This is a genomic window from Acinetobacter sp. YH12254 (assembly GCF_013417415.1).
In the GTDB taxonomy this organism is placed as follows: Bacteria; Pseudomonadota; Gammaproteobacteria; order Pseudomonadales; family Moraxellaceae; genus Acinetobacter; species Acinetobacter pseudolwoffii.
In genome coordinates this window covers 1-56,012 of record NZ_VPEB01000015.1, presented here as the reverse complement: position 1 = coordinate 56,012, position 56,012 = coordinate 1, and the positions used below count along the sequence as shown (strand labels likewise).

General features: G+C 42.4%; 59 protein-coding genes, 7 tRNA genes and 2 pseudogenes (1 of these 68 running past the window's edge). 44 read left to right on the top strand and 24 right to left on the bottom strand.

Annotated elements, in window-relative coordinates:
• Positions 1-642, bottom strand: the 5' portion of a protein-coding gene (locus tag FTV29_RS11875) for an isovaleryl-CoA dehydrogenase (RefSeq protein WP_180075538.1). It extends 531 nt beyond the left edge of the window; only the first 642 of its 1,173 coding nucleotides appear in the window; its start codon is at positions 640-642; its stop codon lies off the left edge, out of view.
• 148 nt (positions 643-790) lie between these two features.
• On the opposite strand from FTV29_RS11875, the gene FTV29_RS11870 reads away from it, so the two are divergent.
• The 5 genes from FTV29_RS11870 to FTV29_RS11850 all read left to right on the top strand — a co-directional run bounded on the left by FTV29_RS11870 (position 791) and on the right by FTV29_RS11850 (position 5,971).
• Positions 791-1,426 (top strand): TetR/AcrR family transcriptional regulator, encoded by a 636-nt coding sequence (locus FTV29_RS11870; protein ID WP_035337915.1) that lies wholly within the window; start codon positions 791-793, stop codon positions 1,424-1,426.
• Between the two features lie 96 nt (positions 1,427-1,522).
• Positions 1,523-3,211 carry an AMP-binding protein gene (locus FTV29_RS11865; RefSeq protein ID WP_005171582.1) on the top strand — a complete coding sequence of 563 codons (1,689 nt, stop codon included), beginning with the start codon at positions 1,523-1,525 and terminating at the stop codon, positions 3,209-3,211.
• 368 nt (positions 3,212-3,579) lie between these two features.
• A complete protein-coding gene (locus FTV29_RS11860; protein WP_180075537.1) occupies positions 3,580-4,251 on the top strand; it encodes a class I SAM-dependent methyltransferase in 672 nt (223 codons plus the stop codon).
• Between the two features lie 63 nt (positions 4,252-4,314).
• Positions 4,315-5,112: a thioesterase family protein gene (locus FTV29_RS11855; RefSeq protein WP_005096553.1), complete on the top strand. Its 798-nt coding sequence runs from the start codon at positions 4,315-4,317 to the stop codon at positions 5,110-5,112.
• Between the two features lie 82 nt (positions 5,113-5,194).
• On the top strand, positions 5,195-5,971 hold the full coding sequence (locus FTV29_RS11850) for a Rossmann-like and DUF2520 domain-containing protein (protein WP_180075550.1): 777 nt from the start codon (positions 5,195-5,197) through the stop codon (positions 5,969-5,971).
• 92 nt (positions 5,972-6,063) lie between these two features.
• On the opposite strand, the gene trmB is transcribed toward FTV29_RS11850, so the two are convergent.
• Positions 6,064-6,780: a tRNA (guanosine(46)-N7)-methyltransferase TrmB gene (gene trmB / locus FTV29_RS11845; protein WP_100355085.1), complete on the bottom strand. Its 717-nt coding sequence runs from the start codon at positions 6,778-6,780 to the stop codon at positions 6,064-6,066.
• 151 nt (positions 6,781-6,931) lie between these two features.
• On the bottom strand, positions 6,932-8,377 hold the full coding sequence (locus FTV29_RS11840) for a SulP family inorganic anion transporter (protein ID WP_180075536.1): 1,446 nt from the start codon (positions 8,375-8,377) through the stop codon (positions 6,932-6,934).
• A 215-nt stretch (positions 8,378-8,592) separates the two neighbouring features.
• On the opposite strand from FTV29_RS11840, the gene FTV29_RS11835 reads away from it, so the two are divergent.
• From FTV29_RS11835 to FTV29_RS11825, 3 genes are all read left to right on the top strand, one after another.
• Positions 8,593-9,204: a glutathione binding-like protein gene (locus FTV29_RS11835; protein WP_005171574.1), complete on the top strand. Its 612-nt coding sequence runs from the start codon at positions 8,593-8,595 to the stop codon at positions 9,202-9,204.
• Positions 9,205-9,277: 73 nt separating this feature from the next.
• Positions 9,278-9,688, top strand: coding sequence for a DUF4878 domain-containing protein (locus FTV29_RS11830; RefSeq protein ID WP_100329791.1), 411 nt, complete (start codon positions 9,278-9,280; stop codon positions 9,686-9,688).
• Between the two features lie 97 nt (positions 9,689-9,785).
• The gene (locus FTV29_RS11825) at positions 9,786-10,292 is read left to right on the top strand and encodes a YiiX/YebB-like N1pC/P60 family cysteine hydrolase (protein WP_157797502.1); all 507 of its coding nucleotides are present in this window, start codon (positions 9,786-9,788) and stop codon (positions 10,290-10,292) included.
• 64 nt (positions 10,293-10,356) lie between these two features.
• Here the strand turns inward: FTV29_RS11825 and FTV29_RS11820 are convergent, their stop codons facing one another.
• The 5 genes from FTV29_RS11820 to FTV29_RS11800 form a co-directional block, all read right to left on the bottom strand.
• A complete protein-coding gene (locus FTV29_RS11820) occupies positions 10,357-11,139 on the bottom strand; it encodes a thiazole synthase (RefSeq protein ID WP_100329789.1) in 783 nt (260 codons plus the stop codon).
• 14 nt (positions 11,140-11,153) lie between these two features.
• Positions 11,154-11,351: a sulfur carrier protein ThiS gene (gene thiS / locus FTV29_RS11815; RefSeq protein ID WP_100329788.1), complete on the bottom strand. Its 198-nt coding sequence runs from the start codon at positions 11,349-11,351 to the stop codon at positions 11,154-11,156.
• 35 nt (positions 11,352-11,386) lie between these two features.
• Positions 11,387-11,752, bottom strand: a complete 366-nt coding sequence (locus FTV29_RS11810) for a DUF423 domain-containing protein (RefSeq protein WP_005096565.1) — start codon at positions 11,750-11,752, stop codon at positions 11,387-11,389.
• Positions 11,753-11,871: 119 nt separating this feature from the next.
• Positions 11,872-12,741: an RNA polymerase sigma factor RpoH gene (rpoH, locus tag FTV29_RS11805; protein ID WP_005096567.1), complete on the bottom strand. Its 870-nt coding sequence runs from the start codon at positions 12,739-12,741 to the stop codon at positions 11,872-11,874.
• A 136-nt stretch (positions 12,742-12,877) separates the two neighbouring features.
• Positions 12,878-13,111, bottom strand: a complete 234-nt coding sequence (locus FTV29_RS11800; RefSeq protein ID WP_227523968.1) for a sulfurtransferase TusA family protein — start codon at positions 13,109-13,111, stop codon at positions 12,878-12,880.
• A 385-nt stretch (positions 13,112-13,496) separates the two neighbouring features.
• Here FTV29_RS11800 and FTV29_RS11795 point away from each other — a divergent pair, with 385 nt between their 5' ends.
• Both FTV29_RS11795 and rhlB read left to right on the top strand, forming a co-directional pair.
• The gene (locus FTV29_RS11795; RefSeq protein ID WP_004280099.1) at positions 13,497-13,712 is read left to right on the top strand and encodes a cold-shock protein; all 216 of its coding nucleotides are present in this window, start codon (positions 13,497-13,499) and stop codon (positions 13,710-13,712) included.
• Between the two features lie 101 nt (positions 13,713-13,813).
• Complete coding sequence (gene rhlB / locus FTV29_RS11790; protein WP_005096570.1) at positions 13,814-14,965, top strand: ATP-dependent RNA helicase RhlB; 1,152 nt, start codon at positions 13,814-13,816, stop codon at positions 14,963-14,965.
• A 59-nt stretch (positions 14,966-15,024) separates the two neighbouring features.
• On the opposite strand, the gene FTV29_RS11785 is transcribed toward rhlB, so the two are convergent.
• Positions 15,025-15,402 carry a hypothetical protein gene (locus FTV29_RS11785; protein ID WP_005096572.1) on the bottom strand — a complete coding sequence of 126 codons (378 nt, stop codon included), beginning with the start codon at positions 15,400-15,402 and terminating at the stop codon, positions 15,025-15,027.
• A gap of 265 nt (positions 15,403-15,667) precedes the next feature.
• On the opposite strand from FTV29_RS11785, the gene FTV29_RS11780 reads away from it, so the two are divergent.
• The 13 genes from FTV29_RS11780 to FTV29_RS11720 all read left to right on the top strand — a co-directional run bounded on the left by FTV29_RS11780 (position 15,668) and on the right by FTV29_RS11720 (position 28,592).
• Positions 15,668-16,249: a nitroreductase family protein gene (locus FTV29_RS11780; RefSeq protein ID WP_179999566.1), complete on the top strand. Its 582-nt coding sequence runs from the start codon at positions 15,668-15,670 to the stop codon at positions 16,247-16,249.
• Positions 16,250-16,282: 33 nt separating this feature from the next.
• On the top strand, positions 16,283-17,356 hold the full coding sequence (locus FTV29_RS11775) for an NAD(P)H-dependent glycerol-3-phosphate dehydrogenase (RefSeq protein ID WP_074382969.1): 1,074 nt from the start codon (positions 16,283-16,285) through the stop codon (positions 17,354-17,356).
• 78 nt (positions 17,357-17,434) lie between these two features.
• Positions 17,435-17,890, top strand: a complete 456-nt coding sequence (sixA, locus tag FTV29_RS11770) for a phosphohistidine phosphatase SixA (protein WP_005096577.1) — start codon at positions 17,435-17,437, stop codon at positions 17,888-17,890.
• A 29-nt stretch (positions 17,891-17,919) separates the two neighbouring features.
• Positions 17,920-19,059, top strand: coding sequence for a type II secretion system protein GspL (gene gspL / locus FTV29_RS11765; RefSeq protein WP_100329786.1), 1,140 nt, complete (start codon positions 17,920-17,922; stop codon positions 19,057-19,059).
• Entirely contained in the window at positions 19,059-19,538 is a 480-nt protein-coding gene (gspM, locus tag FTV29_RS11760) for a type II secretion system protein GspM (protein ID WP_180075535.1), read from the top strand. Before gspL ends, gspM begins: the two co-directional genes overlap by 1 nt.
• A 90-nt stretch (positions 19,539-19,628) precedes the next feature.
• Entirely contained in the window at positions 19,629-20,630 is a 1,002-nt protein-coding gene (locus tag FTV29_RS11755) for a quinone-dependent dihydroorotate dehydrogenase (RefSeq protein ID WP_159137930.1), read from the top strand.
• Positions 20,631-20,635: 5 nt separating this feature from the next.
• Complete coding sequence (locus tag FTV29_RS11750) at positions 20,636-21,217, top strand: CvpA family protein (protein ID WP_005096581.1); 582 nt, start codon at positions 20,636-20,638, stop codon at positions 21,215-21,217.
• Between the two features lie 24 nt (positions 21,218-21,241).
• Positions 21,242-22,777 (top strand): amidophosphoribosyltransferase, encoded by a 1,536-nt coding sequence (gene purF / locus FTV29_RS11745; RefSeq protein ID WP_100534938.1) that lies wholly within the window; start codon positions 21,242-21,244, stop codon positions 22,775-22,777.
• A 90-nt stretch (positions 22,778-22,867) separates the two neighbouring features.
• Positions 22,868-24,757, top strand: a complete 1,890-nt coding sequence (locus FTV29_RS11740; RefSeq protein ID WP_180075534.1) for a M48 family metalloprotease — start codon at positions 22,868-22,870, stop codon at positions 24,755-24,757.
• 205 nt (positions 24,758-24,962) lie between these two features.
• Positions 24,963-25,604, top strand: a complete 642-nt coding sequence (locus tag FTV29_RS11735; protein ID WP_180075533.1) for a hypothetical protein — start codon at positions 24,963-24,965, stop codon at positions 25,602-25,604.
• Positions 25,605-25,625: 21 nt separating this feature from the next.
• On the top strand, positions 25,626-26,594 hold the full coding sequence (locus tag FTV29_RS11730; RefSeq protein WP_005096586.1) for a D-glycerate dehydrogenase: 969 nt from the start codon (positions 25,626-25,628) through the stop codon (positions 26,592-26,594).
• Positions 26,595-26,680: 86 nt separating this feature from the next.
• On the top strand, positions 26,681-28,123 hold the full coding sequence (locus tag FTV29_RS11725; RefSeq protein ID WP_218946072.1) for a M48 family metalloprotease: 1,443 nt from the start codon (positions 26,681-26,683) through the stop codon (positions 28,121-28,123).
• A gap of 109 nt (positions 28,124-28,232) precedes the next feature.
• Entirely contained in the window at positions 28,233-28,592 is a 360-nt protein-coding gene (locus FTV29_RS11720) for a hypothetical protein (RefSeq protein ID WP_005171551.1), read from the top strand.
• Between the two features lie 70 nt (positions 28,593-28,662).
• On the opposite strand, the gene FTV29_RS11715 is transcribed toward FTV29_RS11720, so the two are convergent.
• Together FTV29_RS11715 and rpsU are read right to left on the bottom strand one after the other, a co-directional pair.
• The gene (locus FTV29_RS11715; protein ID WP_004729943.1) at positions 28,663-29,109 is read right to left on the bottom strand and encodes a GatB/YqeY domain-containing protein; all 447 of its coding nucleotides are present in this window, start codon (positions 29,107-29,109) and stop codon (positions 28,663-28,665) included.
• 33 nt (positions 29,110-29,142) lie between these two features.
• Positions 29,143-29,358 carry a 30S ribosomal protein S21 gene (gene rpsU / locus FTV29_RS11710; RefSeq protein ID WP_001136722.1) on the bottom strand — a complete coding sequence of 72 codons (216 nt, stop codon included), beginning with the start codon at positions 29,356-29,358 and terminating at the stop codon, positions 29,143-29,145.
• A gap of 146 nt (positions 29,359-29,504) precedes the next feature.
• Here rpsU and tsaD point away from each other — a divergent pair, with 146 nt between their 5' ends.
• Both tsaD and FTV29_RS11700 read left to right on the top strand, forming a co-directional pair.
• Entirely contained in the window at positions 29,505-30,521 is a 1,017-nt protein-coding gene (gene tsaD / locus FTV29_RS11705) for a tRNA (adenosine(37)-N6)-threonylcarbamoyltransferase complex transferase subunit TsaD (protein WP_180075532.1), read from the top strand.
• Positions 30,522-30,857: 336 nt separating this feature from the next.
• Positions 30,858-31,172, top strand: a complete 315-nt coding sequence (locus tag FTV29_RS11700) for a hypothetical protein (protein WP_141667071.1) — start codon at positions 30,858-30,860, stop codon at positions 31,170-31,172.
• A gap of 39 nt (positions 31,173-31,211) precedes the next feature.
• Here the strand turns inward: FTV29_RS11700 and FTV29_RS11695 are convergent, their stop codons facing one another.
• The gene (locus tag FTV29_RS11695) at positions 31,212-31,751 is read right to left on the bottom strand and encodes a hypothetical protein (protein WP_074382963.1); all 540 of its coding nucleotides are present in this window, start codon (positions 31,749-31,751) and stop codon (positions 31,212-31,214) included.
• Positions 31,752-31,950: 199 nt separating this feature from the next.
• Between FTV29_RS11695 and FTV29_RS11690 the strand changes: the two genes are divergently transcribed.
• Both FTV29_RS11690 and FTV29_RS11685 read left to right on the top strand, forming a co-directional pair.
• Positions 31,951-32,586, top strand: a complete 636-nt coding sequence (locus FTV29_RS11690; RefSeq protein WP_074382962.1) for a hypothetical protein — start codon at positions 31,951-31,953, stop codon at positions 32,584-32,586.
• Positions 32,587-32,752: 166 nt separating this feature from the next.
• Entirely contained in the window at positions 32,753-32,890 is a 138-nt protein-coding gene (locus FTV29_RS11685) for a hypothetical protein (protein ID WP_157797501.1), read from the top strand.
• A gap of 530 nt (positions 32,891-33,420) precedes the next feature.
• Here the strand turns inward: FTV29_RS11685 and FTV29_RS11680 are convergent.
• The gene (locus tag FTV29_RS11680; RefSeq protein ID WP_100329777.1) at positions 33,421-34,299 is read right to left on the bottom strand and encodes an ATP-binding protein; all 879 of its coding nucleotides are present in this window, start codon (positions 34,297-34,299) and stop codon (positions 33,421-33,423) included.
• A 188-nt stretch (positions 34,300-34,487) separates the two neighbouring features.
• On the opposite strand from FTV29_RS11680, the gene FTV29_RS11675 reads away from it, so the two are divergent.
• The 9 genes from FTV29_RS11675 (at position 34,488) to FTV29_RS11635 (ending at position 38,438) form a co-directional block, all read left to right on the top strand.
• On the top strand, positions 34,488-35,999 hold the full coding sequence (locus FTV29_RS11675) for a DUF3336 domain-containing protein (RefSeq protein ID WP_005171529.1): 1,512 nt from the start codon (positions 34,488-34,490) through the stop codon (positions 35,997-35,999).
• Positions 35,986-36,810, top strand: coding sequence for a protein kinase (locus FTV29_RS11670; protein WP_005171527.1), 825 nt, complete (start codon positions 35,986-35,988; stop codon positions 36,808-36,810). Before FTV29_RS11675 ends, FTV29_RS11670 begins: the two co-directional genes overlap by 14 nt.
• A gap of 107 nt (positions 36,811-36,917) precedes the next feature.
• Positions 36,918-37,002: transfer RNA gene (locus tag FTV29_RS11665), tRNA-Leu, on the top strand.
• A 33-nt stretch (positions 37,003-37,035) separates the two neighbouring features.
• Positions 37,036-37,109 (top strand) — tRNA-Trp (locus FTV29_RS11660).
• Between the two features lie 37 nt (positions 37,110-37,146).
• Positions 37,147-37,231, top strand: a tRNA-Leu gene (locus tag FTV29_RS11655).
• 402 nt (positions 37,232-37,633) lie between these two features.
• Positions 37,634-37,719 (top strand) — tRNA-Leu (locus FTV29_RS11650).
• A gap of 405 nt (positions 37,720-38,124) precedes the next feature.
• A tRNA-Leu gene (locus FTV29_RS11645) sits at positions 38,125-38,209 on the top strand.
• A gap of 33 nt (positions 38,210-38,242) precedes the next feature.
• A tRNA-Trp gene (locus FTV29_RS11640) sits at positions 38,243-38,316 on the top strand.
• Positions 38,317-38,353: 37 nt separating this feature from the next.
• Positions 38,354-38,438 (top strand) — tRNA-Leu (locus FTV29_RS11635).
• Positions 38,439-38,597: 159 nt separating this feature from the next.
• Here FTV29_RS11635 and FTV29_RS11630 read toward each other — a convergent pair.
• Positions 38,598-38,801 (bottom strand): hypothetical protein, encoded by a 204-nt coding sequence (locus tag FTV29_RS11630; RefSeq protein ID WP_005096596.1) that lies wholly within the window; start codon positions 38,799-38,801, stop codon positions 38,598-38,600.
• A 437-nt stretch (positions 38,802-39,238) separates the two neighbouring features.
• On the opposite strand from FTV29_RS11630, the gene FTV29_RS11625 reads away from it, so the two are divergent.
• The gene (locus FTV29_RS11625; RefSeq protein ID WP_074383176.1) at positions 39,239-39,511 is read left to right on the top strand and encodes a hypothetical protein; all 273 of its coding nucleotides are present in this window, start codon (positions 39,239-39,241) and stop codon (positions 39,509-39,511) included.
• 15 nt (positions 39,512-39,526) lie between these two features.
• On the opposite strand, the gene gloB is transcribed toward FTV29_RS11625, so the two are convergent.
• Both gloB and FTV29_RS15170 read right to left on the bottom strand, forming a co-directional pair.
• A complete protein-coding gene (gene gloB, locus FTV29_RS11620; RefSeq protein WP_005096598.1) occupies positions 39,527-40,261 on the bottom strand; it encodes a hydroxyacylglutathione hydrolase in 735 nt (244 codons plus the stop codon).
• 115 nt (positions 40,262-40,376) lie between these two features.
• A pseudogene (locus tag FTV29_RS15170) lies at positions 40,377-40,720 on the bottom strand (flavin reductase); the annotation flags it as partial.
• A gap of 153 nt (positions 40,721-40,873) precedes the next feature.
• Between FTV29_RS15170 and FTV29_RS11615 the strand changes: the two are divergent.
• Positions 40,874-41,695, top strand: a complete 822-nt coding sequence (locus tag FTV29_RS11615; protein ID WP_005096600.1) for a PhzF family phenazine biosynthesis protein — start codon at positions 40,874-40,876, stop codon at positions 41,693-41,695.
• A gap of 142 nt (positions 41,696-41,837) precedes the next feature.
• Positions 41,838-44,609 (top strand): pitrilysin family protein, encoded by a 2,772-nt coding sequence (locus FTV29_RS11610; RefSeq protein ID WP_180075531.1) that lies wholly within the window; start codon positions 41,838-41,840, stop codon positions 44,607-44,609.
• Between the two features lie 374 nt (positions 44,610-44,983).
• On the opposite strand, the gene FTV29_RS11605 is transcribed toward FTV29_RS11610, so the two are convergent.
• Positions 44,984-46,048: an amidohydrolase gene (locus FTV29_RS11605; protein ID WP_180075530.1), complete on the bottom strand. Its 1,065-nt coding sequence runs from the start codon at positions 46,046-46,048 to the stop codon at positions 44,984-44,986.
• A gap of 118 nt (positions 46,049-46,166) precedes the next feature.
• On the bottom strand, positions 46,167-46,568 hold the full coding sequence (locus FTV29_RS11600; RefSeq protein WP_005096603.1) for a DUF3144 domain-containing protein: 402 nt from the start codon (positions 46,566-46,568) through the stop codon (positions 46,167-46,169).
• 112 nt (positions 46,569-46,680) lie between these two features.
• On the opposite strand from FTV29_RS11600, the gene FTV29_RS11595 reads away from it, so the two are divergent.
• Positions 46,681-47,313 carry a hypothetical protein gene (locus FTV29_RS11595; RefSeq protein ID WP_005096604.1) on the top strand — a complete coding sequence of 211 codons (633 nt, stop codon included), beginning with the start codon at positions 46,681-46,683 and terminating at the stop codon, positions 47,311-47,313.
• 7 nt (positions 47,314-47,320) lie between these two features.
• Here FTV29_RS11595 and FTV29_RS11590 read toward each other — a convergent pair whose 3' ends face one another.
• Together FTV29_RS11590 and FTV29_RS11585 are read right to left on the bottom strand one after the other, a co-directional pair.
• Positions 47,321-48,775 (bottom strand): CYTH and CHAD domain-containing protein, encoded by a 1,455-nt coding sequence (locus tag FTV29_RS11590; RefSeq protein ID WP_180075529.1) that lies wholly within the window; start codon positions 48,773-48,775, stop codon positions 47,321-47,323.
• A 130-nt stretch (positions 48,776-48,905) separates the two neighbouring features.
• Entirely contained in the window at positions 48,906-50,363 is a 1,458-nt protein-coding gene (locus FTV29_RS11585; RefSeq protein ID WP_180075528.1) for a CYTH domain-containing protein, read from the bottom strand.
• A 335-nt stretch (positions 50,364-50,698) separates the two neighbouring features.
• Between FTV29_RS11585 and FTV29_RS11580 the strand changes: the two genes are divergently transcribed.
• From FTV29_RS11580 to FTV29_RS11565, 4 genes are all read left to right on the top strand, one after another.
• Complete coding sequence (locus FTV29_RS11580; protein ID WP_180075527.1) at positions 50,699-51,082, top strand: DUF962 domain-containing protein; 384 nt, start codon at positions 50,699-50,701, stop codon at positions 51,080-51,082.
• Positions 51,083-51,890: 808 nt separating this feature from the next.
• Positions 51,891-52,511, top strand: a complete 621-nt coding sequence (gene thiE, locus FTV29_RS11575) for a thiamine phosphate synthase (protein WP_180075526.1) — start codon at positions 51,891-51,893, stop codon at positions 52,509-52,511.
• A 38-nt stretch (positions 52,512-52,549) separates the two neighbouring features.
• The gene (hemL, locus tag FTV29_RS11570) at positions 52,550-53,851 is read left to right on the top strand and encodes a glutamate-1-semialdehyde 2,1-aminomutase (RefSeq protein ID WP_180075525.1); all 1,302 of its coding nucleotides are present in this window, start codon (positions 52,550-52,552) and stop codon (positions 53,849-53,851) included.
• Between the two features lie 163 nt (positions 53,852-54,014).
• Positions 54,015-54,431, top strand: coding sequence for a heme-binding protein (locus tag FTV29_RS11565; RefSeq protein ID WP_180075524.1), 417 nt, complete (start codon positions 54,015-54,017; stop codon positions 54,429-54,431).
• Positions 54,432-54,483: 52 nt separating this feature from the next.
• Here the strand turns inward: FTV29_RS11565 and FTV29_RS11560 are convergent, their stop codons facing one another.
• From FTV29_RS11560 to FTV29_RS11545, 4 genes and pseudogenes are all read right to left on the bottom strand, one after another.
• Positions 54,484-54,858 carry a hypothetical protein gene (locus FTV29_RS11560; protein WP_005171505.1) on the bottom strand — a complete coding sequence of 125 codons (375 nt, stop codon included), beginning with the start codon at positions 54,856-54,858 and terminating at the stop codon, positions 54,484-54,486.
• Positions 54,858-55,400 carry a type VI secretion system amidase effector protein Tae4 gene (locus tag FTV29_RS11555; protein WP_005171502.1) on the bottom strand — a complete coding sequence of 181 codons (543 nt, stop codon included), beginning with the start codon at positions 55,398-55,400 and terminating at the stop codon, positions 54,858-54,860. Before FTV29_RS11555 ends, FTV29_RS11560 begins: the two co-directional genes overlap by 1 nt.
• Before the next feature lie 2 nt (positions 55,401-55,402).
• Positions 55,403-55,837 (bottom strand): PAAR domain-containing protein, encoded by a 435-nt coding sequence (locus tag FTV29_RS11550; protein ID WP_257224513.1) that lies wholly within the window; start codon positions 55,835-55,837, stop codon positions 55,403-55,405.
• Between the two features lie 57 nt (positions 55,838-55,894).
• Positions 55,895-56,012, bottom strand: a pseudogene (locus tag FTV29_RS11545) (IS982 family transposase); the annotation flags it as partial.

Below are 56,012 nucleotides of genomic sequence, written 5' to 3'. Positions count from 1 at the left end.
AGTGTTTGAGCCACGCATGCCGAGTTTGTCTAGGTGCGTACCGTGACTAAACCCCGGCATATTTTTATCAACCAGAAAAGCGGTCATGCCTTTGGCCCCGGCCTGTAAATCGGTTTTTGCGTAGACCACCAGTACATCGGCATCGCCGCCATTAGTGATCCACATTTTCGAACCATTCAGCAGGTAATGATCACCTTTGTCTTCAGCTTTGAGTTTCATGCTGACCACATCGGATCCGGCATTGGGTTCGGACATGGCCAATGCACCGACATAATCACCAGATACCAGTTTAGGCAGATAGCGCTGTTTCTGTTCTTCACTGCCATTACGCTTAATCTGGTTTACACATAGGTTAGAATGTGCGCCATAGGACAAACCAATCGATGCTGAAGCGCGGGAAATTTCCTGCATGGCAATGATGTGCGCCAGATAACCGAAATTTGAACCGCCATATTCCTCACTGACCGTCAGACCGAGCAGGCCCATCTCGCCAAATTTTTTCCAAAGGTGAGCAGGGAATTCATTGTCATGGTCCACTTGTTGAGCAATTGGAGCAATTTCCTTGGCGCAAAATGCAGCCACTGAATCACGAAGTGCAATAAGTGTTTCGTCCAAACCGAAATCCAAGCTTTGTAAATTCATTGTTCATCCATCCTGTGGTTCTATTTGTTGTATCCAAAAAAAGCATTTTTGTTGTGCTTGTTATTTAACATACATCGAAAATTTAAAAAAGTGAATCAATATTCACAAAATGATTTACAATTCATTTTATCTTGTTGAGATTAATTTTATGAGTTATAAAAGATCATCATTGATGCAGGAACGAATGGAGCAAAATCGCTTGGCGATCTTGCAATCTGCTCGTGAGCTGATTACTCAAGGGGGCTTTAAAGAGGCGTCGATTCAGGCGATTGCAGAACGTGCAGGCGTTTCTACAGGCTTGGTATATCGATATTTCGAAAACAAGAATCAGATTTTGATTCAGGTTTTGTCAGAAGCAATTCGGCTTGAGATTGAGATTTTAAATCACATTGCTGCCTCGGATTTATCGCCAAAACAGAAATTGCAAAAATCTGTTACAACTTTTGTGAAGCGAGCCATGAACAGCCCACAGTTGGCGTATTCGCTGATGTTCGAACCGGTCGATCCGGAAATGGAACATGAGCGTTTTCACAGTAAACAGCTAATCAAGCAAAGCATTAAGGAAATTTTGGCTGAAGGAAAAGTCAATGGCGAGTTTGAATTTGAAGATTTAAATACCGCAGCGCTGGGTGTGGTTGGTTCCATGACCTTTGTGGTAATTGAACCTTTGAATCCATCTCGGAATATCAGGTTTGATCAAAATTATAAGGATCACTTTGTCAAACAGATTGCCGATTTTTGTGTCAACGCAGTACGTCGACAGGAGGGAGTAGCAGGAGCATAAAACACAAAAAACAGGCAGGAAGACAGGGTTGTCGTGGTCAAAAACAATTAATAGAGTTGAAAATCAGAATTACAAAGAATCAAGGAGATCGATTCAATGACACAAGTACGGTTAAGCTATGCCTACGGAACAAGCAGCCAACCCTTATTGGGCATGACAATTGGCGAAAAATTTGATCAGGCATGCGAACAGTATGCACATTCTGATGCAATCGTCAGCTTGCACCAGAATGTGCGTCTGAGCTATCAGCAGTTGCAGCAGCAAGTGAATGCTTTTGCCTGTAGTTTGCAAAAACTGGGCCTGAAAAAAGGTGACCGTCTGGCCATCTGGTCGCCGAACTGTGTGGAATGGACCATTACCCAGTTTGCTGCATTTAAGGCGGGAATTATTCTGGTGAACTTGAATCCAGCTTATAAAAGTAATGAACTGGAATATGTCTTAAACAAGGTCTCCTGTAAGGGACTGGTGATTGCAGCGCAGTTTAAAACCACTGACTATCAGGAAATTCTGACTAAAATTGCTCCTGAGCTAACACAGACTGAAAGTAAATTACTCAATGCAGAGCGTCTGCCGCATTTGAAGCATGTGATTAAAATTGATGAACAGGAACATCCGGGTCTACATCGTTTTCAGGACTTATTGGTGGAACCAAGCGCAAACGCCTTAGAAAAATTGCAGCAAATTTCGAGTGAATTGCAGTTTGATGAAACCATCAATATTCAGTTCACCTCGGGTACAACGGGGAATCCGAAAGGTACTATGTTGACCCATAACAATATTTTAAATAATGGCTATTTTGTCGGTGAAGCCATTCATTTAAGTCCAGAAGATCGGGTTTGTATTTCGGTACCACTGTTCCACTGCTTTGGTATGGTGATGGGAAATCTGGCCTGTATTACCCATGGTTCAGCCATGATTTATCCATCTGCCGTTTTCAATCCTCTGGAAACCCTCAAAGCCATTCAACAAGAAAAATGTACGGCGGCTTATGGGGTGCCGACCATGTTTATTGCCATTCTTGAGCATGAACAGTTTGATGAATTTGATCTGAGCAGTTTACGTACCGGCATTATGGCCGGCAGTCCATGTCCACAGGAAATCATGCAGCGTGTGATTGAGCGGATGCATATGTCAGACATTACCATCTGTTATGGCATGACTGAAACCGCACCGGTCAGTGCGCAAAGCTCTACCGCAGACTCCATTGAACAGCGTGTTACGACAGTCGGCCGGGTACATCCGCATCTGGAAGTGAAAATTGTCGATGAAGATGGCAAGGTGGTGCCGCGCGGACAACTCGGTGAACTCTGTGTGCGTGGTTATTCGGTGATGCTCGGTTATTGGGAAGATCAGGATAAAACTGCAGAAGTAATTGATAATGCGCGCTGGATGCATACGGGTGATATTGCTGAAATGGATGATGAAGGCTTTGTCAAAATCAAGGGGCGAATCAAGGATGTCGTCATTCGTGGCGGTGAAAACCTGTTCCCCAAAGAAATTGAAGACTTCCTTTATACCCATCCTGCGGTTTCAGATGTTCAGGTGATTGGTGTGCCAGATCATAAGTATGGTGAAGAACTCTGTGCCTGCATCATTTTGCATGAAAACGATCCGTGTACTGAAGAAACTATTCGCCAGTATTGTGCCGAGCATATCTCACACAATAAAGTGCCGCGCTATGTGCGTTTCTTCCATGAGTTCCCGATGACAGCTTCCGGTAAGGCGCAGAAGTTTAAATTACGTGAATTTATGCGTGAAGAGTTGAACTTAAAGGAAATAGCTTAAGTATTGTTTAGTTTTTGAGATTGGTGAATTCTTCAACTTTTTTATCATTAAAAAAAGTTGAAGAGAAACTATTAAGAAAAAGCGAAAGATCTGCACAGCCTCACTTAGAAAGAAAGATTTTAATTTTAACGTGTAGGCCATGCTTTGACTTTCGATGGGCTAAAAGTAAACAAAAGCCCTTTATTTTGCTGAAGGGACATCCATGTCCCTTCAGCAAAATGGCGACATTCATGTCGCCTGTCATGTGATTAGATTTAGGATAATGGTCGAAAATTTAAAACCTTTAGATGGAATCTTTATCAATATTGTAATAACTGATAAACCGAATGCTCTTTAGTCTGTTGAATGGTGTGAGGTAAAGTGAAAATATGGCAAAAAACTTTCATAGTGAACTCGTCGTCGCTAATTATGATGAGCACATCCGTAAACTGATTCCCGGCTATGAACTGGTACATCAGCAAATTGATGCCATTCTAACCACTCATTTACCTGAAATTGCCCATATATTGGTGGTTGGTTGCGGGACAGGCTATGAGCTATCTTATCTGTTGCAACGCCACCCAAACTGGACATTTACTGCAATTGATCCATCGGCGACTATGCTGGAACAGGCGCAGAAAAATATTGGGTTAGGCCTGGGATCGCAGCGGATTCGTTTTATTCAGACAGATACACAAAGCTTAAATCAAGATAATCAGTTTGATGCGGCTCTAGCAATTTTGGTGGCACATTTTATTCCATCAGAAAATAAAGCTGAATTTTTTCAGGATATATCCGATAGTCTTAAGACTGATGGAATCCTGTTAACCTATGACTTGATGCAACCTGAAAATAAAACTGAATTAAAAATCTTGCAAAAAATGGCACAGCAGACAGGACTCAGTATTCAACAAAGCGAAAAAATGCTTGAACGGTTACAGCAGGACTTTCATTTAATCTCTGCCCAAGATTTAGCAGCGCTTTTAACCAAAGTCGGATTTAAACATAGCAAAATTTACTGTCAAATCATGAATTATTATGGTTTTTTTATACAGAAATAAGCATAGCTAACTGAAACAGTTAACTAGAAATTTAAATATAAGATTCAAGGAAGTGTAAAAACAATGTCAGCCTACTATCGTTTCATCAACCGCGAACAGCATGCCGATGGCAGCAGCACTGCTTATTATGAATCTAATATTCATGCGCAAGGTGCATGGAATCCGCATGAGCAGCATATGGCGCCCGCGACTGGCATTATTTGTGCAGAACTGGAACAGTTTCAGCCACGTGCAGAGATGCGCATTGGCCGGGTGAGTCTGGATATCTTTGGACTGATTGCTTTTGGTGAATTTTCCATTACTACGCGCATGATTCGTCCGGGTAAAACCATCGAACTCATTGAAGCAGAAATGTGTGCCAACGGGAAAACCTGTATTGTGGCACGTGCCTGGAAAATGATGACTTCGGATACCCGCGCGATCGCCGGTCTGGAAGATTTTCCGGTTCAGCACCCTGAAGACCTGCCGGTGTGGGAAGGGATGCGCTGCTGGCCAGGTGGTTATATTCAAAGTATTAATACCCGTGCCCATGTCGATCATCGTGCGGGCAAAGGTATTGTCTGGTTATCGAATGCCCTGGAAATGGTAGAAGGTCAGACGACCAGCGACTTTAGCCGCTTGATGGGAATGGTGGATACAGCCAACGGTGTGGTGCCGCGTCAGGATCCAAATGCGGGATGGGGTTTCCCAAATCTGGACTTGCAGATTCATTTGCATCGTTTACCTAAAGGAACATGGCTAGGACTAGAAGTGCTACAGCAATATGGTGAAGATGGCATTGGTTTAACCAGTGGAATTTTACATGATCTTCATGGGCCATTTGGCCGCAGTGAGCAAATTTTAACGCTACGTAAATTTTAAAATCTGATTTACACAAAAGGACGAATTGCTTCGTCCTTTTTTTATTGGCATGCTGTGCGCAATTATTCAGGAAGATCAGCAGATGCGGATTAGTATTATTGGGGCAGGTCGAGTTGCCTTTCATCTTGCCCAAGGCTTAAATGGACAGCATGAGCTTGTACAAATCTATAGCCGCAGTTTTGCCAAGGCAGAACAGCTGGCATCTAAATTTAAGGCTCAGGCAATCAACGCTCCTGAATTACTGCATTCCGAAATTGATCTTTTAATCATTGCCGTCAGTGACCAATCCATTCGATCTGTCATCGAGCAGGTACATGCCTATCTTCCTGATGTGTTGATCGTACATACTTCTGGCAGTACCCACTTAAACGTTTTGCAGGATGTTCACCCACGTTCAGGCGTATTTTATCCTTTACAGACTTTTAGTCTGGAGCGTGACATCGACTGGTCAAATACGCCTTTATTTATTGAAGCGGATAATGCTGAAGATCAAGAAAAACTGCATGATCTAGCAAATAGCCTAAGCAATAGAGTCTATCACTATAGCTCTGAACAACGCTTAAGTTTGCATCTGGCCGCAGTATTTGCCTGTAATTTCAGTAATTATTGTTATGATATGGCCAAACAGATTGTCGAGGCCGAGCAGGTCGATTTCAGTCTGCTGTATCCCTTAATACTAGAAACTGCCCATAAAGCTACCGAAAATGATCCAAGGCAAATGCAGACTGGCCCCGCCATGCGTGGTGATCAAAATATCCTAAATATGCATCAGCAGATGCTGGCGAATCGGCAGCGAGCAGATTTACAAAATGTCTATCAGTTGTTGAGCCAGCAGATTCTCACGCGTCATCAAAAATGAAGAAGCTAATGATTTATCTACAGAGCAGGGTTCAAAGACAAATTTTCTCTATAAAAAAGCGCTGAATAATCAGCGCTTTTGTGAGTCTTAGATTAAGAAATTTTCTTGAAGATAAAGTCATTAATCTTGTGACCGGCTTCAATGCCGCGACGCTCAAACTTGGTTTGTGGACGCCAGTCAGGACGAGGATAGCTGTTGCCTTTACCTGCGAGGTTTTCCAGACGTGGACGTTCTTCCAAAACTTCAAGCATCCATTCTGCATATGGTTCCCAATCTGTTGCAGCATGGAAGGTGCCGCCCAGCTCCAGCTTTTGCTCAACCAGTGGCATACGTTCATGTGAAACAAAACGGCGTTTAAAATGACGTTTTTTCTGCCATGGATCAGGGAAGTAAAGCTGAACCGTATTGATACTATTGTCCGGCATTTCACGCAGCACTTGAATCGCATCGGCATCCAGTACGCGTAAGTTGGTTACGCCGGCCATACCTGCTTCATAGACACACTGCGCAATGCCTGGTACATGAACTTCAATCCCGACAAAATTACGCTCGGGATTGGCCTTGGCCATCAGCACCAGAGAACGACCCATACCAAAACCGATTTCTACCGTTAAAGGACGCTCCGGATGTTCAAAGTGTTGACGTAAATCGCCCACCGGATATTCCAAAATTAAGTGACCATATTGTTCAAGCGCAGTACGTTGAGAGGTGTTCAGCGGCATTGAGCGGCGCATAAACGTCACGATTTCACGGTGCTCGCTTAAATTGTCCAGCTCCACGACTTGCTGGTCTAATTGATCGTTCGACATAACTTTGGCAAATCTAAAAATTCAGAATGCGGTATTTTAAGTCCTGAGCCGAGCAAGTCAAACTTTTCTCGGTATTTCTCCATAAAAATCGGCAAGATCTTCCAGATACAATAAAAGAGCCAAGCGAGGCTCTTTTATTAATCATCATGCCTCAGCTACTAAAACGGTCAATCAAGGTGCTGCTGGCTTCATTTAAACCAATCACGGTCACCTCTATACCTTGAGCTTTAAATTTCTGGATGACGTTATTCAGCATATTGACTGAAGTCACATCCCAGATATGTGCATGGGTCAGATCCAGCTCGACATGTGCAAGCTTTTCTTTAAAGTCAAAGAACTGATAGAATTTTTCTGAACTACTGAAAAAAATCTGTCCGGAAATAATATAGCTGCGGGAGTGAGCTGAATTTAAATGGGTAGATACATGCACGGTTCTTTCCAGTTTATTAATAAAGAACAGGGCAGAAAGTAGCACGCCAACAAATACACCCAGTGCCAGATTATGGGTGGCTAAAACCACCAGCACCACCGCAATCATAACCACATTAAATTCCAGCGGATGTTTATTGAATTGTTTGACTGAACCCCACTGGAAAGTGGTAAAGGCGACCATCACCATAATCGCCACCAAAGCCGCCATCGGAATATAAGCCAGCCAGTCTTTCAGAAACACCACCAGGCACAGCAAAAATACACCGGCAATCAGCGTCGATAAACGGGTTCGTGCACCGGAAGACACATTAATAATCGATTGACCGATCATGGCACAACCGGCCATGCCACCCATAAAACCACTGACAATATTGGCCATACCCTGACCACGACATTCCTGATGACGGTCACCTTCAGTTCCGGTGACTTCATCAATTACAGTCGTGGTCATCATGCTTTCCAACAAACCGACAGTCGCCAGCGTCAATGAATAAGGCAGTACAATTTGTAGGGTTTCCAGATTGAGCGGAATCTCCGGCAGCAGGAACACTGGTAAGGTGTCCGGAAATTGCCCCAGATCACTCACGGTTCGCATATCTGTACCCAAGAACAGCGCCAGTCCACTCAGCACGATGATGCAAATTAGCGGAGAAGGAATGGCTTTACCAATTTTAGGCAGATAAGGAAATAGATAGATAATCGCCAGACCCATGGCAATAAACAGATAGCCCATCCCATTCATTTTTTGCATCTCGGGAAGCTGTGCGACAAAAATCAGAATTGCCAATGCATTCAAAAATCCATACACCACAGCTTGCGAAACAAAGCGCATCAACTTGGCCACTTTAAAATAACCGGCAATGACCTGAATAATTCCGGTCAGAATAGTCGCTACCAGCAGATATTGCAGTCCATGGTCTTTTACCAGCGTAATCATCAGCAGTGCCATCGCACCCGTAGCCGCTGAGATCATGGCAGGGCGGCCGCCAAAAAAAGCAATCGTCACAGCAATACAAAACGAAGCATAGAGACCGACCTGCGGATCGACGCCAGCAATTGCAGAGAAGGCAATCGACTCGGGAATTAAGGCCAGTCCAACCACCAAACCTGCGAGTACATCAGTCCGGACATTGGAAAACCATTCTTCTTTTTTAAGGCTAATCACGAAATATCATCTAAATTTGGAAAACCTGGGTATCTTAAACAGATGCGGTCAAAAATCTACAGAGATGGGCTTGAAAAAGCCGTTAATTTCCTGAATATTGAATGAGTAAATGTCCTGAGGGGCAGTTACGCTTTTTTGCAATTTACAGGTTTGATCACTTGAAAGTTTGACAGAAGCGATTTAAAACATAGAGAAGTGTATAACAAGGATCAGAAATGAAGCTTTACTATTCGCCGGGTGCATGCTCACTGGCAGCTCATATTATTTTAAATGAAATTAATGTCGATTTTGATTTGGAACGTGTTGATTTAAAAACACATAAAACAGAGAAAGGTACGGATTATTACGAAATTAATCCTAAAGGCTATGTACCAGCCTTAGAAATTAATCCTGGTCTGATCCTGACAGAAAACGTAGCCATTTTACCTTTTCTGGCTCAACACGATCCAAAACAAGATCTGATTCCACCATCTGGAATGGGACGTGCCAAAGTTCTGGAATGGCTGGGTTATCTCAATTCAGAATTGCATGATGCTTATGCGGTGTTCTTTGGTGGCAAGTTATCCGATGATGAAAAGAAAAAAGCCTATGCAGAAGTCGATCGTCTATTAAGTTATATCGATAAAGCGATTGCTGAATCAGACAATGACTATCTGGTTGATGATAACTTTGGCCCAGCCGATGCTTATCTGTTTGTGTTGACCAATTGGTCGAATCATATTGAGCATGATTTAAGTCCGTATAAGAATATTATTCATATCCGCAATAAAGTCGCAGAGCGTCAGTCTGTACAGATTGCAATGCGAGATGAAGGTCTAATTCCATAAAATTTAAAAAAAAGCATAATTATTATGCTTTTTTTTTGACTTTCATTTAATAATTGCTATTGGAATAAATAAGATGAAGAGAATACTGAATTTAGTATTAAGTTTCGGTTTAACGGGAATGCTGGTTGCATGTAGTAGTGTTAAAAATCCAGAAAATGTAGCTCAAGAATATGTTACAGCAGCCTATAAAGGCGATTCAGAAAAAATGCTCTCTTATATTTATATACCTGAAAATGTTAAAGCCCAAGCAGGTTCTGAAGAAATGATTCAAGGCAAAATAAAAGCTGGCGCGGCAAAGGCTAAAGAGCAAGCTGAACGTAAAGGCGGAGTCAAAGAAATTAGTGTGGTAGACAAAAATATCGATGAAGCAAATGGAAAAGGACGGGTGACTATCGGAGTCAGCTTTAAAAATGAAGGCTCTAATTCTGTAACAGATCGAGTAAAACTTATCAAAAATGAAGATAAATGGAAAGTTGATTTATAATCGGTTTAGTTTGATTTTGGGCAGATTAGTTATTCTAATCTGCCTTTTTATTGGGTTTCCCCCCCAAGATACTATAAAGCAAGATAAACAGATTTATATGCCCGAGCACGCATTTCAAGTGGGTGATTGGATTGTTCGGGAAGGGGTGGGTTACGAAAGTTTTTTAATCAAAAAACTGAGTGGGAGTGAATACTCACATATTGGCGTGATTGCAGAAACTCAACCGAATATTTTGGTGGTGCATGCGACCACAGATGATGATCCCTCACATGTAAATCAAGTGATTCAATCAGATATCAGTGATTTTATTGACTCAAAACGAGCAAAAAAGTGGGCAGTTTATAGAGAAAGCAGTTTAGAGCCATATAAAAGAAAAGATATTGCTAGGGCCGTGACAAGGCAGGTAGGAGAGCAATTTATTTTAGGATCAAGAGGTGAGACGCATCGTTATTGCACTACGATTATTGCAGAGAAACTTCCATTGTCTTTACGTAATAAACTGGTCTGGAGCAAGATTGAATTGCCAGGCTTGCAGGGGGAGCTGCTTTTTCCTGATGCTTTATTAAAGCTTGAATCCGTCGAGCTGATTTATAAAAATAGATAATTTAGGATGAGTAAAAGCTAAATGATAGTCAAAGAATCATACAATCCTTTGACTACGATGAGATTTATTTAAAGAAATAACCAGTTTCCGGCGAGCTGGCATTGGCCATACGTTTGCGTGGCATACGGCCGGCCAGAAAAGCTTCACGGCCAGCTTCGACTGCTTTTTTCATGGCTGAGGCCATGAGTACCGGATTCTGTGCAGCCGCAATCGCCGTATTCATCAGTACACCATCACAGCCCAGTTCCATCGCAATTGCGGCATCACTTGCAGTACCAACACCGGCATCGACCAGTACAGGCACTTTGGCATTTTCTTTAATAATCGACAGGGTATGTGGATTGAGAATTCCCAAGCCCGAACCAATCAGGCTGCCCAAAGGCATAATTGCCACACAGCCCATGCTTTCCAGTTCTTGCGCCACGATTGGATCATCCGAAGTATAGACCATGATCTCAAAGCCATCGTCAATCAAGGTACGTGCAGCTTTCAGGGTTTCGGTCACATTCGGATATAAGGTCTTTTCATCGCCTAAAACTTCAAGCTTGACCAGATTATGGCCATCAAGGAGTTCGCGTGCCAGCATACAGGTGCGAACGGCACTATTGGCATCGAAACAACCTGCGGTATTTGGCAAAATGGTATATTTTTCCGGAGGAATGACTGACAGCAGATTCGGCTGATCTGGATGCTGTCCAATATTGACCCGACGAATCGCGACAGTAACAATCTCTGCGCCACTGGTTTGAATGGCTTGCTGAGTTTCATTTAAATCTTTATATTTGCCTGTGCCTACCAAAAGGCGAGACTGGAATTGGCGTGAACCAATCTGTAATAAATCTTGCATAATTGTCCCGAGTATTAGCCGCCACCGACCGCGTGAATAATTTCTATTTTGTCTGTATCGCAAATCGGCGTATCGCCTAATTTGCTTTTAGGAATAATCATTTCATTGACTTCAACTGCAAAACGCTTACCCTCAAGCGCCATACTCTGAATCAGTTCCAGCAGATTCTTGCAGTGAGTTTCCTGTTGTTCGCCATTGATATAAATCATCATTCTAGCTACCCTCCATGATTAAGTGATTTTCAGACTTATCTGGCGTATTTTAAAGCATTCCAAGCCAGAATTAACCATCCTGCAATCATTAAAGCACCACCAATTGGCGTAATTGCGCCTAATCCACGTGGTAAACCCAAGGCCATGATATACAGTGAACCAGAAAATAATAAAATACCGACCTGAATTAGCCAAAAACTCCATTGAATCGGGAGTGTCGGAATGACTTTCGCGAGCAAGGCCAGAATAAGCAAACCTAAGGCATGATAGAAAAAATAATCCGTTGCCGTTTGCCACCAGCCGAGCTGGGCTTCAGTCGCGCGCGCTTTTAAACCATGTGCACCAAAGGCACCGAGCATCACGGCAAGCGCCAAGTTGAGTGCTGAAATCGCAATCCACATTTGAATTGATCTTCCTGATAAAGTTTGCGCTCAACCTTAGCATAAATTCAAAATTCGGACATAAAAAAGCCTTCATCAAAGAAGGCTTTTTCAGATTAAATCAATAACAGAATTTGGTATTAATTGGAGGACATCGCCACTTTAATTTTTTCCATGGCATTTTTTTCGAGTTGGCGAATACGTTCCGCGGAAACGTTATATTCGGCGGCCAGCTCATGCAGGGTTGATTTCTCGTCATCTAGCCAGCGGCGCTGCAAGATATTACGTGAACGATCATCGAGCTGATCCATGGCTTCGTGCAGAGCAGAGGTACTTTGTTCCTCATAATCCTCATTTTCAATCAGACGGGCCGGATCATAACGGTTATCTTCAAGATATAAAGCCGGTGCAACATAAGTTGAACCTTCATCATCGTCATCGCCGGAAGCATCAAAAGCAGCATCATATGCCGTCAAACGGCCTTCCATCTCCAGAACTTGTTCTGGTGTGACATTTAAATCATTGGCAATCGACTGTGCTTCTGCGAGGGTCAACTTTTTCGATGATTTTTTCAGGCTACGCAGATTAAAAAACAGTTTACGTTGCGCTTTGGTGGTGGCGATTTTAACAATACGCCAGTTACGGATCACATATTCATGAATTTCCGCCTTAATCCAGTGCACAGCAAATGACACCAAACGTACGCCCATATTCGGGTCAAAACGTTTTACAGCTTTCATCAGACCCAGGTTGCCTTCCTGAATCAGGTCGCCTTGTGGCAGACCATAACCTGCATAACTGCGTGCAATATGCACCACAAAACGCAAATGTGACATGACCAGCATTTTTGCTGCATCTAAATCCTGGTCATAGTAATAGCGTTCAGCCAACTCTTTTTCTTGTTCGGCCGTTAAAATCGGAATCTGATTGACAGTGCTGATATAAGCACCGAGGTTGACCCCTGGCGCCGATAATGACAGGGGCATCAACTGATTGCGGCTGTCACTCATGTGTTCTCCTTGAAGTGCGGGATAACCCTAAACATAGGTTTTATCTTAATCCAATCTCTCCGCAAATAATGGATATTTGGGTAGAGAAATGTAAAAAAGTATACGAAACTAAGATAAACAGTTTAATTGAAAATTTTTAAGATTCAATCAAGTAGTGAAACTCTGAATCAGAAATTTTTCTTGATTCAAGCTTGAGTTGATGAATCTGGCAATAACGGCTGATATCCGTCTGACTATGTGGATCAGAGGATTTCAGCAAGAAAGTTTTCTGATTACCGGCCTTTAGTGCCCGTTTTAACATTAATAGCGGCATCGGGCAGGGTTTTCCCATGGCATCGATAAGACAATATTGCTCTGGATCTTGCGACATTAGGGTTTCATTCATATAGCAAAAAAATGACAATAAATAGTAACAAAGAAGCGCATGGAACCAAACTGCTTTAATAAAGATCACAATCTAAAAGAAGATATAAAGTCTTTTGACAATTTTCATGAAAAAAATAACTAAATCAAACAGAACATGCTAAAAAAAATCTATTAATTGTGATAAACCCATGTTAAGCTCGTTGCGTATTTGGGACTTTGAATAAACAAAGTGATTGTTTTTCACCCTATTACATAAATGGATGTAACCGGGATTTTGTTGATAGTTTTACAGAATGATTACAAGCTTAAAAATAATATTTTCAAACTTGTTTGCTCTGCTGTTTGCAACACCGGGTGGTCCTTCTTTTAGTTTCAATGAGGATTAACTTATGACAGCTGCTCGCGAACAAGGCGTAGTTAAGTGGTTTAACGATACTAAAGGCTTCGGCTTTATTCAACGTAACGGCGGTGATGACGTATTTGTTCATTTCCGTGCTATCCAAGGTGACGGCCACCGTTCACTTCGTGATGGTCAACGCGTTGAATTCAGTGTTGTTAAAGGCCAAAAAGGCTTTCAAGCTGAAGAAGTTCAACCATTAGACTAATCTTCGGATTAAGCTAAAAAGAAAACGCTCCAATATAACTTGGGGCGTTTTTTGTTTATACTATCCCCATCTTAGTGATTACCCAAGTAGAGCACCGCTTTATGTCATCTGGTTTTGAAACCTTAAATTTACATCCCAATCTAAAAAAAGCGATTGATGCTTTAGGCTTTACCACCATGACGCCTATCCAGCAGAAGGTTTTAAAATTCACGCTGGCAGGACATGATGCCATTGGCCGCGCACAGACAGGTACAGGTAAAACTGCAGCTTTTTTAATTAGTATCATGAATGATCTATTAAATAACCCAATTCAGGAGCAGCGTTATCGTGGTGAACCGCGTGCCCTGATTTTGGCACCGACCCGTGAACTGGCACTGCAAATTGAAAGCGATGCACAGGATCTGGCCAAATATGCCGGTCTCAATGTCGTGACTTTGCTGGGTGGTGTAGATTTTGACAAGCAAAAGAATCAACTAAATAAAGCACCTGTCGATATTATGGTCGCGACACCCGGTCGTTTGATCGATTTTGTCGAGCAAAAAGAAGTCTGGCTGGATCAGATTGAATTTCTGGTCATTGATGAAGCGGATCGTCTACTCGATATGGGCTTTATTCCTTCAGTGAAACGCATTGTGCGTTTTTCGCCGCGTAAGGAGCAACGTCAGACTTTAATGTTCTCTGCAACATTCAGCTATGATGTACTAAATTTGGCACAGCAATGGTTATTTGAACCGGTAACAGTTGAAATTGAACCGGAAAAGAAAACCAATGCCGATGTCGAGCAACGGGTGTATATGGTGGCTAAGGCCGATAAATATAAACTGTTGCAAGAAATCTTGCGTGATGAGCCGATTGAAAAGGTGATGATTTTCGCCAACCGTCGTGATCAGGTGCGTAAGCTTTATGATCATTTAAAACGTGATGGTTATAAGGTGGTCATGCTGTCTGGTGAGATTGCTCAAGACAAGCGTCTAAAAATGCTAGACCAGTTCAAAAATGGTAAGCACAACATCATGATTGCAACAGATGTTGCGGGTCGTGGTATTCATGTGGATGGTGTTTCACATGTGGTGAACTTCACTTTACCTGAACAGTCAGATGATTATGTACATCGTATTGGACGTACTGGCCGTGCGGGAACACGTGGTGTGAGTATTAGTTTCCTTGCCGAAGATGATGCGTTCTATCTACCAGAAATTGAGAAGGCGATTGGACAGAAATTGCCTTTGACCCGTCTGGAAGGTTATTGCTAATCCAGATTAAAAAAACCGCTCTTGAAGAGCGGTTTTTTTTATGACCATGTGATCTGGACTTATTTGGCCTGACAACGGAAAGTCAAAATGGTTTGATAGTCATCATTCTGGTTTAAACCGGTATTGGTGCCTGCGATATTACCTAAAACAGTCGCTGCTGCCTGAATCATTTGTCCAGTCTGATCATCAACGACACCTTTTAATGCCCCGTTATAACCCGTCTTTTCATCGATAATAATCGCAGTAGCTTTCGAACCACAGGTTTTGCTGGCAGCATTAATGGCATTATTTTTAGCAGTTAGTTGATTTTTACCTAATCCGGTAACCTCAAACTGATTGTTTTCTTTCTGAATTGCCAGTGAGGTTGGGTTAGAAGCGCAGGCAGTTAAAAGTAGAACTGAAGCTGCTAATCCGCTGATCGCAATTGTTTTTTTCATGATAAAATCTCGGGTGAAAACAGAATTAAGTTTATTTGAGCATAGCAAAGCGCACAGAGTTTGGAGCTGTTGTATAAGTTTGGAAATTTTTAGTGTGACTCTATGCTAAAAAAGTAATTCAACTGAGCATTTCATTGATTAAAATCAAAATATTGTAATGTTACTTGAGTAATTTTTGCGGCTAAGTCGCGGTGAAGTTTATAGAGTATTACAGCGGGAATATGCTAATCTTGAAAACAGTTTTTAAGTATAGATCTACAAAGCAATGACGGAATCCGTGGTCGACATCGTTCATCAAAATATTCGCCAACGTCAATCAATAGGACATTTGCTGGCACCGGCACCGAATGCAGAACAGCTGGAGCTGGCTTTTCAGGCGGCATTGACAGCACCGGATCATCATCGGTTGAAACCCACCACCTTTGTGGTGATACCTGATGCACAGCGTGAAGCATTTGGGGAGCTGTTGTCTCAGGCACTGGTCGATCTGGGTGAAACTGAAACGGCACAGATTGAACGGGTCAAGAATCATCCATTCCGTGCGCCACTATTGGTGCTGGCTTTAACGCGTTTGCAAGATCATCCTAAAGTTCCACATTTTGAACAGATTCTCAGTTCAGGTGCCGCCATACAGAATTTTCTGTTATCACTCCAGGTTCAGGGTTTCTCGACCATGTGGCGCAGTGGTGCTGTAGTCGAATCTGGCCTGTTTAAGCAGGCATTAGGAATTTCAAAAGACGATCTGGTCTCGGGTATTATTTATATTGGCACTGCAGCAAAAGCAATTCCAGCACGCGCAGAGATTCAGACCAGTAATTTTGTAAGTTATTGGAATCAGAACGGTTAATTTGCACGGTATAACAGGGTATTAAAAAATAACATGTCAGAATTAAATTTTTCAGCACTGGTCGAGCCGGTTGCAGTCGATCATAAGACCGCTTTAAGAGTCACGGTGTTGGGTGGGGGCAGTTTTGGTACCGCAATGGCCAATACCGCAGTGCGTAATGGTTGTAATACCATGATCTGGATTCGTGATGAAGCTGTTGCGGCAGATATCAATGCCACGCATATCAATAAACGTTATTTGCCCGATTTCCAGCTGGAAGAAAACTTACTGGCTGTGTCGGATCTGGAACTGGCTGTGCGTGATCGTGATATTATTTTAGTCGCGATTCCAAGTCATTCTTTTCGGGATGTCCTGCAACAAATCAAGCCTTTTATCACCTCACAAGCCGTGATTTCACTCACCAAAGGGATTGAAGCCAAAACTTTTAGCTTCATGAGTGATATTATTCGGGAAGTATTGCCAGAAGTGCCTTATGGAGTGTTGTCCGGGCCGAATCTCGCCAAGGAAATTGTGGCAGGTCAGCCGGCAGGAACCGTGATTGCCAGCGAATCTGAGCTGGTACGTTATGCCGTACAGCAAGCCTTACATAGTGCCTTGTTCCGTGTTTTTGCCAGTGATGATGTACATGGTGTAGAACTCGGTGGTGCCTTGAAAAATATCTATGCCGTCGCGATGGGGATGGCAGCCGCGTATAACGTGGGTGAAAATACCAAGAGTATGATCCTGACCCGTGCACTGGCCGAAATGAGCCGTTTTGCGGTAAAATTGGGCGCGAATCCGCTGACTTTCCTCGGGCTTTCCGGTGTGGGTGATTTATTTGCGACTTGTAGCAGTCCGCTGAGTCGTAATTATCAGGTTGGTTTTGCCTTGGGCAAAGGCAAGACTTTGGAGCAGGCTACTACTGAACTGGGTCAAACTGCAGAAGGGATCAATACCATCGTACAGGTCAAGGCGCGTTCCGAAGAACTGGATGTCTATATGCCAATTACTTCTGCCTTGTATGATGTGATTTTTGAAGGTGCACCACCACTCAGCATTGCATTGTCATTGATGAAAAACGGTCATCGCAGTGATGTGGAATTTGTCTTGCCACATCATCAAGTCTGATCTATAACACAAAGGGACTGTATGTGAATTGTCATATTGGCCAGTTATCATGCAGGCAAAAGAAAATAAGGAAACCCAATGCAACTGACTTTAGTGCGACATGGTGAGGCTGCTCCACCAGTCAATGGCAATGATAGCAAGCGTCCATTGACGGAGCGTGGTCATCAGCAGGCTGAGCAAACTGCACAGTTCTTAAAAAATATGATTAAACCTGAAGTATTTGTGGTCAGTCCCTTATTGCGTGCGCAGGAAACCCTGGCCCATCTGCAGCAGTATTTTCAAGATGTGCCGGTGGTGATCTGTAATGCGATTAAACCCGATGATGATGCCAAGGTCGCGGTTGAATGGTTGTCGCAACTGCCTTATGAATCGATTGCCGTGGTGTGTCATATGAATGTGGTGGCGCACATTTCTTCTATTTTGCTGGCGGAGTCTTTTCATCCCTATGCATTGGCAGAAGCACGTATCTATGCGCAGCCAGTCATTGCCGCAGGTTTGTCGACAACAGTTAAAAGTTTTATTCCTACATTATAAAAACCAATTAAAACGGTAGTACACAATCGATGTTGTATTTATGGATGCCTGAGGCCAATGGGGTTTGGCAATGGTCAACTGGGGAATTCTGGAATACTGCGGAAACACTTGAGCAGTTGATTCAGGAGATCCAGGCTCATCATGGCGAAGAAGCAGTAGTGTTTTTCCCGAGCCGTCATGTGCAAATTTTGCAGCAGACTTTGCCCAAGAGCCAATATAAAAAAATGGGCAATGAGGGCATCAAGTATCTGCTTGAAGAGTATGTGGTGCTGCCCGTCGATGCCATGAAAGTGCTGCATCATTTTCAGCAGCCTGATCAGGTCAGTATTATGGGGATTGCGAATTCTACCCTCGAGACCTTGCAGTATTCTCTCAACCTGATTCCCGTCAAGCTGGCGGCTTTGCTGCCAGACTTTTTGGTACTGCCAGTTCCTGAAGCCAATCAGCGGGTGATTACCCAAATTGGTGGGCGCTTGTTGGTACGAGAGGCAGAATATATCGGCCAGTCGCTGGATGATCTGAGTCTGTATCTGGATTATCAGCCCAAAGATTTGCATTATAAAGTTAGTAATCTGAATCAGGATCAGTTAAGTAGCCTAGAAGCACTGGTCACACAGGAGCAGTTAGAATCTTTTCAGTATGTCCTTCCTGTATTGAAAAAACCCAAACAACATGCGTTTAATGTATTGCCCAAAGCTAAATCTGAAGGTGCCATTTCCGGTTACTGGAAAGCATGTGCAGCTGTATTTCTGGGCATATTAGTCTTACAGTTTAGTTATGATGCGGTGCGCTGGTATCAATATAAAAAAGTGGCAAATCAGACCGCTGCACAGGCCGTTGATCAGTTCAAGTACTGGTTTGGGCAAAATTATCCGGTCACTGAGCAGAATATCAAAAGCCAGTTTGAAGGGCAGTTGCGTCAAAGCCAGATCGCCGATACACAGGCATTACAGCTGATTAGTCGGATTGGACCAGTCTTGATGCAGAACCAGATTGTGGCACAACGGATCAATTATGATGCGTCTGTGTTGAGTATGGAGCTCAAGGCCAATTCATCAGATACGCTAAATGCATTGACCAAGCAATTGGGTCAGCAAGGCTTTAAAGTGGAGCTGGGGAATATTCAGGCCAGCGGAACAGGTGCCATTGGGCTGGTGAGGGTGCAATAATGAAAGCCATCGAAGCGCTACAAAATCGCATGGATCAGTCTTTTGAAAAAATGAGTGATTATCTGGACAGTCTCTCGGCACGTGAACGGGTATTGGTGATTTTTACCACTATTTTTGTAGTTGTGGCTGCGGTCAGTTCAGCACTCTGGTATATGCATCAGGCAGCAGACACCCAGCAGAAACGTTTAAATCAGCTGAAAGATACCATTGTCTGGATGCAAAGTAATGCAGTCACCATAAAACCTGCTGGAGACATGCAGCTGGATGCCGCAGAGAAAGTACAGCGGGTGGCACAGCAACAAGGTCTTTCGGTTGCATCCCAGCAAATAGATGGAAAAATTCAATTGGTGGTCATGCATGAAAATTATGCAGTTTTGGCAAACTTCCTGACTCAACTGGCACAAATGGGTCTAAGTGTTGAGAAAATGGAACTAAATAATGAAGCAGGACAGATTAAATTAACCGCGACCGTGCAATAAACGGTAAAAATAAAGATTTGCAAAGCATGGTTTTTTTGTCAGCCTATGCCTATAATATGCCGACTTAAAAAGCAGTAGACTTTTCTAGATATGTTGTATTCTCTAGCCCGCCCTTTGTTGTTTTCTTTAGCACCAGAGCGTGCACATGAGCTGACACTATCACTATTAAAATCATCCCATAAAATGGGCTTGATGCGTCAAAATGTTACTGCAAAACCTGTAACCTGTATGGGAATCGAATTTCCCAATCCAGTAGGGCTTGCGGCAGGTTTAGACAAAAATGGTGCTTATATTGATGCCCTTGCTGGTCAAGGTTTTGGTTTTATTGAAATTGGTACCATTACGCCGCGACCGCAAGCCGGCAACCCTCATCCGCGTTTGTTCCGTCTGCCGCAGGCCAAAGCTATTATTAACCGTATGGGTTTTAATAATGAGGGTGTAGATCAGCTGGTGGAAAATGTCAAAGCTGCCAAATTTAAAGGCATTCTCGGCATCAATATCGGTAAAAACGCTGATACTCCGGTAGAAAAAGCAGTAGATGATTACCTTATCTGTTTAGAAAAAGTCTATAATTATGCGTCTTACATTACCGTCAATATTTCTTCTCCCAATACCAAAAATCTGCGCAGTTTACAAAGTGGTGATGCACTGACCGAACTGCTTGAAACATTGAAAAACCGTCAGCTTGAATTGGCGCAGGAATACCAGCATTATGTACCTTTGGTCCTTAAAGTAGCGCCTGATCTGGACGAAACCGATATTGCCTTTATTGCCAAGCAGTTACTGCAATTCAAGATTGATGGTCTGATCGTGACCAATACCACACTGTCACGTGAAGGGGTGGAAGGTCTGGCGCATGCAGAGGAGGCAGGTGGTCTATCTGGCGCGCCAGTCTTTGAGAAAAGTACCGCATGTCTGGCTGCATTTGCTCAGGTGTTAAAAGGACAAATTCCCTTGATTGGTGTGGGTGGTATTCTTTCAGGCGCAGATGCTGTTGCCAAGAAACAGGCAGGTGCCAGCCTTGTACAAGTTTATAGTGGCCTCATCTATACTGGACCTGAACTTGTAAAAGATTGTGTAGACGCACTTTAAATCCTATGAATGCCATTGATATCTTTCTGCTGATTATCTTGCTCATTGGAGGGCTCAACGGTTTGCGTCAAGGATTTATTAAAGCCTTTGCGAACTTAGTGGGATGGATCTTTGCCCTGATTGTTGCGGCAAAATATTCAACGCTACTTGCGCCGTCTATGGTTGCTCTGAGTACAGATCCAGTCGTACAAAAGATAGCAGCCTTCGCCTTTATCGTCCTGTTAATTGTGGTTCTGACCTGGATCGTCACTGCGCTTTTAAACCGTATTTTAAAGAGTCTTAAACTGGGTCCGCTTAACCGTCTGGCAGGTGGTGTCTTTGGTAGCCTGAAAGGCTTGCTGATTGTGCTGATTACCATGCAAGGCATTGGCCCGTGGGTAGAAAGCTCACCGCACTGGAAACAGTCCAAGTTTATTCAAGCCTTATTGCCTTATGCGCCTTGGGCGACTCAAATGTCGAAAGACGCCGCGAATGGTGCACTACAACATATCAAGCCTGAAGGGACATCGAAACCTTCAGCTGTATCATCTGAAACATCGTCCAAATCTGGAGCTGCAGATGAGTCTACAAATAATCCTTTTTATTAATCCTAGCTTGTCTGCGAGGTTGCTATGTGTGGAGTAGTTGGTATAGCTGGTAAATCACCCGTTAACCAAATGTTGTTTGATGCATTAACGATGTTACAACATCGTGGACAAGATGCAGCTGGGATCGTGACATGTGATGAAGGGCGTCTGTTCCTTCGTAAAGACAATGGGATGGTGCGTGATGTATTTCATACCCGTCATATGCGTGCCTTGAAAGGAAATTACGGGATTGGTCATGTGCGTTATCCAACAGCCGGTTCATCGAGCAGTGCAGAAGCACAGCCATTTTATGTGAACTCGCCGTATGGAATTACCTTGGCGCATAACGGTAATTTGACCAATGCCGAAGAAATTCACGATGACCTGTTCAAAACTGACTTGCGTCATATGAACACGGATTCTGATTCAGAAGTGCTGCTAAACGTGCTAGCGCATGAATTGCAAAAACATGGCAAATTGGTGCCGACTTCGGAAGATATTTTCCATGCGGTAACACGTGTGCATGAGCGTTGTAAAGGCGCTTATGGTGTGGTAGCAATGATTACCGGACAAGGTCTGGTGGGCTTCCGTGATCCGAATGGTATCCGTCCACTGATTTACGGTTCACGTGAAACTGAACAGGGCATGGAATATATCATAGCTTCTGAATCGGTTGCGATTACTGCGCTGGGCTTCAAAGTTGAGCGTGATATTCAGCCAGGTGAAGCGGTATTTATCGATTTACAAGGTAATTTCTTTACCAAGCAATGTGCGACCAATCCTGAATATCGTCCATGTATTTTTGAATATGTGTATTTTGCCCGTCCGGATGCCATTATTGATGGAATCTCGGTGTATAAAGCACGTCTGAAAATGGGTGAGAAGCTGGCGCAAAAAATTCTGCGCGAGTGGGGTGAAGAGCATGATATCGATGTGGTGATTCCGATTCCGGATACTTCACGTACTTCTGCATTGGAACTTGCCAATATGCTGGGTGTGAAATTCCGTGAAGGTTTCATGAAAAACCGTTATATCGGTCGTACTTTTATTATGCCAGGTCAGCAACTACGTAAAAAATCGGTACGTCAAAAACTGAACCCGGTTGAGCTTGAATTTAAGGGTAAAAACGTACTATTGGTCGATGACTCGATTGTGCGTGGTACGACCTGTAATGAAATTATCCAGATGGCACGTGATTCTGGTGCGAAAAAAGTCTTCTTTGCTTCCGCAGCACCGATGGTGAAATATCCAAACGTGTACGGTATCGATATGCCGGCAAAATCAGAGCTAATTGCCTCAGATCGTAGCGTTGAAGAAATTCGTGAAATTATTGGTGCAGACCGTTTGGTGTTCCAGGATCTGGAAGATTTAAAAGATGCAGTTCGAACCACCAAAGTGCCAGATCTGAAAGATTTTGACTGTTCGGTATTTGACGGCGTTTATGTCGCGGGTGGTATTGATGCGCAGTATCTGGATGATCTACAGCAAAAACGTAGTGACAGTGCCATGAAAGAAGGGAATTACATCGATGTGAATATCGATGCAGCTTCTGTGGATTTAACTGGCGTACGTGAAGTCTAAGCGCTTAAAATCATCATGAAAAAGCGGGAATTTCCCGCTTTTTTGTTTTATGATGAACCCATTGAAAATAATCTTAACTAGGGTTCTACATTGCGCAACGTAGGATATGATTTTATAAAAAACAAGAATATCGTATTGCCTGTAAGCTTCTGCTTGATTGCTGTGCTGTTAACTATTTTTATTATCAATACCGTTGTTGGTCTATTCGTTTTTTATGTTGATTCTACCCAGTCTATTTTCTGGCATATGCTCAGTCCTTATCTGATTGCGTTGCTGTTATGTGTGATGCTGATCTCGGTCATCTATGAATTTTATCTTTTCCGGAATGGCGGTTATTCGCTGGCAAAACAGATGGGTGCGCGCCGTCTCAGCCCGATGGAAAGTATTCCTGAGGAAAGTGCGGCACTGCAAATTACCCAGCAGCTGGCCGATACCTTTTTAATTGAACCTCCGGCGGTGTATGTACTGCCCGATGAAGTTGGAGTTAATACGCTGACGGCGGGTTTTAGCCCGCGAGATATCGCGATTATTCTGACTTGGGGTGCGGTACAAACTCTGGATAAAGTCGAGCTGTATGGTTTACTCAGTCACGAATTTAATAAAATTCTGTCGGGTGAAACTGCGGAAAATACCCGCTTAAAAATTTTGTATAGCAGTTTAACCACCTTTAGCCAGTGGGGCAGCAAAATTGCCAAATCTGGTTTCTATCGAACTGATATTCGACGTGAAAATAAGTTTGAAACCTTTTATGTCGCAATTGGCGCAGTAATCTGGCTGATTGGCAGTTTGGGGGTATTGATCACACGCTTTATTAAATATATTTCACTGGGTGGACGCACTTTTAAGAATGACCAGAAAACTCGCCGCCTGATTCAAAATGATGCCAATATCCAGACTTTACTCAGAATTCATGTGCATCATTCCGGTTCGCAAATCTATAGTGAATATGCCGAATCCATTTCACATATGTGTTTTGCCAATTCCTTGAGTCCGCAAAACTGGTTGAATATTCACCCAAATATTAATCAACGAATTTATGAATTAAATCCAGCCCTGATTCAGGATTTGCAGCTCGAGAACTTGAAGAAACTCAAGAATCAGCCTTTATTCAGTTTATTTCGTTCTCTGGAAGAAGTGGTGCCCGAGACTGCGATGAGCTGGAGTTCGCCACAGCCTCTGCCGTTGTTGCGTCTATCTCCAATCAGCTTTGCAATTAAAGATGCGATCAAGCCACTGAATCCAGAGCTGCGGCTGAGTATGCCGCGTCCGGAGTTGCTTGAACGTGCATTGCAGACGGCGACCGGCTCGCGTGAAGTCATGGTTGCCATTTTGATGATTCGTCAATATCGTGAATTTATTCCGACTGAGGCTGAGGTGAGCCGCGCCATTGTAGATTCACTGCTGAATCTGGATGGGCGGGTGCATATTTCGATTTTCCAGCAAGCTTGTAAGAATATTGGCGGGATGCCCACCACAGTTGCACGTCAGTTTTTGATGAAACTGGCACGAATTATTCAGGAAGATGGTGAAATTGGCTTGCTCGATGCCTTATTGCTGGAATGTGTCAAATATGAACTGAATCTATTGCCCGCACATATTCCAACAGCTTTGGATGAAGTTAAGCCCCAGATTGTGCGTCTGATTGATGCCTTGTTGCATGTGCAGCAGATTAATAGCGGAAACCAGCTTGAGGTTCGCGAACGCATTTTAAACCGGATTTTGTCGGCTCGAGAATTGGACTTATACAATGAAATTTCTGATGAGCCGATTGATCTTGCGGAAATTCTGAATGATATTGCGGGACTTTTACTGCGTGAACGTCTCGGGATTTTGGGTATCGCAGAAGCCTGTTTGTGGAGCGACCGTATTGTGACTCAGGACGAACTGGATGTGATGGAACTGCTTTATTGGCGCTTGGGTTTTGAGGCAGAGCAGATTATTCAACAAATGTTGAAGAAAAACAGTTTAACCATTATGTAAAAAAGAAGACAACAATTCACAGTTTGAAACTGCATCTGTTATAACAGAGGCAGTGATTTAATTGAGTATTAAAAGTACAGTTTTTAGCAGGCAGATCGACTTTGTATTAGAATCCATCAGGATAAAAAAGAAAAGCGGAAAAAGTTCGGCAAAGTAGAGGCAATCCGGCTAAAATGTTCAGCCTGAAATTGGTGATGATGAAAAGATGATAGGGCATCAGCGTGACATACTGGCAACATTAGGAATTGATCTCTGGATTCCTAGGGACAGCGCATGTCAGCCACATCAGGTCTCGATCTGGCGTGATCAGGCTGCACCAGAATTTCACAGTGACATTGTCTTGCCTCAGTCCAAGCAGCCCGAGGTATTTACAGATCTATCAATTCCTGAGCCGGTTATTCAGCCCGAAGCTGAAGTCATGCCTGTGGTATCAGTGCCCACGCCAGTACTGGTTCAGGAACAGCGTGAAATCATACAAATTCTGCCATTTAGTTTGCAGATTTTAAGTCTGGCCCATTGCAGTATTGTGATTGATGCGACTGCAATGACTGAAGAAACCCAGAATTTATGGACGAATATCCAGCGTGCAGTGGTCAGCGAGTTTTGTGAGCTGAACTGGCCATTTCCTTGGGCCAATGTTCAGGATGGGCGCGGTGTGGACTCTTATATTCAGGGTTTTCTCGATGGGATGAGTGCCGAGAAAAATATTATTTTCTTGGGAGCTGTACCTTATATTTCAAATAGTAAAATAATCCAGTTGGCTTCTTTACAGGAAATGCTGGATCAGCCAATTTTGAAAAAACGTTTATGGCAGTTTATGCAAAATAGGTCTGCCAGCTTGAAATAATATGAGTTTGGAATAAAAAATATGAAACAAAAAGTGGTTGTATTTAGTCAGATCGATGCTGATATTCAAAATAAACTTGAACAACATTATGATGTCGCTTATATACAACCCAAGTTAGGCGATGTGAACCGGCAGCTTTTGCAGGAGGTTCAGGATGCCGATGGCATGATTGGTGCAGGTCGATTGCTGAATCGTGACAATCTGGCGACTGCCACCCGGCTTAAAGTCATTTCTAGTGTCAGTGTCGGTTATGACAACTATGAACTTGATTATTTAAATGAAAAAAATATCTATCTCAGCCATACCCCGCATGTACTGACTGAAACCACGGCAGATCTGGCTTTTACATTGTTGATGTCTGCGGCACGTAAAGTGGCTTATCTGGATCACTGGACCAAACAAGGACAATGGCAGCGTACTGTCGGTGAAGCACAATTTGGTCTGGATATTTTTGGAAAAACTTTAGGTATTATCGGTCTGGGTCATATTGGAGCTGCAGTTGCACGTCGTGGTTTTTATGGTTTCAATATGAATATTCTGTACCATAATCGCCGTGAAAAACCAGAATTGGCCCAAGGCCTGAATGCACAGTATTCTGACTTAGATGAACTATTACAGCGTTCCGACTTTGTCGTTATTGCGGTTGACTTAAATGCTGATTCTAAAGCGCTGATTGCAGCGGCTGAGTTGGAAAAAATGCAACCACATGCGGTATTGGTGAATATTTCACGTGGCTCAGTCATTGATGAGCAGGCTTTAATTGACGCTTTAAAAGCCAAGCAGATTTTTGCTGCCGGTCTCGATGTCTATCAGAAAGAACCTTTAAAAGAATCTGAATTATTTCAGTTGGACAATGTGGTTACATTGCCACATGTGGGTTCTGCGACGGCTGCAACCCGTAAAAAAATGGCCGAATTGGCCTATCAGAATCTGGTGGATGCTTTAGAAGGGCGAGTGCCACGCTATGTGGTTAATCCTGAGTTTCAATAATATTAAATAACATTTTCTTGCGTATATGCCCATTTTTCAATGCTATATTCAAGGCAGCTTAGAACAATAGATTTAGAGATTTTTCATTGAAACGATTGGCGTTGGCGTGTGGTTTAACGATGTGCATGGTGACAGGGCATAGCTCTAGCCATGATTTTAATCAAGCGACTGCACACTTTTCTGTGCCTGATATTGGTACAGGCGTGGGTTTACTCGATCAGCAAAAAGAAAGAATGATCGGTGAAAAAGTCTATCGCGAAGTGCATAAGCAAATGTCAGTCATGCAGAATCCATGGCTGGAAGACCAGCTGCTGTCGGTATTTTCTCATATTCTCAGTCAGACTCAGTTACAACAGCCCATTGGTTTACTGGTGATTAATGATCCACAAATTAATGCTTTTGCTGTGCCGGGAGGGCTGTTTGCTCTTAATGCTGGTTTAATCAATTCAGCCCGAAATATGGATGAAGTGGCGGGGGTGATGGCGCATGAAATTGCACATGTCACACAACGTCATTACAGTCGCTCTCAAGATGCTTTTAAAGGGCAGGGTTTGCTGGCATTGGCCGGAATTTTGGTCGGGGCGTTGGTGGCCTCTCAGGCGGATGGTGATGCGGGTGCTGCGGTGATGATGGGTTCGCAAGCCGCGTTGATGGATAAACAGCTGACTTATAGTCGTAATCAGGAGCGTGAAGCAGACCGAATTGGCATGCAATATATGTATCGTTCGGGCTATAACCCGCATAGTATGGCTGACTTCTTCGAAGTCATGCATCGCTCGACCAGTCGCTTAAGCTTCCTGCCGGATTTCTGGTTCACCCATCCACTGACGACTGAGCGTATGAGTGAAGCACGTTTGCGTGCCAATCAGCTGCCTGCTGTCAAACCTAAGCTGAATGATCAGGACTTTGAGATTATCAAATGGTATAGCAGGGTGCTGTCTCGCCAGACCAGTGAGGAGCAGCTCAGTTTGATGAATCGGCAGAATAATTTTGCCGGTCAGCTTGCTTTGGCTGCCTACCAGATACAGCAAAGTGATTTTCAGGCCGCACAGGCTGCTTTAGATCAGGCGAAAAAGCATAACCAGATGCATCCTTTATTGGTCTTGTTTCAGACTGATATTTACTTAGGTCAGAACCAGTTGAATGCAGCGTTGAAAAGTGTGGCTTCGGCAGCGCGGATCATGCCGGAAAACCGCGCACTCAATTATAAATATGCAGAAGTCTTGATTCGTGCCCAGCAACCTGATCAAGCTAAACAGATTGTACAAAAGTTTTTGAATGCCAATTCCCGCGATGTGAGTGGCTGGCGATTGATGCAGCTGGCGACCAATGCAGAGCCAGCATCGGCAATCAAGGCCGCCAATGTGCTGCGTTATCGTGCAGAAGTAGAATATTGGTCCGGTTATGAGGAAACCGCCATCAAGTCATTATTACATGCACAGCGTACAGCGAAAAATAATCAATCTTTATCGGCAACCATTAACCAACGCCTGAAACAGATGCAGCAGGCACGTCAATATAAAATTTAAGCCTTAGTCAGGTTTTAAGCTTTTTATATCAGGATGATATGGTCAGGATATACTGAATCGGGCTACAATCTTTTTTTAATGATCAGTGCGATTAAATCTGAAGCATGCTATGAAGAAAATATTATTGGGCATCTGTCTATTGGGGTGGAGTTATGCGGTATTTGCTGCGAGTGCTGTTGAGTATGTAGACGCGGTAGAGCGTATTAATACTGACTATAAAAAGGAATCGCGTCAATTCTTGGGTGGTTTGAATCCGCAGCAACAAGGTTTTAGCGCAGCACAGAATTCACATTTTTGTAGTATTGTGCAACGTTATGCCGATCGCTTATATCAGGCGGCTGACCAAAATCGTGCTTATCTGGATCGTCAGTTTCAGAAGATAACTAAACAGGATGTGATTATAGAAGTGAAATCTTCAAAAGAGATGCAATTGCTGAAACGTTATCAGGTTGATTGTTATTTGCAATAAGAATACGTTAAGAACTGTCTTTTGTAAAAAGTCAGTTCAACGTTAAAGATCGAATATTAGAGAAGTGGGATTAAGCAAGTTTCGCTTTAATTTTAGCTGAAACTTGTGCAGGATCGGCGCGCCCGGCTATGAGCGGACGCAGAGAATTCATCACCTTACCCATATCTTTCATGCTAGTAGCTTCTTGCGCTGCAATCGTTTGCGCAATGATGGAATCAAGTTCTTCCTCAGTCATAGCTTCTGGTAGAAATTGAGATAACACCTCAACCTCGGCTTGTTCCTTACTAGCTAAATCTTCTCGACCAGCACCATCAAAGGCCTTGATCGATTCTTTACGTTGTTTAATTTGTTTTTCAATGACCGCAAGAACTTGAGCGTCGTCAAGTTCTTTGCGCTCATCGACTTCGATTTGCTTAATTGCCGCCTGTAGACCACGTATGACCGTCAGCTTGGACATTTCTTTGGCACGCATTGTTGCTTTCAAAACATCCGTGATTTGGTCTTTTAAAGTCGTCATTATTTAATCCAGGCAGTCAATCACAAATTAATCTTAGTAAAGGCGAGTCGTACGTACTGATTCACGCGCCAATTTCTTTTGGTAGCGTTTAACAGCAGCAGCTTTTTTGCGCTTACGTTCTTGAGTTGGTTTCTCGTAGAATTCACGCTTACGTACGTCAGCTAGAACACCCGCTTTTTCGCATGAACGTTTGAAACGACGGATAGCTACGTCTACTGGTTCGCCTTCTTTCAATTTAACTTGTGGCATGAAGAATCCTCATAAAGTTATGGATAAGATCGCAGGCCGAATGCCTGTGATCACAAGTGAAGGTCAGTATTTTACTCATTTACATCTCATACCACAAGCATATAATAGTGACTGCAATAGAATTGATACAGGTTATAGGCAGTTTAATGATCGTTTTAGGCTTGGAAACGTCGTGTGATGAAACAGGACTTGCGCTGTATGACAGCGAGTTGGGTTTACGCGGACAGGTGCTTTATAGCCAGATTAAACTGCATGCAGAATATGGCGGTGTGGTTCCAGAGCTGGCGTCACGTGATCATGTGCGTAAACTGATTCCATTAATGAATGAATTATTGGAGCAAACTGACGTCAAAAAATCAGAAATTGATGCAGTGGCATATACCCGTGGCCCAGGTCTGATGGGCGCATTAATGACAGGTGCGTTGTTTGGTCGAACTTTGGCCTTTGCATTGAACAAACCGGCAATTGGTGTTCATCATATGGAGGGGCATATGCTCGCACCATTGTTGTCTGAAACAGCGCCAGAATTTCCATTTGTGGCGCTGTTGGTCTCTGGTGGGCATTCACAGCTGATGGCAGCCTATGGCATTGGCCAGTATGAATTGCTGGGTGAATCGATTGATGATGCAGCCGGAGAAGCATTCGATAAAGTGGCGAAAATGATGGGTCTGCCCTATCCAGGTGGGCCAAACATTTCCAAACTGGCTGAACAAGGCAATCCTGCTGCTTTTGCTTTCCCACGTCCAATGCTCCATCAAGGGCTGGAATTCTCATTTAGCGGTTTAAAAACTGCTGTATCTGTACAAATGAAAAAACTGGGTGATGAAAACCGTGATGCAGATATTGCAGCAAGTTTTCAGGAAGCCATTGTCGATACCTTGGTTAAAAAGTCAGTCAAAGCATTGAAACAGACGGGCTTGAAGCGCTTAGTGATTGCCGGTGGTGTCAGTGCCAACAAGCGCTTACGTGAGCGTTTAGAAGCAGATTTAGCCAAAATTAAAGCGACTGTTTATTATGCAGAACCGGCACTTTGTACTGATAATGGCGCGATGATTGCCTTTGCCGGTTATCAGCGTTTGAAAGCAGGGCAGCAGGATGGCTTGGCGGTAACCACAACGCCACGTTGGCCGATGACGGAGTTAAAAAATCCTGAAGCGGTTTAAAGATAGATAGGAAAGGGGCGGAAAGCCTCTTTTTTATTGTCTTGGTTTTATTGAGTAGAAATTTTCAACAAATAATAAATTATTTTGACTCTGCCATAGTAAGTGTTTTCTTACAGATACCGTAAAATGGTTTAATCATATAGGAATCCCGCTCTATGATAGGCGGAATTAAGAATAAATTTAATTTTTTATAAAAGTGTACAAATAAAAAATATTTTTTATTTGTCTTATTTTTGATCATTTATGGTTTTAAATAAATAGAATAAAATTAAAATAGGGAGAGTGAGTGTTTTTATTGGTTATCTTCGCTTTTAAGCAAAGATTAGAGTAGTTTAAATGAATATATCTAAATATTTTTTTATTTTAGGTCTTGGTTTGTCTGCTATTGTTAGCTTTGAAACCCAAGCATACAATTATACATCAAAAGGGGTGGGTGCAGACAGAAGTAAAGCATGTAATCAAGCTGATGAGAAAATTCAACGTGGTTCGACTACTTCAGGTTGTATATGTTCAAATATTCAACAAACCTATTGGGTTTGTAAAATAAACTATGATAAGCCTAAGCCAGTTGTATATACTGCACCTCCGATTTATCAAGCACCTGCTCCTACACGACGCTCATATAATTTCAGTGCACCAGGTGTGTTATAAGTAAAAAAGGCACTATGTTTAACATAGTGCCTTTTAAACTTAAAAACCTGTTCCATTCGCTGGATCACATTTTTGCTTAAGAAATGTCATGGCATAGTTTACACGTGTCGCTATATCTTCACTTCCTAATGAAAAAATAGTGTATGGTTCATTATTTTTTAAGCGTATAGAAACAAGTTCTTTAGATTGTTTAACTTCTAAAACCTTTCCCCAATCAATTCCATTTTCGGTACTCCCTAGTCGTAAGTCAGGTCTTAGGGATACTACCGGTTCAACCATTGAACCACCATGATAAACTCTCAAAGATAAGCTATTATTATCATAATTTATTTTGCTAATACAACGATCAATAGTAGTTACGTTGGTAATTTTACTATAGCCTTCGAGTCGTGCTGATCCATCATGCTCATCAGCCATATCTGAAAAATATTTTTTTAAATCTCCAGATTGGATACCTTTGTCTGGTAATATAATCGTTAAAAATTTTTGTGCATTTGCTACAGTTTGCTCTGCTGCTATAAGTGGTGTTGTAAATAAAAAACAGCTGGACATAATAGTCAGAGACTTTAGGTAATTCATGTATAAAAAGCCAAATAAATAAATCGTTTTATTTTAAAATAAAACTCCTCTACTTTAAAGATTAGTATTTTTCTTTTTTTAGCAGTATTAGGTAATATATAAATACAACTTAAAAGCTTGATTTTTTGATTTTCAAATGAAGAAATATTTAATTTATATATCGTTCTTTACCACCACAGGTCTTTCTGCAGAATATGTAATGATTGGACCTCCTTCTGGAGAGTGGGGGCGAACCTATGGTGAAACTTATCAAAACTCGGTAAAACAAAAAGAAATTCAAAAACAGGTCGATTTGTTGGGTAAACACCGGACAGCAGAAGCTCAAAAAATGGTGGATCTTGCAGACGCAGCGCGTAAGGCAAGAGGTGAGAATACTGATTCAGTAATTAAAAATAATGATCAAAAAAAATCAGAAATTAAAAAAGAACAGTTAAGTTTAAGTGAAAAAGAAAAGGAGCTTAAACGTAAACTGGCTCAAGTCGAGAAAGAAGAGCAAGAAGCAAGAAAGAAAATTGAGTTATTACAATATCGTAATGCAGTACGTAATGGAACCAGTGTAGGTGCACTTCGTTGTGGGAGTTCAGGGCGTCCACGTGTGCATTTGGTGGGTGTAGTTGGACGTGCAACACGACCAGATCACGTGTATTCGGATTGCCGTTTGAAGCAGGTACAGTATCGTTGTCGTGGTGAAGGAAATTGGCAATTTTATACAAATAATTTATGGGTCTTAAGTAATGCATGTATTGGTATTGGTGATGACGTAATAGTAAATGTTCACTGTGATGCTGAACAAGTTGAAGTGCGACCAACACAATTTAGCTGTGATATTCACTAAGTTATATCCAGTAGCACAATATTCAGCTTTTATCTGTCAACTCATTTTATGAGGAATGGCAAATCTATGTATCATGTTTAGTTTCAAGGTTTTGATTAATAAGATAGTGTTTTTCAAAGAAGTATTGGAGAATTTAAAAATAAAATGAATGATAAAGGGATCAAGAATGATTCGTCCTGCGACAATTGAAGATGTGGCAGTTATTGCACAAGCGCATGTGCAGAGCGGGCAAGAAACCTGTCAGCAGATGCTCTATCTACCTATTTTGGCGGAATATAAGCTAGATACACGGCTTGCTTTATGATTGCAGGTGCTCAAGCTCAATAACCATATTCTATTGGTTACAGAAGGAGCAGGGCATATTCAGGGCTTTATTGATGTTTCGCTAAGTGAAGCAAAAGGCATTGCCAAAATTATAGCGTTATATGTATTGAAAGCTGCATAAAAGCGTAGGATTGGTCGAGTCTTGTTTAAAGAGGCATTAAAAGATATTCACCCAATGCAATATCCATAGATTTTACTCAATGTTTATGATCAGAACCCAGTCTGTCAGTTTGATGAACATATGAGAGCAAAATGCATTACTGCTGAAGATGTTAGCAATGAAGGTAAAAATCTCAAGGTTCTACATATCTATGGGACCGCGATGCATTTGCTGATTTAGATGGTTTGATTTAGTAGATTCAGAGTAAAAATTGCATGATACACAAGATAAAAGACTCGGCTTTAAAAGTCCGAGTCAGGTATTATGGCAACAACATGGTGTTGCACTTCAAATGCGAATCTAAGAAGGCCCAAAGCGATATTTACGTTGAGCCTGATCTTTTGAATTTTCTATTGTTCCAGATTATTCAACTGAGTTGCCCCAATCCAGTGCTTGGAAAACTGATACGCGGCACGTCCCGAACGTTGACCGCGTGCCTGACACCAGCGCAAGGCTTCGGCTCGGGTTTCCGGGGTCAATTCCATCTCAGCCTTTTTAAGATAATGCTCTACAATTTCCAGATATAAATTCTGATCCATTGGATAAAAAGACAGCCATAAGCCGAAACGGTCAGATAGCGAAATCTTCTCTTCAATTGCTTCCTGAGGATGTAGCTCAGTATATTGCGGAACATCGACCCGGGTGACAGGCGTATTTTCATGCATAAATTCTGGCAGTAAATGGCGGCGGTTACTGGTTGCATAAATCACAAAATTACTCGAACCCGATTGCAATGAACCATCTAATACACTTTTTAAACTGCGATAATTTTCATCTTCTGCGTTAAAGGCCAGATCATCGCAATAGACAATAAACTTTTCAGGACGGTCTGCAATCAGTTTTTGAATTTCCGGAAGTTCTGACAAGTCATCGCGTTCAATCTCAATCAGGCGTAAACCTTGCGCTGCGTATTCGGTCAGCAGGGCACGAACGATAGAGGATTTACCGGTGCCACGCGAACCAGTCAGCAAGACATCATTGGCAGGCAAGCCATTTAAGAACTGTAAAGTATTCTGGATGACTTTTTCTTTTTGTCGCTCAATCCCTTTTAAATCGGCCAGTTCCATCTGTCTAAGCTGATGAATGGGCTTGAGTTCACCCTGTTGCCATTTATAGGCATGTGCAGAAAAATCAGGAGCATGTTTCAGCTCGGGTAGGCTTTGCTGAAGTTGCAGCAGAACAGTCGAAAGGGTATTCAAGATATTGTCAGGTAACTCAATTTTCGCCATGATCTCAGCATTACAGATTTAAAATTATGTCTAGGATACTATCACCCTAAAATTCACAGTCAAAGCCTGAAAAGTGTGATAATTTGCTTAAAGCAGAGAATTTTCGCTATTGTTGTTATGAACAGATCGGTGCATATTTTCTACGCAGTGCAAGATGAATGAAAAATACAATATAGGGAAGAAGGCAGATGCTGTTTAAAGATTTTACTCAGGACATTAATCCACATCAGGCCTATCGTATTAAAAAACTCAAGCAGCAGCTGCAACAAGCTGAGTCCTATGAGGAATGGAAATATATTGCGCTAAAAATAGATGAAGAATCCGGGGCGCAAGAATGGAAATTCGACAATAGTTCTCCCTATTTTGATGCAGAAGTTATTGCGCATCGTTTGGGTAAATTAAGACGCTATAGACAACAGAAACGTACCCACGACCTGATGTATATTCTGCGCGAAGGTCTAAGCTACGATATCGCCAATATTGCCCATCCTTTATTGTTCACCGAAGCCTATGTCGGCACCAAAAGAATTATTGAAGATTATGTGGAGCAGGTTAGTCAGGGGCTGGCACATATCGCTTCAACAGACTGTAGCTGTTTAAATATGGAAGAAAAAATTGAATTCTTCAAAGGCTGTCAGCGTGCTTATGGTCAGCCAGCCTTGATGTTTTCCGGTGGCTCGACCTTGGGTCTGTTTCATACCGGCGTTTGTAAGGCTCTGATGGAGCAGGATTTATTGCCAAAGGTCATGTCAGGTTCTAGTGCAGGTGCCATCATGACGGCAATGTTGGGTGTATCCAAACCCTCGCAGTATGTCGATCTTTTGAAGGGGCATAATTTTTTTCATGAGGCTTTTCATTTCCGAACCATGAGTGAATTGCTGAAAGGCAATGGAGGTCTGGCAGATGTCAAATACCTGAAAAAATTTCTGGTCGAAAATTTAGGCGATCTGACCTTTGAAGAAGCACTCAAAACCTCAGGTCTGCATATCAATATTGCTGTTGCCCCTTATGATTCAGCACAGGATGCCCGTATTTTAAATGCCTATACTTCTCCGGATGTGCTGGTCTGGAGTGCGGTATTGGCCTCTTGTGCAGTCCCTATTCTGTTTCCGCCAGTACGTTTGACCAGTAAGCGTTATGATGGTGAATATACCCCTTATATGGGAGCAACACGTTGGGTCGATGGCAGTGTACGCAGTGATTTTCCACAGGAAAAAATGGCCCGGCTGTACAATATCAATTACACCATCGCCAGCCAGGTCAATCCGCATATCGTGCCATTTATGCAAGATGATGTCGCACGTTTCCGCAAAGGTACCTTAAGCTGGCCACAACGGATTGTACGCCGTCAGGGTGCGGTGATTACCAAAGGAATGATGGATTTTGCCCGGGAACATGCCGGAAGCTTGCCACCTGTACGCCGCATACTCGATCACGGCTATGGGGTGGTCGATCAGCGTTATTATGGCGATGTGAATATTGTCGGTAAATATAGCCTGCGCCACTATAGCTATATGCTGCAAAATCCACGGCCCTATCTCTTTAAAATCTTGCAGCGCGAAGGCGAACGGGCCACTTGGCCAAAAATTTCCTTAATCGAGACTCAGGAACGGGTGGGGAAAACTATTCAGCATTGTCTGGAACTGCTAAATTATCAATATACTGCTGATCCAAAGCCTGAATATATTGCAACCACTTAATTTAGATCATCTTGATACTTTCGATTTTCAACCAAGAACGAAAACCCACAGTCTGGGTTTTGGCCGACGCCTGTATTATGCTGCGGGTCAGCCCGCATCCTGGCTAAAAACTCAAGTGTCGACTAAATCTGACAGCTCAATATCATCTCCGCATGCAGAGCTGGGCTGGCAGCAGGAGCTGAATTTTTATCAAACGCATAGCCGTTCGAGTGATCTGAACTTTTTCCTTCCGCATCAAATCATTCAACAGCCATTCACCATTCAACATGAACAATTTGAGCAGGCTTTGATTCTGGTCGATGCACCAGCACATTTTCAGATCATGCCAGATCAACTTTCTGTAACGCAGATTCGACAACATTTGCTGCAAGCGGTAGAACCTTTAATCTGCCTGCAACAGCTGGGTTATTTGCATGCGGATTTAAAGCGGGAGCATTTTGTTGATGATCAGGGTAGGGTATGTCTACTTGATTTTGAACACGTCCAGCCTCTGGATCAGCTTGAAGTTCATAAGCTTAATGCGACACCACGTTATATGGCACCGGAATTATTCCAAGGAAAAGCCAAAAGCTTGCAGAGCGAAGTTTATGCTTTGGGCGTGATTTTTTATGAATGGCTGAGTGGACAGCGCTTGCAGGCAACTGACTATCTGGATTGGGCGTTTTTACATTGTCAGCGCCTAAAAGTTGAGTTGCCTGAACAAATTCAGATTTTTGAAAAGTTGTTAGCGCTGATGCTAGGCAAGCAAAAACAGCATCGGTTGGCAGATTTTAAAGCGGTTAAACACTACTTAGTGACTGAAATCGAATGAGAAAAATACAATAAAATCGGGATTGTTTCTTATTTAATCAAACGAGTGTTTTTTTCTTATAAACGGCTTGTCAGCTGGAAATGATCTCTATAATATACACAGCCATTGGGGACGTGGCGAAATTGGTAGACGCACTGGATTTAGGTTCCAGCGCCGCGAGGTGTGAGAGTTCGAGTCTCTCCGTCCCCACCAATTTACTTGAGCAATTGAGTAAACTGGCCGAGTAGAGGATTGGTGTAATGGTAGCATGACGGTCTCCAAAACCGTTCGTCAAGGTTCGAGTCCTTGATCCTCTGCCAAAGTTTGAAAAATCCAACGCTAAGTTGGTACCCTGATGGGGACGTGGCGAAATTGGTAGACGCACTGGATTTAGGTTCCAGCGCCGTGAGGTGTGAGAGTTCGAGTCTCTCCGTCCCCACCATCATATTAAAGCAAGGCTGATGCCTTGCTTTTTTATTGCCTGAAATTTATACCAGCTTTTTTAAGCTGTAAAATTTTGCTGTCTTTTACGCATAGGTTTAGTCTGTTAAAGAACGTTAGAAAACGGGTCAATGCTCAGGAAAGGGCAGAACTTCAGGAAACTTTGTTTTATTAGATGCAATAATTGATATTATCCAAGTCAGCTAAAGTCTAAATTTGAATATGTGATTCTCCTGTGGTGCGTATTGATTTGATCTGTCTCGATGAAACTAGGCGACAACAGTGCAAATAGGTCAGTATTTACGCAATACTGAATTAATTGCTTAAATTTTGATATAAAAGTATTTTCCTGCTACAGAATTGCTTGTGAATCGGGTCTGATCGCTATAATATACACAGCCATGGGGATATGGCGGAATTGGTAGACGCACTGTGTTCAGGTCGCAGCGCCTTCTGGGCGTGAGAGTTCGAGTCTCTCTATCCCCACCATTATATTGAAGCAAGGCTGATGCCTTGCTTTTTTATTGCCTGAAATTTTATACAGCAATTTTCATTGATCTTATTCTTAAATCTTTATTTTGCTTGATAGAACGTGTGTGACGGAAGTTATATAAAAAGCATGGTTGCCTTATTTTGAATGCCGAGGCCATACAATATAAGGCTTGATCTGTAGTTTGTTTTTTATACATTTTGGTTTTTATGACACAAAATAAAGCTGAGACCTTTTAAAATACTGAATTTGTGGTTTCGTCTTCAAAGAGTCAAATTGTCTTGATAAATTTTATCAAAAGTAAAAAAATATAATTAACTGTTTAATTTCTAGCGGAATAGAATGTGATTGCTTGTAAAATCGCTTGTCAATGACGGTCTATCTCTATAATATACACAGCCATTGGGGACGTGGCGAAATTGGTAGACGCACTGGATTTAGGTTCCAGCGCCGCGAGGTGTGAGAGTTCGAGTCTCTCCGTCCCCACCAATTTACTTGAGCAATTGAGTAAACTGGCCGAGTAGAGGATTGGTGTAATGGTAGCATGACGGTCTCCAAAACCGTTCGTCAAGGTTCGAGTCCTTGATCCTCTGCCAAAGTTTGAAAAATCCAACGCTAAGTTGGTACCCTGATGGGGACGTGGCGAAATTGGTAGACGCACTGGATTTAGGTTCCAGCGCCGCGAGGTGTGAGAGTTCGAGTCTCTCCGTCCCCACCATCATATTAAAGCAAGGCTGATGCCTTGCTTTTTTATTGCCTGAAATTTATTTAATCAAGATAAAAAGAAAAGCCCATCGAAACGGGCTAAAGATTGGAGAATAGAGTTGCTGAATCAGTGGAATAATTTATTTATTTTTTTGATTGAAAATAACCTGCATCAGGCTTTTAAATGATCTTCAAATTCCTCACCCAGCTGGATCGCGAGTGCATTGCCGGCCAGATCACAGGTGACCAGACCGTATTCTTTTTTGAAACTGAAACTGAAACCACGATCATCAGCCAGGGTGCGAACGGAATATCCTAATTTTTCTAACCATAGTCGAAATGCAATCAGATTTTTAGCTTTAACCACTTTTTTCACGAGATCACTCCTTCATCATTGTTCTATCTTAAATAAGGGTGAGAAATTTTGTTTTAAAGGGCAAATTCCCATATTTAATTAATTTAATCTAATTTGAATGTTTAGTGAACATCGTATGCTCGCTAAAGAAGCAGTTTATGACTTAAGTAAATGATTTTTATCATATTGAATAGGTTGTAACTAAATATTAAGTTTTTATAGCATGTAAATAAATTTAATTATACTTTAATTTCAAAGGCTTATTTTGCTATTGATCTAAATTTGAACTTTATCAACGCCATAAAATGTAAGAATAAGGGAATGCCGAAGCATCGGCATATTAAGCTTGCATTGATTATTTAATCGGATCATTAGCAGCTGCTGGTTTTCTGAGCTATCGTTTGAGATGCATGCCCTATACTATCAAAAATGTAATTCTTGAATTAAATACGATTGCCATGACTGAGCTGACGATTGAACACAATGTGAATCAGAAAATTGAATGGATGCAGCAACAGGGCTTAGATCCGGTTGCTGTGATGCTGGGACATGAGGACTGGTTGAATTTTACAGTGCAATCGAAAGTAGCCTATACGCCGTTTGGTAGTGCACGTCGTTATCAACCGGCCTTAGCTGGTTTGCTGCTGGTACGTGTTGACGAAATGCAGGCAGTGCGTGTCGTCACTCAAGACGAACTGGATGCTTATGCGCAAAGTCACCAGATTCTTTAATATGGATCTTTAACTCTAGAACTGATCCTTCAGGGTTCTCAAGCGCTGAAACTCTTCCACACTATCCGCACGCAGGAAAGGATTGGTTTGTAATTCATCTTCAATGCTGCTTGGCAGCGTGCACTGGCCTAACATACGCAAGCGTTCGATATGCTCGAAGCGTTCCAGAATTGCCTGATTGTCCGGTTCGACATGTTTGGCAAACTGGGCATTCGAGAGGGTGTATTCATGTGTGCAATAGACCTGCGTACGCGGCGGTAAGGCTGCCAGACGTGACAGTGAATGATACATCTGTGAATAAGTACCTTCAAAAACCCGGCCACAGCCCATGGCAAATAAAGTATCGCCACAGAACAGCACATCAATCGCATCAATGAAGTAAACGATATGGCCTAATGTATGGCCTGGTACTGCGATCACTTGAACATCTGCCCCATGAAAGCTGAACTGTTCTTCATGCTCAAGTGGATGCGTGATAAACGGAATTTTACTGAGTTCTGCACGCGGGCCATAAACAGGCAGATTTTGTCCCTGAATTAAGCCGGGCACACCGCCAATATGGTCTTTATGCCAGTGCGTTAACCAGATTTGACTTAAGATTAAACCGTGTTCGGCACAATAATCTTGCACCAATCCTGCTTCGGTCGGGTCAATGACTGCGACCTGATGAGAAGCCGTATGTTCCAGCAACCAGATATAATTTTGCAGCGAGTTCTGGACATCAATACAGTGAATTTTAAAAGGCATCATAGCGCATTAGACCAAATGAAGATTGAGAATAAAGTAGCATAATTTCAGATGCTCTGGGCTTGCAGATATTATCTGCTCATCCGGGATAATTTTTGTTTATGTCCCATTTAAAAAATTATACGTCCGAATCATCAACGCTTACCGCCTTGCCAATGCTATAAAATTGTCCACCAGTCACATGATGAGTACTTTTCCATTCTTCACTCACTACATGATAATGTCAGTGACTGTCGCGGAAGATCTGATCATCGGCATAGGCAGCAATCATCTTGCCAATAAACAGATCATGCATTTGCTGGTTATGCGGCCCGGGAATCAGCTCGCAGAGTATCCATGCAGCACAGCCTTGCCCAGAGAAATATCAAAACCAGAGAATTTAAATAACCTTAGGCCAGATGGTGCCAATTTTTCAGGTACATCATGTAGGCTCAGCCTACCTAGCCGATAGGATTTTTCTAGGAGAATACTTTGAAGATGGGGATTGGTCATACCGCATCATTCACTATATTGGTGTATTTAAGTGGCTAGATTAGTTAGATTATTAGCATATTCAAGTTCACTCTTGCAAAAAAGCTTTTAAACTAGAGATTGTGATATTGAGGACTTCAGAAAATGAAAATGTACCAGGTCGATGCGTTTACCACGGAACTGTTTAAAGGAAATCCAGCTGCGGTGATTGTGCTGGAGGACTGGCTCGAAGATGAACTGATGCAAAATATCGCCTTGGAAAATAATCTGTCTGAAACAGCTTTTGTGAAAATAATTGATGCAGAAAATTATGCTATTCGCTGGTTTACCCCGACCAAGGAGGTGGATTTTTGTGGTCATGCAACCTTGGCCAGCAGCTTTGTATTATTCAATCAATTTGGTACGGCAAAAACGATCCAGTTTCATGTGAAAGATCTGGGGATCTTTGTGGTTGATCAGGATACAGATGGCAAGATCAGAATGAACTTTCCAATTCGCCGCGCAGTAGCCGTCACAGAATATCCTGAAGCCTTAAGACAGGCATTGAGCAAACCGTTTAAGCAGGTTTATCTGAATGCACAAGGTTATATTGTCGAATATGAGTCAGTACAGGATGTGCTAGATGAATCACCTGATTTTGAATTATTAAAACAATTAAATGGCAAGCGTACCGCGATTACTGCTCAGAATAGCTTTTTAGATGTCGCGATTACCTCGCAAGATACACAATATGATTGTATTTCACGTTATTTTGCACCGAGTAACGGAATCAATGAAGACCCGGTCACAGGGTCTATTCACACCGGAATTGCGCCACTTTGGGCAGACAAACTGGGTAAAAATGAACTGGTCGCTTATCAGGCATCAGCGCGCGGTGGTGTACTTTATTGTGCCTTGCAAGATCAGGAACGAATTGAAATTTCGGGTTATGGCAAATTATATATGCAGGCTGAACTTTATCTTTAATCTCTGATTACATAGATATGCATGTCGTCAGGCAAGGCGGCATGTTATTTTAATGATTCAATTTAGAAAAGACTATTCAGAATAAGAATCATTCTCTAAAATGAGCACGAATAAAAATTTACATTTAAAATCTGGATGAATAATGTTGGTACGTTATAAGAATTTAAGCTTGGCGATTTTGTTGTCGGGTTGTAGTGCGCTGAGTTTTGCACAACCTGTTTTGGTGAAAACTGAACAGAATGTGGAGGAATATCGTCTTGATAATGGTTTACGAATTATCCTGGCACCGAATGATAAAGAAAATAAAATTTTTATGAATACGGTGTATTTGACCGGTTCACTGAATGATCCTAAAGGAAAAGGTGGTCTGGCGCATCTGCTGGAACACTTGGCTTTTAAAGGCACTAAAAATGTCAAAGGTGATGAATTTCAGCGTCGGCTCGATCAATATACCTTAATGACCAATGCCAGTACCGATTATTATTCAACCAAATATACCAATGTCATTCGTCCTGAAAAAACGGCGCTCAGTGAAGTAATTTTCCTTGAAGCCGAGCGTATGGATCAGCTGGTTCTTCAGGAAAAATATGTACCGACCGAAATTGATATTGTAAAGCGCGAACGCGAAATTCGTCTGGATCAGCCATTTTCAGTACTCATGGATCAGGTGTTCAAGTCGGCTTATGGCAATCAGTATTTGGGTCGGTTACCGATTGGTGATCTGAATGAGCTGCAATCCATCAATATGCAGGAATTGAACCAGTTTTACAGGAGCTGGTATGCACCGAATAATGCCTTTATGGTCATTTCAGGCAAGTTTGATAAGGCGGAAGTATTAAAGCAGATTGATAGCCATTTCAGTCCGATTCAATCGCGAAGTGTACCGGCGCAAGTGAAAGTTCCGGCTTTAAAACCTGAGCAGATTCAACAGCGTGAATTTACTGTGCAAAAGGGCAGTGATCTGGCCAAATTCAATATTTATCTGAATGGCCCGGATGAAAAGATCAAGACTGCTTTGGCTGTTTCACCGACGCTCTATACCTTGCAACCGAGCGGGCATTTATATCAGAGCATGGTGGAAAGTGGAAAATCGACCATGGTGCAATCCAGTACCTGGCTGGATAAAGACTTTAATCTGGTGTTTATGGGCGCGATCTATGCACCCAATCATCAGCCAAAAACTGTGGAACAGAGCTTGATTCAAGGCGTAGAGCAAAGCCAGCCATTTACCGATGCCGAATTAAACCGAGTTAAAAACCTGACCCGCAATCAGGCTGATAATATTAAAAATAGCGCGACTGCATTAGGTTCACGTTTAAGTGATTATGCCGTGGCTTATTCGGGTGACTGGAGCCAGTATTTTAAAGATCTGAATGCGATTGAAAACCTGAATGTGAGTCAGGTCAATCAGGTCTATAAAGGTTTTCTAAAACCTGAATATCGTATTTCTGGCAATATCCTGCCAACACCTGAAGATCAGAAAAAAGCGCAGGAAGTGACACAGACGGAAGCACCGAAAAAAACACTGGACCAACAGGTTGAGACTGAAGAGCCTTTAAAGGATGTCAGTGTTTATCAGGCGGAAGTGAAGCAGTATGTAGCGCAATCCAAGCAGTATTTATCTGCTAAGGACAAGCAGATTCAGCGTGGTAAGTTAAAAAATGGCATTAAATACGCGCTATTCCCAACCAATATTCGCGATGACAAGGTGTATGCCACAATTTCTCTGGATTTTGGGACTGCGCAAAGCCTGATGAATAAAGGCGAGATTCTGGATCTGACCGCGTATTTAATGCTGCGCTCATCGGAAAGCCAGAGCTTGCAGCAGATTGCTGACAAAATTATCGAAGTAGGCGGTTCAGCGACTGCCAGCCCATCGAGTAATGGCCTGAACATACAGATCAGTGCCAAAAAAGAGAAGTTTGCAGAGTTTTTCCAATATGTGGTTGATGTACTAAAAAACCCTGCATTTGAGCAAAGCCAGTTTGACTTGATCAAGGGTCAGACCTTATCCAGTCTGGATCGTCCTTATACCGAGCCAGATACGGTGTCGAGCCTGACTATGGCGCGAACCATTGAAGTGTATCAACCCGGTGACATTCGTTTCCATTTTGAACCTGAACTGGCCACCAGGCAGTTTAAAGCAGCCACTCGTGAGCAAGTGGTCGCTTTGTATCAGCAATTCTTTAAAACGCATCATGCACACATTGCAGTGACTGGGGAATTTCAGCCAAAATCTATACAGAAAATGCTGAAAAATAGTTTCGCGGACTGGAAAGCGGCACAGCCTTATGAACGCCTGAAATCAGAATATCGAAGCTATCCAGCCCAAAAAATTCATGCATTATCTGAACAACGTGAGTTCGGTAGTTATCAGGCATTGCTGACCTTCCCGGTGGGGGCAGACCATGCAGATGTACCTGCTTTACAAGTCTTCCGTCATATTCTGGGTGACTCTCAACTGTCTTCCCGTTTGGCTCAGGAATTACGTGAAAAAAATGCGCTGGTCTACGGTTTTAGTGCCCATGTTCAGTTTAATGAATGGGCCGATTCAGGTGCTTTGGCACTGGGTGCCAATTATACCGCAGGTAAATCTGCACAGGTTTCTCAAACGGTGCATCAGGTACTCAATGAGCTGCTAACACGTGGCGTAACTGAACAGGAAGTGGAAGCGGCCAAAGCCAGCATTCTGAAAAAACGTGTCAATGCACTGGAAGATGATCGCCGTATTCACAGTATGTTGGTTCCTCAACTGGAAAAAGATCGTAAGCTGATTTACCGTGAAAAACGTGATCAGGCGATTGCCCAACTGACGAAAGCCGACATTGATGCCGTGATTAAAAAATACATCAAGCTGGATCAGTTGGTCGAAGTGATGGCCGATCAATATGGAAAAGAAATCAAAAAATCATAGAATTGATCTACATTAAAAAAAGTCCTCCTCTAATAGGGGGATTTTTTATTCTTCAATATAATTAAAAGCTCTAATTTAAGTCGCTTTTCTGGTAAGCAGGATTCCACCTAAAACGCCAGATAGCACAACACTGGGTAAGCTCCACCAGAAAGTGGCAAAAAGAAACAGGAAAATCCCAGCTGATACTAATATTGCTCCAACAGCGATATCTTTATTAAAGGGAAGGTGAATAATATGTTGGTAATAATATGATGGGATTAAACTAGAAAAGATTGCTCAGCAAGTATAGAAAAGCCTATCTGATCGGGGACTCGCGATTATTTCCTCCCAGAGCATATGTATTTTCCTTCTTTCTTTAAAAATCCAGACGCTTCTTATAATTTATAAAATGCTTTCGCATTCTCATAAAAGATCGGCTTTAACGCGTTTTCATCATAGTCCTGAACAATATCGCTAAAAGCATCAATGATATTCACGAGTGAGCTGCTGACACTGTCCATTGGAAAGTTGGAGGCAAACATCAGGCGTTCAGAACCAAAGCAATCTAAGGCATGCTGAATCAGGGGAGCTGCACGTTCCAATAATTCCTGTTTAGTTGCCAGCCGTTTCTGCTGATGAAAATCATGACCTAGAACGGGCATAAACAGGCCAGACATTTTAGTCGATACATTTCTGCACTCGGACAGTTCAGCCAGTTGATCTTGCCAACTTGAAAATATCTGGGCACGATCTTGTTCGGTCTTGCCTGTAGCTTTGCCCACCTTGCCAAATAAGCCGGCAGGCGTACCGAGGTGATCTAGTGCGATGGGTGTTTTAGGAAAGGCTTTGGCCAGTGCAGTCACATCCGCAATCTGGCTCGAATAGACCCAGGCATCAAAACTTAAGTCTTGCTTGGCCAGTTCCTCAAATCCTTTCAGGAAGTTTTTATTACGGTAGAGATGTGGCTCATCGGTCCAGGCATGAATCCCTTTGTCTGGATGTACCGCAGCCATTTTACGAATCCCGCGAAATTTGGGAGAAGCTTCCTGATGCAATTCAATCAACTGTTTAAAGTTTTTCTGCCGCGGATCCGCCGTAGCGACAATGCCACCGAGCTGGATATTATGCTGATCAAAAGGAAGTCCGGCCACAAAACGGGTTTCATCCACCACGCCTGTACCTTTCTGATCATGCCAGCTGGCTTCAACATGCACAATTTGTTCGACTTCATAATGCCCTAGATCTTTGTTGTAGTTCGCAGGCAGATAAGGGGCGGTCAGATGCTCGGTCAGGCCAATGGTCTCAATCACATCTTTAGGTTTGAGCAGCCGCACCATTTTGTCCAGTAATTTAGGATATTTGCCAAACAGTTTTACGGCAAATGCTGCCGCGTGTGGGGTGTTGTACGGATCCCATTGGTGAATATGTGGGTCAATGATCGGGAAGGGAAGTTGCTGCATGCTATGCCTTGTTTTCGTTTATTTATTATTCAACTTATATAGGACAAAAATCGTTTCAAAGTCAATATGATAAATGACGACAAATAAAAAAAGCCCCGTAGGGCTTTTCATATTTTAATCAATGATCGTGCTTGTGATCATGGTTATGCTTGTTGGCATGAAACTCTTCATTGTGACGGAAACGCAAATAGTTTTCGAACTGTTCACAGTATTCATCATAGTTATCTTCCAGCATCATTTGGAATTGCTGCATAATATAAGACATCACCTGATCTTTGGCATCGCGCATTTCGTTGCCATCTTTAAAGTTATTCGCTGCCACCCAGGTATTGAAACGGGCAGTACCAAATAACATGGCTGCACTGACTTGACCGCGCTTATCACTCGGTTTTTCCTGCGAGCCTTTTTCTACACGACAAAACTCGTTGGCTTGTTGAATAAATTCATCAGCACGTTCAAAGAATGCCGCATTTAACGCTTCTTCTTCGGTTACATCGGTTGCTTCAATCTTTTGAACCATGAATTTTTCCTGACCATCATAAAATCTTAATGGCTAATTATAGGCAAAGCCTTGCAGAAACTAAACCTTTGCCTTAATCTAAAAATAGCCTAAGCATATAAAAGTGAATGCCATGCAGGATGCGATTGCGGTACAAAGTCTGAAAAGTGATATTGCCTTATTGCGCCAGAATATCTGGCCACCGGCAAATCTGGCCAATGTCGAAGGTCTGCCGATTTATTATGGAACCAAATCGCAGGTCGAAGAATATTACACCCAGTGGCTTGGTCTGATTGAAAGGGCGCAGGATCTGTTCCAACCTTTCATGGACGATGAAACCCTAGATGCTATCCATCTTCCCAGTCATTTAAACTTGCCGCTGTTTTATTTTCATGTTGACCGAATCAGGCTAAATAAAACCCGGGCTAAAGAATCTAAAACTTTTCGTGGTGTGGCCAGCCTGATTGAAAAATGCGGGCAGTTTGAACCCGAACAGATCGCAGCCATGCGACACTGGCTCGACAGTGACGATACCGCGGCTTTGGTGGCACACCGCGAATTTGTAGACTTACGTACTTATGTGTTTCAGCATGGTCAAAGTGAATATACACGCACCCGTTTTTATGTGAATGGTATCGTGCTGAGTGTCGAGCCACATTTTGAGCTGATCGATGCCCGTGATAAACCACGTAAGCAACGCAGTGATAGTTATAATGACCCTCTGGCCGATAATAATACCTGGAAAGTGTTTGGTAAATATCGCTAGCCCGGTTTTACCAGAAGGGTTTGGTATTTTCAGCAAACTGCTGTAAACGCTCGGCTGCTTCACTCGACAAACGCTGCTGTTCCGCGCTTATCCAACCCAGCACAAACCAGGCTTTGCTATTTTGCTTGACATACGGTCTAAACAGTTCGTCTGCCACAAACAGGTCGTTATAATGCCCCAAGCTTTCCTGTAAGGGTTTTAGGGCTTTCAGATAAGTTTTCACATCCTTTTCAGGAAATAAACTCTGTAAAAATTCTACGTTATAGCGCAAGCGTTTCACCCGTTTACGGGTGCGATGCCGCGATTCAATATCCAGTTCCTGATAGTTTTCGGTATCCTGACAAATTTGCTGATGTAACTTGCTCAAACCTTTACACAAAATTTTATGCGAAGATTTGGCTTTGCTATGCGTTTTTTCCTGACTAAAGCTGAGTAGTTGCAGTATCAAGTCCACTGTAGCTGTTTGTCTGAACAGCGCGCTAATATCTGGCTGTTTTTGTCGGTGTGGTGGTAATTTTAATAAGGGTGAGCCGGCTTTTTCCAGTTGCGGAATCAGACTTTCTGCAAGGGCATCGCGATCTCGGGTAGAACCCAGTTGCTGAAAAATATCTCGCAGCTGTTCCGGCCATTCTGGCTGTACATGTTCAGTCACAGACTGAAAAATTTTAAAGGCACTGCGTAAGCGCCGGATCGCGACACGTGCCTGATGCACATGATCGCTGTTATAATGATCAGCGGCAATCGCAGTTGCATTCGGAAAAAGATGAGCCAGACAGTTGGCTACGATTTTCTTTAAAATAGTAGCAATCTGATCTTTCTGCTCAAGTTCTAATGGCAGCTGATGCTGCACAGGCAGACTTTCTTCACCCTGTAATAGGGCATAACCGCGTTCCGATTTACTCCGCGTATCCAGCCATAAATCATAACGTTGAATCCATGGCCGAATGAAATCAATCAATTCGCTCAATTGACCGGATTTTAGCTCAAATTCGACTTCATAAATATCAATGGCTTGATCCTTATGGCGAATTTCCCCTACATCAAAGGCAATCTCAATCTGGCTATTTTGATGTGTTTCGGTCAGCACATAACGCGCGACATCTGTTTCAAATTGCAGAATAAGCGGTATATCCAAATCGCCAAGCGCCTGTTTCAGGATTTTTTTTGCCGGTTTGTGTTTGCGATATAACTGAAAATCACAGCTTTCAGGTGGGCTTTTTAATGTATGTTCAAGTTCAAAACGTTCAAATTGCTGCTCAGTAGGTGCTTTCAGGGTTTGAATCCATTGCTGGTCTTCTAGACGTTGTCGCAAGGCGATTTGATTTTGTTGGAGTTGTTGTGCTTCAGTATCGAAGTAGCGCGCACATAAACGATGCCGAGTCGGCTGAAGCTTCTGGAAGTCCTGTTCAAATTGTGCACGTGACTGTGACGGAATCTGGAATTTAAGCTCTATTTCTGCCATCGGGTCATTCCTTCTCGATGTAGGTTATACAGATCAATATAGCTCAAAGATTAGCCACAGTGTGACGTGCTTCTGCAACAAAAAAAGCACGCCGTAGAGGGAGCGTGCTTTGAAATGTTCTTAAAGATATTTATTTGAGGAATTTACGGCTCACCAGGAACTGTTCTGTCGCCTCAAGCAGTTTCTGGGCATAGACTTCCTGTTTAGCAGTCAGCCAGCCTAATACAAACCAGTCACTCGCTTCCAGTTCAGTTTGCTGAATATACACTGCCGAAGAGGCCAAGGTTTGATATTCACCGGCTGCAAGTTGTGCATCATTCAGCGCTTTGCTGTACTTCTGCAAGTTTTTGACGTCATAGATTGTGGTTAAAATCGGGAAGCTGAATTTGAGTTCCTGAATCCGGCTTGCCAATTGATCCAGACTTTCAAAATTGTTAATTTCAGTCTGGTTCATCTGTTCTTGCAGCACTTTATACTGTTGTTGCAGCGTGGTTTGTGCAGCAGTTTTTAAATCCAGAGCAGCATGTTCATCTTCAGTTAAACTAAAAGTCAATAACTCCAGATAATGATGCACATTTTGCGTTGATTTGACTAGATTGCCCAGTTTTTCCTGAGCATACAGAATATCTTTACTCAGATTTTCCGCAGTGGTCGGATTTTGCAGGAAGCTGGCCAAGCTGTTTTGCATATGCTGCAAATGTTGTAAATGCTCGAACTGCTGCTTAAAGGCAGCCATTTGATGTGCCCATTTGTCCGAAAGCTGCGGATGCCAGTCTTTAAACAGCAGCAAAGTGAGATATAGCTGATCCAGTGCCAGTTGAGCCTGCTGAATATGTTCCTGCTGTGCAACCTGAGCTGAAATCGCGGCGATATTTGGCAATAAATGTTGCATCTGCTGCGCAATCAGACTGCATAGGGTTTTACCAGCGCTGTCTTTTTTACTGATCTGGAACTCTTTGGCGAAGGTGGCCGGGCTCACGCGTTGTGAGGTGGCCAATAAATTACCAATTTCTGCCTTGCTGCGTACATCGAGCCAGAGCTGATATTTCTTGACCCATTCAAAACTGAATGCCAATAAATTGTGTATCAACCCACTTTTTAGCTCAAACTCGACTTCATGTACCTCTTGTTCAGCATTTCGGGTACGGATCTGCCCAATATCCAGACTGACTTCGATTTGTGTGTCTTGGTATTCAATTACACGCAAGGTGCGGGCAATATCGGTTTCGAATTGCAGTTGTAGCTGATTAGACTGATTGCCGAGCGCATGGCTCAGAATCGCCTGTGCTTCTGAGGACTGGGTATAAATACTTAAATCCAGTTCAGGAGATTCAGTTAATTCCCCCAGATCATGATTATGTTCAAAGCGTTCAATATGGCTTTTACCGGCAGCTTTCAGGGTTTGCACCCAGCGCGTACCTTCCAGACGCTGACGTAGTGCTACCCCGTGCTGGGCCAATTGACGGTCGGCAGTATCATAATATTTGGCTTGAAGCTGGATCTGTTGAGACTTTTTCGGATCAAGTGCCTTGAGCAGCGCAGTGCGTCGTGCCGCAGGAATCTGGAACTTGAGTTCAACTTCAACCATAATGATTTTCCTATCTGTTTAGTACACGCCAGCATGTACTGATATTTTTCGCTTTAATGAGATGCTGAAAATTCGGCGGGCAATCGCCGCAATTATATTTTTAGATGTATGCGTGGCAGATTGTAACCAAAATCAAAATGCATGTAAGACTTGACCTGCATATAAAAATATTGAACAGGAATTTAAATATTGGCTTTGAGCTGTTAATAGGGTTGCAAAGCGAGAGGAATTGCGGCTTTGCTTGGAAAATATCTAAGAATATTCGAGCAAATCAAGAGACTGTTAATTGGCCAAAATATACGCTAAGGTAAAAGAAAACATCAGGACGATGAGAAATGAATGTACAAGTACAGCCAGAGAATACCCAGATGGTCGCGCATCAACCCCAGATGCCGATTGGCAATTATCATGAGTTTTACCACTTTTATTTGACCGAACACCGGCATATGGTCAGTCGCCGTTTACATGTTGCAGGTAGCAGTATCGGCCTATATTGTTTTACTCAAGCCATTCGTCAAGGCAAACCGCGATATTTTGCTTATGGTTTGCTTTCAGGCTATGCCTGTGCCTGGATTGGCCATTTTATCTTTGAACGCAATAAACCGGCCAGTTTTAAACAGCCGGTGTATAGCTTTATTTCGGACTGGCGTATGTTTGCGGATGTCCTGCGTGGTCGTCTCAGTCTGCTTGATCGCAAATACGATAAGATTTCAAGTTAAAATCAGGTAACTTTCATCGGATTGTGTGGCTAGGGAACATGATCTTTCGATAAAAGACTTGCAAGTCGCCATTTATTATTCTATTAATTGTGTTATTGCTTATTCAGTTTGATGGAATTTGATCAAAAGTTATAGTTTACTGAATAAAACAGTTTTCCAAGCCTGGAGCGACCTTCTCCGGGCTTTTTTTATGTCTCTATTTTTTAAATAAATTTACTGACTTCGTTGCCATTATTGCGTAAATATTTATAGAACAAGTCATGCGGATCATACATAAAGAAAATGATCCTTTCTAGCTTTGAAACGTCTCCCCACAAACGTATTATTCAAAACTAGAAAGGATCGGGTGTCACCAACACAGGTATTTATTTTTCTGGTTATTTTTCTGGTTATTTTCTGTGTCTAACGCTATTTAAGTCTTTTCGCGCTAATTGGGCCATCCCTGAAATTGGGTATTTTTTAATCTTTTTGAGTTTAATCTTAAAGAGGCTTAACAATATTGAAAATTTAAAGGTAAAAAAAACCGCTCTTAGAATTTTGCAACTTCTCCACCAAGTTATCTGCAAAATCCTAAAAGCGTTTGTCGGAGGGCGTAAGCATTAACACTTTATTATTTTTGTTATAAAGCGATTAAAACCCATATTTTATAGTCGGTATATCCCTGAAAATGGTGATATTTTAGATTTAACTGGAAAATTGCGCTAAAAAACTGCAAATCTGTTGCTACCCGGTCGCGGAAACAGCAGGACTGCGGCAATTAAACCGAGTTATGCCTATAATAGAGCCATCCTAGCAAGTGGCGAGCAAGATGCGCGGTTTATATTTAATTACCAATGATGATCCCGTAGAACTTTTATTGGCAAAACTGGAAGGCGCAATGGCCAATGGCGGCATTGCAGTATTGCAATATCGCCGTAAAAAAGTCGCCAAACAAGATCAAATTTACGAAATCGAGTATATGAAAGCCATGTGTGCTGAATATGGTGTGCTTTTTGTGATTAATGATGATCTTGAAATGGCCGTTAAATACGGGGTGGGTGTGCATTTGGGTCAGGATGACGGGTCTATTGTCGAGGCAGTTGCACGCTTGCCGAAAAATGTCTTGATTGGTCGTAGCTGTAATAACTCGCTTGAGCTGGCTGAACAGGCCATTACCGATGGTGCAAACTATGTGGCATTTGGTGCCATCTATGCCACCGACAGTAAACCTGAAGCCGGTAATATTGGCTTGGAAACCTTAAAACTGGCCAAAGAGAAATTGAACGTGCCTTTATGTGCCATTGGCGGTTTAACGGTTGAAAATTCCAAAGAAGTCATTGAGTCGGGTGCGGATTATTGCGCCGTGATTAGTGATATATTGGGCTTACCGATGAATGCCATTCCTGAACGTTTAGATGAATGGTCTGCGCTTTTTCAAGCTACAGCATAAAATTTTTTGATTGATTTAATTTTGAGTCGAGTGCCTTCATGAGCTTATCTCCAAAGCAAGAACAATTGTTCAAACAAGCCAATAAACATATTCCGGGTGGCGTCAACTCACCTGTACGCGCATTTAACGGCGTCGGTGGTACACCGGTCTTTATCGAAAAAGCCCAAGGCGCATATTTGTATGATGTAGACGGAAAACGTTATGTGGACTATGTCGGTTCATGGGGACCGATGATTCTGGGTCACGCCCATCCTGCAATTATTCAAGCCGTTCAACAGGCCGCAGTAGATGGTTTAAGCTTTGGTGCGCCAACAGTTCATGAAACCACGCTTGCCGATATTATTTGCGAGATCATGCCGTCGATTGAATTGGTACGTATGACCAACTCGGGCACGGAAGCCACCATGACAGCGATTCGTTTAGCGCGCGGTTATACCGGCCGTGACAAGATTGTAAAATTTGAAGGTTGTTATCACGGTCACTCAGACTCGCTTCTTGTAAAAGCAGGTTCGGGCTTGTTAACTAAAGGTGAGGGCGAAGCAACGTCTGCGGGTGTTCCAGCTGATTTTGCCAAGCATACCATCACGCTTCCATACAATGACATTGCGACTTTAAAAGAATGCTTTGCCAAGTTTGGTGCTGAAATTGCCGGCGTGATTGTGGAGCCTGTAGCTGGCAACATGAATCTGGTGAAACCAATTGACGGTTTTCTGCAAGCGATTCGTGATGTTTGTGATGAGCATGGTTCAGTCTTTATCATCGATGAAGTGATGACCGGTTTCCGTGTTGGCTTAGGCGGTGCGCAGGCACATTATGGCGTAACTCCGGATTTAACCACATTGGGTAAAATTATTGGTGCAGGTCTGCCAGTCGGTGCCTTTGGCGGTAAACGTGAAGTGATGGAATGCATTGCGCCACTGGGTAAAGTGTATCAAGCAGGAACATTGTCGGGTAATCCATTGGCAATGCGTGCCGGGATTGAGATGTTCAAGCATCTTCGTGCTGAAGGTTTCTATGAAAACCTATCTGCGCAGTTGTCAAAACTTCTTGCAGGTTTACAAGCAGCAGCAGACGAGGCAGGCGTACCCTTTAAAACCCAACAGGTCGGTGGGATGTTTGGTCTGTACTTCACCGATCAGGAAGACATCACCAGCTTTGATTCGATGTTGAAATGTGATATCGATGCTTTTCGTAAATTTTTCCATGGCATGTTGAATCGGGGGGTGAATTTAGCACCTTCTGCATTCGAAGCTGGCTTCTTCTCGGCTGCACACAGAGATGAAGATATTGAATTTACCATTCAGGCTGCGATCGAGACTTTTGCTGAGATGAACGCTTAAATTTTAATTTTTTTAAAATCCTCCCTCTTGCGAAGCGGTGCTTTTCACCTTTTCAAAGGAGGGAATTTTATCTGTACAAATAATAAATTTCCCCTCTTTTCCTTGTGCCATATCTGGCTCAGGGTTAGGGGAGATTAAATGCTAAAATTATGGATATTCATTCATGCAAACCAAACACTATTTGACTCTAAGTGATGCGGAATTTCTATTGGATCACGCCCATCAATACGCAATTCAGAACAGCTTCAATGTCAGTATTGCCGTAGTCGATGAAACGGGCAATTTGCTTGCGATGAAACGTATGGATGGTGCAGCACCGATGACTGCAAATCTGGCCATTGAAAAAGCCAGATGCTCGGCGATGAGTCGTCGTCCATCCAAGCTGTTTGAAGATATTATCAAAGGCGGGCAGATGGGCTTTCTGACTATGGAAAGTTTCTCGGGAATGCTGGAAGGTGGCGAACCGATTCTGTATCAAGGGCAACTGGTGGGTGCAATGGGTGTATCAGGTGTGAAATCATTTAAGGACGCTGAGATTGCGCAGGTGGCGATTAAGAAATTTTTGGCGCAGCAGAGCTAGACATTATACGCTTGAGAATGTACTTATCTTCTCAAGTCTAAGTTAAAAATAACTATCGGATAAGATAGTGATGCTGTTGTTTAACCATTTCATTATATTCTGTCGAGTTATACAGCTCTAAACAGCTCATTAATATGGCTGGCCTTGCTTGATTTTTATATACCTCAGTTTTTGCTTTCATAGATTGGTTTATATATTCTTTCAAATTTTTATACGCGGGTTCTTCATATGCACCCTGTTGGAAATACCCGCCCATCGCTAGAGCAGCCTCAGAACTGAGGGATTGATCCTGAGCCCTCGTCAGACAATAACTAAAGCCAAAATTTTTGATATTGAGCTCATCCGCATTTGATATGGATGGAATTAAGTCTTTTGCATAACATGCACTTATCACTAGACAACTAAAAAGTACAGCAATTATTTTCATTATCTTAAATTCCAAAACAGAATATCTGTGGTTCTTAGGCTCGGTGTATCATGAATAAAGTAGCAACTATCTCCACAATCATTTCCATTCCATAAAGTGACATGTCCAGAAGCATCTCCCCAACCAGAGACTTTAAAAATAATAATTCCTTTTTTCCCTTTTAATTGTGATGATAAATCCTGGTTATTTTGAGGCTTGAAGGAGAGATCTGCAGTTCCTAAATTTTGTTCAACAAAGCTGATCATCTCGCGAACCCTAAGTAAATAAGGTTTATGATCAGCGCCTCTGACTTTATAACCTCTGGTTGACTGTTTAATTGGCATTCCGCCGTAGTTGAAAGATCTACTTAATCTTAAAGCACAAGCATTTGCGTATCCTGTAGGATTTTCTTGATATAAAGCCATAGCTTGACCTCCCACCATAGAATACACATCACTTGCTGACATTTTTACCGGATAATATTTCCATAATTCGGAAAATAAAGGTCTTTTTGCTTGTATGGTCGAAGACCGACCACCAGCCCTTGCAGTTATACTCACCATATTTAATATTCCGTATCAATTATTATAGTTTTTCCTTTAAAAATATTTTTAAGTACTCCCTTACCTTCAGTATCAATATCAAGTGAAATCGTAAATGGATGAAATGAGTTGATCTCAGAAGATTCTGGTTTTATTTCTATATCAATAGTATCTCCTCGTGCATAACCTGAAGTTTCTATATGCAAATTCAAGTCATCAAAAAATCTAGATTTTCTTTTTAGAAGAATAAGGTTATCTCCATAACTCCAATAAATATTATTAATGATCTTTTCTTCTTTTTCTTCAATGTATTTAGTAGCTGTATCTGATATTAATTGATCAATTTGACTTGAGACAATACCATTATTCATAACAGCCAAATCAGAAGTTTTCAGAAATTTTGAACCACAAGTTGATGTGTCTCCTGCCGCAACAATGCTTCTACCCAGGACGACCATAAAGCCTCGATTAGAAGCAAGAGCTTTCGATAGGACATTACATTTAGGACGCCAATCTCAACTTAAAATGAGTTTTTCGAGTTGAATTGGCGAATGGCCAAGCTTCTTATTCAAAACAACGCAGACGGTGTGTGACAGAATCTTTCTAATAAAGCGATGTGATAAATGCCATAAA

Excerpts from the sequence above, each read along its gene's own strand:
- sixA (WP_005096577.1), top strand. The coding sequence starts at position 17,435 with ATGCAACTGACTTTAGTGCGACATGGTGAGGCTGCTCCACCAGTCAAT.
- FTV29_RS11865 (WP_005171582.1), top strand. The coding sequence starts at position 1,523 with ATGACACAAGTACGGTTAAGCTATGCCTACGGAACAAGCAGCCAACCC.
- FTV29_RS11870 (WP_035337915.1), top strand. The coding sequence starts at position 791 with ATGAGTTATAAAAGATCATCATTGATGCAGGAACGAATGGAGCAAAAT.
- FTV29_RS11685 (WP_157797501.1), top strand. The coding sequence starts at position 32,753 with ATGATTCGTCCTGCGACAATTGAAGATGTGGCAGTTATTGCACAAGCG.
- FTV29_RS11775 (WP_074382969.1), top strand. The coding sequence starts at position 16,283 with ATGTCAGAATTAAATTTTTCAGCACTGGTCGAGCCGGTTGCAGTCGAT.
- purF (WP_100534938.1), top strand. The coding sequence starts at position 21,242 with ATGTGTGGAGTAGTTGGTATAGCTGGTAAATCACCCGTTAACCAAATG.
- FTV29_RS11735 (WP_180075533.1), top strand. The coding sequence starts at position 24,963 with ATGATAGGGCATCAGCGTGACATACTGGCAACATTAGGAATTGATCTC.
- FTV29_RS11830 (WP_100329791.1), top strand. The coding sequence starts at position 9,278 with ATGAAGAGAATACTGAATTTAGTATTAAGTTTCGGTTTAACGGGAATG.
- FTV29_RS11810 (WP_005096565.1), bottom strand. The coding sequence starts at position 11,752 with ATGTGGATTGCGATTTCAGCACTCAACTTGGCGCTTGCCGTGATGCTC.
- FTV29_RS11580 (WP_180075527.1), top strand. The coding sequence starts at position 50,699 with ATGAATGTACAAGTACAGCCAGAGAATACCCAGATGGTCGCGCATCAA.
- FTV29_RS11560 (WP_005171505.1), bottom strand. The coding sequence starts at position 54,858 with ATGAAAATAATTGCTGTACTTTTTAGTTGTCTAGTGATAAGTGCATGT.
- FTV29_RS11850 (WP_180075550.1), top strand. The coding sequence starts at position 5,195 with ATGCGGATTAGTATTATTGGGGCAGGTCGAGTTGCCTTTCATCTTGCC.
- FTV29_RS11835 (WP_005171574.1), top strand. The coding sequence starts at position 8,593 with ATGAAGCTTTACTATTCGCCGGGTGCATGCTCACTGGCAGCTCATATT.
- FTV29_RS11820 (WP_100329789.1), bottom strand. The coding sequence starts at position 11,139 with ATGCAAGATTTATTACAGATTGGTTCACGCCAATTCCAGTCTCGCCTT.
- FTV29_RS11590 (WP_180075529.1), bottom strand. The coding sequence starts at position 48,775 with ATGGCAGAAATAGAGCTTAAATTCCAGATTCCGTCACAGTCACGTGCA.
- FTV29_RS11750 (WP_005096581.1), top strand. The coding sequence starts at position 20,636 with ATGAATGCCATTGATATCTTTCTGCTGATTATCTTGCTCATTGGAGGG.
- FTV29_RS11550 (WP_257224513.1), bottom strand. The coding sequence starts at position 55,837 with ATGGTCGTCCTGGGTAGAAGCATTGTTGCGGCAGGAGACACATCAACT.
- FTV29_RS11585 (WP_180075528.1), bottom strand. The coding sequence starts at position 50,363 with ATGGTTGAAGTTGAACTCAAGTTCCAGATTCCTGCGGCACGACGCACT.
- FTV29_RS11695 (WP_074382963.1), bottom strand. The coding sequence starts at position 31,751 with ATGAATTACCTAAAGTCTCTGACTATTATGTCCAGCTGTTTTTTATTT.
- FTV29_RS11855 (WP_005096553.1), top strand. The coding sequence starts at position 4,315 with ATGTCAGCCTACTATCGTTTCATCAACCGCGAACAGCATGCCGATGGC.
- FTV29_RS11715 (WP_004729943.1), bottom strand. The coding sequence starts at position 29,109 with ATGACGACTTTAAAAGACCAAATCACGGATGTTTTGAAAGCAACAATG.
- gloB (WP_005096598.1), bottom strand. The coding sequence starts at position 40,261 with ATGATGCCTTTTAAAATTCACTGTATTGATGTCCAGAACTCGCTGCAA.
- gspL (WP_100329786.1), top strand. The coding sequence starts at position 17,920 with ATGTTGTATTTATGGATGCCTGAGGCCAATGGGGTTTGGCAATGGTCA.
- thiE (WP_180075526.1), top strand. The coding sequence starts at position 51,891 with ATGCGCGGTTTATATTTAATTACCAATGATGATCCCGTAGAACTTTTA.
- FTV29_RS11825 (WP_157797502.1), top strand. The coding sequence starts at position 9,786 with ATGCCCGAGCACGCATTTCAAGTGGGTGATTGGATTGTTCGGGAAGGG.
- FTV29_RS11615 (WP_005096600.1), top strand. The coding sequence starts at position 40,874 with ATGAAAATGTACCAGGTCGATGCGTTTACCACGGAACTGTTTAAAGGA.
- FTV29_RS11730 (WP_005096586.1), top strand. The coding sequence starts at position 25,626 with ATGAAACAAAAAGTGGTTGTATTTAGTCAGATCGATGCTGATATTCAA.
- FTV29_RS11755 (WP_159137930.1), top strand. The coding sequence starts at position 19,629 with ATGTTGTATTCTCTAGCCCGCCCTTTGTTGTTTTCTTTAGCACCAGAG.
- FTV29_RS11795 (WP_004280099.1), top strand. The coding sequence starts at position 13,497 with ATGACAGCTGCTCGCGAACAAGGCGTAGTTAAGTGGTTTAACGATACT.
- FTV29_RS11700 (WP_141667071.1), top strand. The coding sequence starts at position 30,858 with ATGAATATATCTAAATATTTTTTTATTTTAGGTCTTGGTTTGTCTGCT.
- tsaD (WP_180075532.1), top strand. The coding sequence starts at position 29,505 with ATGATCGTTTTAGGCTTGGAAACGTCGTGTGATGAAACAGGACTTGCG.
- rpoH (WP_005096567.1), bottom strand. The coding sequence starts at position 12,741 with ATGAGTGACAGCCGCAATCAGTTGATGCCCCTGTCATTATCGGCGCCA.
- FTV29_RS11565 (WP_180075524.1), top strand. The coding sequence starts at position 54,015 with ATGCAAACCAAACACTATTTGACTCTAAGTGATGCGGAATTTCTATTG.
- FTV29_RS11690 (WP_074382962.1), top strand. The coding sequence starts at position 31,951 with ATGATTGGACCTCCTTCTGGAGAGTGGGGGCGAACCTATGGTGAAACT.
- FTV29_RS11780 (WP_179999566.1), top strand. The coding sequence starts at position 15,668 with ATGACGGAATCCGTGGTCGACATCGTTCATCAAAATATTCGCCAACGT.
- rpsU (WP_001136722.1), bottom strand. The coding sequence starts at position 29,358 with ATGCCACAAGTTAAATTGAAAGAAGGCGAACCAGTAGACGTAGCTATC.
- FTV29_RS11595 (WP_005096604.1), top strand. The coding sequence starts at position 46,681 with ATGCAGGATGCGATTGCGGTACAAAGTCTGAAAAGTGATATTGCCTTA.
- hemL (WP_180075525.1), top strand. The coding sequence starts at position 52,550 with ATGAGCTTATCTCCAAAGCAAGAACAATTGTTCAAACAAGCCAATAAA.
- FTV29_RS11555 (WP_005171502.1), bottom strand. The coding sequence starts at position 55,400 with ATGGTGAGTATAACTGCAAGGGCTGGTGGTCGGTCTTCGACCATACAA.
- FTV29_RS11785 (WP_005096572.1), bottom strand. The coding sequence starts at position 15,402 with ATGAAAAAAACAATTGCGATCAGCGGATTAGCAGCTTCAGTTCTACTT.
- FTV29_RS11610 (WP_180075531.1), top strand. The coding sequence starts at position 41,838 with ATGTTGGTACGTTATAAGAATTTAAGCTTGGCGATTTTGTTGTCGGGT.
- trmB (WP_100355085.1), bottom strand. The coding sequence starts at position 6,780 with ATGTCGAACGATCAATTAGACCAGCAAGTCGTGGAGCTGGACAATTTA.
- FTV29_RS11860 (WP_180075537.1), top strand. The coding sequence starts at position 3,580 with ATGGCAAAAAACTTTCATAGTGAACTCGTCGTCGCTAATTATGATGAG.
- FTV29_RS11675 (WP_005171529.1), top strand. The coding sequence starts at position 34,488 with ATGCTGTTTAAAGATTTTACTCAGGACATTAATCCACATCAGGCCTAT.
- FTV29_RS11680 (WP_100329777.1), bottom strand. The coding sequence starts at position 34,299 with ATGGCGAAAATTGAGTTACCTGACAATATCTTGAATACCCTTTCGACT.
- FTV29_RS11800 (WP_227523968.1), bottom strand. The coding sequence starts at position 13,111 with ATGTCGCAAGATCCAGAGCAATATTGTCTTATCGATGCCATGGGAAAA.
- FTV29_RS11625 (WP_074383176.1), top strand. The coding sequence starts at position 39,239 with ATGACTGAGCTGACGATTGAACACAATGTGAATCAGAAAATTGAATGG.
- thiS (WP_100329788.1), bottom strand. The coding sequence starts at position 11,351 with ATGATGATTTATATCAATGGCGAACAACAGGAAACTCACTGCAAGAAT.
- FTV29_RS11605 (WP_180075530.1), bottom strand. The coding sequence starts at position 46,048 with ATGCAGCAACTTCCCTTCCCGATCATTGACCCACATATTCACCAATGG.
- FTV29_RS11720 (WP_005171551.1), top strand. The coding sequence starts at position 28,233 with ATGAAGAAAATATTATTGGGCATCTGTCTATTGGGGTGGAGTTATGCG.
- rhlB (WP_005096570.1), top strand. The coding sequence starts at position 13,814 with ATGTCATCTGGTTTTGAAACCTTAAATTTACATCCCAATCTAAAAAAA.
- FTV29_RS11600 (WP_005096603.1), bottom strand. The coding sequence starts at position 46,568 with ATGGTTCAAAAGATTGAAGCAACCGATGTAACCGAAGAAGAAGCGTTA.
- gspM (WP_180075535.1), top strand. The coding sequence starts at position 19,059 with ATGAAAGCCATCGAAGCGCTACAAAATCGCATGGATCAGTCTTTTGAA.